Source organism: Streptomyces sp. NPDC088252, assembly GCF_044740965.1.
Taxonomy (GTDB): Bacteria; Actinomycetota; Actinomycetes; order Streptomycetales; family Streptomycetaceae; genus Streptomyces.
The window spans coordinates 1-57,671 of sequence record NZ_JBIURS010000033.1 but is presented as its reverse complement, the minus strand read 5'-3'; the positions used below and the strand labels follow the sequence as shown (position 1 = coordinate 57,671).

The following is a 57,671-nucleotide window of genomic DNA, read 5'->3' as shown; positions in this document are numbered from 1 at the left end:
CTACCCGATGGCCGGGCTTGAGCGCGCTCTCGGTGTGGGCGTGGGCCAGCGCCAGCGGAATCGACGCGGCACCGGTGTTGCCCACGTCGACGAGATGGCTGGCGCAGCGGGACCGTTCGATCCCGAGGTCGTCGGCAACGGAGTGCAGGATGCGCACGTTGGCCTGGTGCGGGACGAAGTAGTCCACGTCGCCCGGCTTCCAGCCCGCGGCGGCGAGCGCGGCCCGGGCCGAGGCCGCTATGCGCGTGACGGCGTGCCGGTACACCTCTTTGCCGCGCATCGCGAAGTGCTGTTCGCCGCGGGTCGGTGGGCGGGATTCGGCCCACTGCCGGGAACCCCCGGCCGCCACCATGATCAGCTCTTCGGACGCGCCGTCGCTGCCCAGGTCGAAGTGGTCCAGTGCGCCTGGTTCGGCCGGGTTTCCGGCGCGCAGGACCACGGCGCCCGCACCGTCGCCGAAGATGATGGCGTTGGTGCGGTCGTCCGGGTCGACGATGGAGGAGTACACATCGGCGCCGATCACCAGGACCCGTCGGGAGACCCCGGTCGCGATCAGACCGGCCGCGGTCGCCAGGGCGTAGATGAACCCCGTGCAGACCGCCGAGACGTCGAAGGCGGCGGCCTCCCGCAGCCCGAGCCGGGCGGCGACCAGGGGAGCGGTGGCCGGGCACGGGCGGTCGGGTGTCGTGGTGGCGAGCAGGACGGTGTCCGGGGCCGGGCCGCCGGCCGAGCGCAGCGCCCGGCGGCCGGCTTCCACGGCGAGATCGGAGGTGGCCTGCCCGGGCTCGACGGCATGGCGCCGCTGGATCCCCGTCCGGGTGGTGATCCACTCGTCTGTGGTGTCGAGGCGCCCGGCGAGCTCTTCGTTGGTGACGACCCGCGGCGGGACCCAGCCACCGACACCGCACAGCACCGCGGCCCGCCCGGCTGGCACACCGAACGGATCGACGGGTATGGACGGCTCGAAACCGGGGGAATCGGGTGGTCTTCCGAAATCGCTCACGACGACACCTCTGTAAAAACAGGGAAAACGCTTGGGGGAATGCCATCCGCAGGACGCGCATAAAGCATTTCGTCCATACGCTGTCAGCGGTAGAGGCGCCTTCAACGAAAAAGCACAAAGACCGCGATGTCAATAATGGACGGGATCCCTGAAGCAGGTCTAAGGCCGTTCTAAAGCCTGGCCGCAGCATTCGTGGCCGGGTGGCGACTTCGCCGGACCTCCCTTTGGGAGACGCCTGTGAACTGCAGTTATGTGCTACGGAACTGCGGTTCTGGCGGCGCCGTACCGGCCGCGGAGGGGCGGCGCAGCAGACTTCGAGGGCTTGTGGGGCTTGCGGCCGGGACGGTGTGCGACGAGTATCAACCCTGACCTGCGGGCCAGCATTTTTTGGTCGGCAACGGAAATTCTGCCCGAGTTTCCCTGTGATTCGTTGGTTCTCTCCGCCGCCCAGTGGTGTGGGCGCTCCCGTGCACAGATATTTGAAGGTGCGATCTCATGAATTCTGCTTCGGCGCTCGCCCAGCGACTCGTCGGTCTCTCGGGCGGCGAACGGACCCATGTCCTGCTCCAGATGGTACGCGGCCAGGTGGCCGAATTGCTGGGATACCCCGGCCCGGAGGACGTGGCGGCCGACGCCACGTTCCTGGACCTGGGCGTGGACTCGCTCACCGCGGTCGACCTGCGCGACCGGCTCGACGGTCTCAGTGCCGCGAGCCTGCCGTCCACCATGGTCTTCGACCACCCGACGCCGACGCTGCTGGCCGAGTTCCTCGACACTCAACTCGCCGGCGAACCTGAGCCGGTGGCGTCTGCGGAACCCGAGCTGACGGCTACGGGGGCGAGCGAAGAGCCGATCGCGATCGTGGGGATGGCCTGCCGCTTCCCGGGCGGTGTGGAGTCCCCGGAGGATCTGTGGGAGCTGGTCTCCTCCGGCGCGGAGGGACACGGCCCCTTCCCTGACGATCGGGGCTGGGATCTTGAGGCGCTGTACGACCCCGACCCCGAGCGGCAGGGCACCAGTTACGTGCGGGAAGGCGGATTCCTCGACCACGCCCTGGAGTTCGACGCGGCGTTCTTCGGTATCTCGCCGCGGGAGGCGCTGGCGATGGATCCGCAGCAGCGGCTGCTGCTGGAGACGTCGTGGGAGGCGCTGGAGCGGGCCGGTATCGATCCCACGTCACTGAGGGGGTCACGGACCGCGGTGTACGCCGGGGTTGCCACCTTCGACTACCCGCTGATCGCCAAGTCCGTGCCCGAGAGCGATATGTACTACACGACCGGCACCCACAACAGTGTGGCCTCCGGCCGGGTGGCCTACGCCCTGGGCCTGGAAGGGGCCGCGCTGACCGTCGACACGGCGTGCTCGTCGTCGCTGGTGACGCTCCACCTGGCTGCGCAGGCGCTGCGCCAGGGCGAGTGCTCCATGGCGCTGGCCGGCGGTGCGACCATGTTCTCCGGCCCCAGCGTCTACCTGGGCTTCTGTAGGCAGCGCGCGCTGTCGACCGACGGCCGCTGCCGCCCCTTCGCCGCGAGCGCGGACGGCTTCGGCCCCGCCGAGGGTGTGGGGATGGTGGTGCTGGAGCGGTTGTCCGATGCGCGGCGGCTGGGGCATCGGGTGCTGGCGGTGGTGCGCGGCAGCGCGGTGAATCAGGATGGTGCGAGCAACGGCCTGACGGCTCCGAATGGTCCGTCGCAGCAGCGGGTGATCCGGCAAGCACTGGCGTCGGCCGGGCTGTTGGTGGGCGATGTGGATGTGGTGGAGGCGCACGGTACGGGGACGACCCTCGGTGATCCGATCGAGGCGCAGGCGCTGCTGGCGACGTACGGTCAACGGGCGCCGGAATCCGCACCGTTGTTGCTGGGATCGGTGAAGTCGAACATCGGTCATGCGCAGGCGGCGGCGGGTGTCGCGGGTGTGATCAAGTCGGTGCTGGCGCTGCAGCACGGTGTGGTGCCGGCGTCGCTGCACGTGGATGCGCCCTCCCCGCACGTGGACTGGTCGGCGGGCGCGGTGCAGTTGGTGACGGAGCAGGTGCCGTGGCCCGAGACCGGTCGGGCTCGCAGGGCCGGGATCTCCTCGTTCGGGATGAGCGGGACCAACGCCCATGTGATCGTGGAGCAGGCCCCGGAGGAGGGGGAGCCGGCCCGCAGGCATCCGGTCGGTGGGGAGCCGGTCCGCGGTGCGATGCTGTGGCCGGTTTCCGGCCGGTCGGAGGCGGCGCTGCGGGAGCAGGCGGGACGGCTGGCGGACTTCCTGCATACGGGACCGAACGGCGCGGGATTCGACGACACGGGCCCCGAAGTGACCGACGCGGGCATCGCGGCGGCGCTGGCCCGGCACCGTACGGCCTTCGAGCATCGCGGCGTGGTGGTGGCACGGGACCGGTCGGAGGTGGTGGCAGGCCTGGAAGCACTCGCGGACGGGACGGAGTCGTCCGGGGTGGTGACCGATCGCGTGGTGGCGTCGGGTCAGGGAGTGGTGCTGGTCTTCCCTGGTCAGGGGTCGCAGTGGGTGGGTATGGGCCGGGCGCTCCTGGATTCTTCCTCGGTGTTCGCGGAGTGGGTCGACCGGTGCGAGCGGGCCTTCGCCCCGTACATGGACTGGTCGTTGCGCGCGGTTTTGCGAGGGGAGGAGGGCACGGCCTCGCTCGATCAGGGCGACGACGTCGTGCAGCCCGCCCTGTTCACCGTGATGACGGGACTGGCCGAGCTGTGGCGTCACTACGGCGTGACGCCGGCGGCGGTGGTGGGGCACTCCCAGGGCGAGATCGCGGCGGCCTGCGTGGCAGGTGCGTTGTCGTTGGAGGATGCCGCACGGATCGTGGCACTGCGCAGCCAGTTGCTGAAGGAGCTGGCCGGGAAGGGCGGGATGGCCTCGGTCATGCTGGGCCGGGCCGTGGTCGAGGAGCGCCTGGCCGCCTGGGACGGCAGGTTGTCGGTCGCTGTTGCCAACTCGCCTGCGTCCACGGTGGTGTCGGGTGATGCCGACGCGCTCGACCAGCTGCTGGACGGCCTGGCGGCCGAGGGCATCTGGGCTCGCCGCGTCCCCATCGACTACGCGTCCCACTCGGCGCACGTCGAGGTGGTCGAGGAGCGTCTGAGGGAACTGCTGGCGGACATCGAGCCGCGGTCGGCATCCGATGTCGTTTTCTGCTCCACGGTGACCGGTGAAGTGATCGACACCGCTGGTCTGGACGCGGGGTACTGGTATCGGAATCTGCGGGAGCCGGTGCAGTTCCAGCGCGGGGTGGAGGCGCTGCTGGCGGCGGGTCACCGGGTGTTTGTGGAGGCCAGTGCGCATCCGGTGCTGACGGCCGCGGTGGAGCAGGTGCTGGAGGCATCGCCGTACGAGGGCGCGGTGCTGGAGTCGCTGCGGCGGGACCAGGGGGAGTTGGAGCAGTTCGTCACCGCGCTGGGACAGGCGTATGTGCGGGGGATCGGGCTCGACTGGGAAGCGGTTCTCGGGGCCGGCCCGGCCAGGGTGGCACTGCCGACGTATGCGTTCCAGCGGGAGCGGTTCTGGCCCGCATCCGTGGCGCCCGCCGCCGGTGATGCGGCGGGGCTCGGGCTGACGGCGGCCGGGCATCCGCTGCTGGGCGCGGCGGTGGAGTCGGCGGAGACCGGTGAGGTGCTGCTGACGGGCCGTCTGTCCCTGGAGTCTCATCCCTGGCTGGCCGATCACACGGTGGCCGGGTCGGTGCTGCTGCCGGGAACGGCATTCGTGGAGATGGCGCTGCGCGCCGGCGAGGAGGTGGGGTGCGACGAGCTGGCCGAGTTGGTGCTGGAGGCGCCGCTCGTGCTGCCGGAACAGGGCAATGTCCGCGTGCAGGTGACGGTCGGTGAGCCGAACGTGGACGGTCACCGGCCGGTCGGCATCCACTCCCGGGACGAGACAGCGGGCCCTGGAGACCCGTGGACCCGGCATGCGAGCGGTCTGGTCGCCGAAGCCGCGACGCCCGGTTCCGACGATGCGGTTTCGGATGACGTAGGGGGTGCCGACGCGTCGTGGCCGCCGGCCGGCGCACAGCCGGTGCCGGTCGAGGACTTCTACGCACGCACGACGCGGCGCGGCTACGACTACGGCCCGGTGTTCCAGGGACTGCACGCGGTGTGGCGCCGCGGCGAGGAACTGTTCGCCGAGGTGCGCCTGCCGCAGCCCCGCACCGGCGCACCGCGCGGGGGCGACCCGGCCGCCGGTGCATTCGGCCTGCACCCCGCCCTGCTGGACACCGCTCTCCACCCGATGCTGCTCAACGGCGGTCTCGACGACTCCGGCGAGGGGCCTTGGCTCCCGTTCTCCTGGAACGCCGTCCGGCTGCACGCCACGGGCGCCGATGGGCTACGGGTCCGGCTGCTGCCCCGGGGCACCGGCGCGGTGGCCGTCGAGCTGGCCGACCTCACGGGCCGGCCGGTGGCGTCGGCGCGTGAGCTGGTGACCCGGCCGGTCCCGGTCGAGCGGCTGCGCCAGGCCCGTGACGGCGCCGGGCAGGCGCTCTTCCGCCTGGCCTGGCAGCCGCTGCCCGAGGCGAAGGCCGATGCGGCCACGGACACATACGCGGTCATTGACGCCGGTACGGACCTGGGCGCGCGGGACGTCGCCGCCCGTGCCGGAACGGCCCTGCGAGCCGGCACCTACCCGGACCTGGCCGCCCTCCGCGACCGAGCGCCCGGCGTGGTACTGGCGCCGTATCCGGGCGTGGCCGCCGGCGTGGACGTACCGCAGTCGGCGGCGGCGGTCACGGCGGACGTGCTGGGGCTAGTACAGCAATGGCTCGCCGAAGACCGCTGGGCCGGCTCCCGGCTGGCTGTGCTCACCAGCAGCGCGGTGGCTACCGAGCCCGGCGCGGACGTCACCGGCCTGGCCTGCGCCCCGGTATGGGGGCTGGTGCGCTCGGCGGAGACCGAGAACCCCGGCCGGTTCCTGCTCGTGGACATGGATGACGACCCGTCGTCCTGGGCGGCGCTGCCCGCCGCACTCACGGCGGCGATCGCGGCCGAAGAGCCCCAGATCGCGCTGCGCGGCGGGCGGGCGCTCGTGCCCAGGCTGGCGCCCCACGTCCAGGACACCCCCGCGCTCGTACCAGACGTACCGGACCGGCCCGGCACCCTGCTCGTGACCGGCGGCACCGGCACCCTGGGCGGCCTGGTCGCGCGGCACCTGGTCCGTACGCACCGCTTCGCGCACGTGGTGCTGACCAGCCGCAGCGGCCGGCAGGCCCCCGGTACGGCGGAACTGGAAGCGGAGCTGACGGCGCTGGGCACCAAGGTGACCATCGCGGCGTGCGACGCCGCCGACCGAGCGGCACTGACCGGAGTCCTGGACGACATCCCCGGCGACCATCCGCTGACGGCCGTGGTCCACGCGGCGGGCATCCTGGACGACGGCGTCGTCCCCTCGCTGACCACCGAGCAGCTCGCCCGCGTCATGGCCCCGAAGGTACGGGCGGCCTGGAACCTTCATGAACTCACCCGCGGTCACGACCTGTCCCTGTTCGTGCTGTTCTCCTCCGTCGCCGGCATTCTCGGCACCGCCGGGCAGGCGAACTACGCCGCGGCGAACGCCTTCCTGGACGGCCTGGCCACACACCGCAGGGCGCAGGGCCTGGCTGCCACCTCACTGGCCTGGGGTTACTGGGACCAGGTCACGGGGATGACCCGGCACCTCGACCGGGACGGCATGCTGGCACGGCTCCGCCGGATCGGTGTGCTGCCGCTGGAGACCGAACAGGGCCTCGCCCTCTTCGACACCGCGACGGCCACCGCGGACCCCGTCCTGGTGACCACCCCACTGGACACCGTCGCCCTGCGGTCCGGCGCGGGTGCCGTGCCGCTGCTGCTGCGGGGGCTGGTCCGCGTGCCCCGGCGTCGCCGTGCGGCGGCGAGCGGTCCGGAGACCGCGGCCTCCGGACTCGTCCAGCGTCTGCTGGCCGCCGACACGGAGACCGAGCAGGACCGGATGCTGCGCGGCCTCGTACAGGCCGAGGTGGCCGCGGTGCTCGGTTCCGTGACTCCCGAAGGCGTACGGCCGGAACACCGCTTCATCGACCTCGGATTCGACTCGCTCACCACCGTCGAGCTGCGCAACCGACTTTCCCGGGCAACCGGGCAGCGGCTGCCCGCCACACTGGTGTTCGACTATCCCACCCCCGCCGAGCTCGCCCGCTACCTGCGTGAGCGGCTGCTCCCCGAAACGGCCGCGACGGCCGGACCCGGGAACGAGGAGCCGTCTCGTACCGCTGAGGCGGATGCCATCGCCGCGATGGACGTGGACGAGCTGGTCCGACTGGCGCTTGACGATCACAACTCCTGACCACAAAGCACCGAAGAGCGAGGTTCGAGTTCGAGATGGATGCACCCAACGAGAAGGTCGTCAGCGCCCTGCGGGCATCGCTGACCGAGGTCCAGCAGCTGCGGGCGGAGAATCAGAAGCTGCGCGACACGGCATCGGAGCCGATCGCGATCGTGGGGATGGCGTGTCGCTTCCCGGGCGGTGTGGAGTCCCCCGAGGACCTGTGGGAGATGCTGTCCTCCGGCGGGGAAGGGCTCGGCCCGTTCCCTGACGATCGGGGCTGGGATCTTGAGGCGCTGTACGACCCGGACCCCGAGGGACAGGGGACGAGTTACGTACGGGACGGCGGATTCCTCAGGGAGGCCGTGGAGTTCGACGCGGCGTTCTTCGGTATCTCGCCGCGGGAGGCGCTGGCGATGGATCCGCAGCAGCGGCTGCTGCTGGAGACGTCGTGGGAGGCGCTGGAGCAGGCCGGCATCGACCCGGCCTCGGTCAGGGGCAGCCGCACGGGTGTGTTCGCCGGGGCCTTCCCGTCGAACTACTCGCTGCTCCTCAAGCCGATCTTCGACCAGGTCGAGGGATACTTCGACCTGGGCACCACGACCAGTGTCGCCGCGGGCCGGGTGGCGTACGTGCTGGGCGCCGAAGGCCCCGCGGTCGCGGTCGACACGGCGTGCTCGTCGTCGCTGGTGACGATCCACCTGGCGGCGCAGGCGCTGCGCCAGGGCGAGTGCTCGATGGCGCTGGCGGGCGGCGTGACGGCGATTCCCACGCCCACCGTCTACATCGAGTTCTGCCGACAGCGGGCGCTGTCGCCCGAGGGCCGCTGCAAGCCCTTCGCCGCGGCCGCCGACGGCACCGCCATGAGCGAGGGTGTGGGGATGGTGGTGCTGGAGCGGCTGTCGGACGCACGCCGCAACGGGCACCGGGTGCTGGCGGTCGTGCGCGGCAGTGCGGTGAATCAGGATGGTGCGAGCAACGGCCTGACGGCTCCGAATGGTCCGTCGCAGCAGCGGGTGATCCGACAGGCGTTGGCCGCGGCGGATTTGTCGGTGGGCGATGTGGATGTGGTGGAGGCGCACGGTACGGGGACGTCGCTGGGTGATCCGATCGAGGCGCAGGCGTTGCTGGCGACGTATGGCCAGCGTGATCCGAAGGCCCATCCGCTGTTGTTGGGGTCGATGAAGTCGAACGTCGGCCATACGCAGGCGGCGGCGGGTGTCGCGGGTGTGATCAAGTCGGTGCTGGGACTACAGCACGGTGTGGTGCCGGCGACGCTGCATGTGGATGCGCCGTCGCCGCATGTGGACTGGTCGTCCGGTGCGGTGGAGTTGGTGACGGAATCGGTGCCGTGGCCCGAGACGGGTCGGGCTCGCAGGGCCGGGATCTCCTCGTTCGGCATCAGCGGTACCAACGCTCACCTCATTTTGGAGCAGGCGCCGCAGGAGCTGGAAGAGTCGCAGGCGGAAGCTGTCGCGCCGGGCTCGGCCGCAGGTGGGGTGCTGTGGCCGGTTTCCGGCCGGTCGGAGGCGGCGCTGCGGGAGCAGGCGGGACGGCTGGCGGACTTCCTGCGTACGACGACGGCACCCGAGGTCGCGGACGCCGGGATGGCGGTGGCGTTGGCCCGGCACCGTACGGCCTTCGAGCATCGCGGCGCGGTCGTTGCGCGGGACCGCGCGGCGGCGATCGCCGGGCTGGAAACGCTGGCGGCCGGGGTGTCCGCCCCGGACGTGGTCACGGGCCGGGACACGGAAGGCCCGGGAGTGGTGCTGGTCTTCCCCGGTCAGGGGTCGCAGTGGGTGGGCATGGGCCGGGCGCTCCTGGATTCTTCCTCGGTGTTCGCGGAGTGGGTCGACCGGTGCGAGCGGGCCTTCGCGCCCTATCTGGACTGGTCGTTGCGCGCGGTTTTGCGAGGGGAGGAGGGCACGGCCTCGCTGGATCAGGTCGCCGAGGTCGTGCAGCCCGCCCTGTTCACCGTGATGACGGGACTGGCCGAGCTGTGGCGTCACTACGGCGTGACGCCGGCGGCGGTGGTGGGCCACTCCCAGGGCGAGATCGCGGCGGCCTGCGTGGCAGGTGCGTTGTCGTTGGAGGACGCCGCACGGATCGTGGCACTGCGCAGCCAGTTGCTGAAGGAGCTGGCCGGGAAGGGCGGGATGGCCTCGGTCATGCTGGGCCGGGCCGTGGTCGAGGAGCGCCTGGCCGCGTGGGGCGGCCGGTTGTCGGTCGCTGTTGCCAATTCGCCCGCGTCCACGGTGGTGTCGGGTGATGCCGACGCGCTCGACCAGCTGCTGGACGGCCTGGCGGCCGAGGGCATCTGGGCTCGCCGCGTCCCGGTCGACTACGCGTCCCACTCGGCGCACGTCGAGGTGGTCGAGGAGCGGCTGAGGGAACTGCTGGCGGACATCGAGCCGCGGTCGGTATCCGATGCCGTCTTCTGCTCCACGTTGGCGGGTGAGGTGATCGACACCGCTGGTCTGGATGCGGGGTACTGGTATCGGAATCTGCGGGAGCCGGTGCAGTTCCAGCGCGGGGTGGAGGCGCTGCTGGCGGCGGGTCACCGGGTGTTTGTGGAGGCCAGTGCGCATCCGGTGCTGACGGCCGCGGTGGAGCAGGTGCTGGAGGCATCGCCGTACGAGGGCGCGGTGCTGGGGTCGCTGCGGCGGGACCAGGGGGAGTTGGAGCAGTTCGTCAGCGCGCTGGGACAGGCGTATGTGCGGGGGATCGGGCTCGACTGGGAAGCGGTTCTCGGGGCCGGCCCGGCCGGGGTGGCACTGCCGACGTATGCGTTCCAGCGGGAGCGGTTCTGGCCCGCATCCGTGGTGGCTGCCGCTGGTGATGTGGCGGGGCTCGGGCTGGCGGCGGCCGGGCATCCGCTGCTGGGCGCGGCGGTGGAGTCGGCGGAGACCGGTGAGGTGCTGCTGACGGGCCGTCTGTCCCTGGAGTCTCATCCCTGGCTGGCCGATCACACGGTGGCGGGGTCGGTGCTGCTGCCGGGGACGGCGTTCGTGGAGATGGCGTTGCGTGCCGGTGAGGAGGTGGGGTGCGACGAGCTGGCCGAGTTGGTGCTGGAGGCGCCGCTCGTGCTGCCGGAACAGGGCAATGTCCGCGTGCAGGTGACCGTCGGCGAGCCGGACGACTCCGGTCACCGGCCGGTGTCCGTGTACTCCCGTACGGATGACACGCCACCGGGACAGCCCTGGACCTGCCATGCCAGGGGGGCGCTCGCCATCGGCGACGGCCGGGCGCCCGAGGGCCCCGGCGTCTGGCCGCCGCCGGGAGCCGAGCCGGTGCCCGTCGAGGGGCTGTACGGGCGGCTCACGTCCCTCGGTGCGGAGTACGGACCGGCGTTCCGGGGACTGCACGCGGTGTGGCGGCGCGGCGAGGAACTGTTCGCCGAGGTGCGCCTGCCGCAGCTCCCCGTGGACGGCCCGTCGGCGTCGACCTGGAAGCCCGGTTCGTTCATCCTGCACCCCGCGCTGCTCGACGCGGCCCTGCACCCACTCGGTCTGGACGCCACCGAGCTGCGGCTGCCCTCCGCCTGGCGGAAGGTGACCCGGGAGGCCGCGGGCGTATCCGAACTGCGGGTCCACCTGGTGCCCGGCGGCCCCGATTCCGTGTCGTTGACGGTGAGCGGCACCGACGGCCGGCCGGTGGCTGCGGTGGAGGCGCTCACGCTTCTTACGGTGGACCTGGAACAGATCACCGCGGCCAGGGACAGCCGCCGCGACGCGCCTTTCCGCACCGAGTGGCAGCCGGTGCCGCCGGCCGGCGCTGGCGGATCGTGGGCGGTGCTCGGGGACGGCCTGAACGTGCCCGGTGCCGAGCGTTACGACGATCTCTCCGCGCTGCAGGTGGCGTTGGATGGCGGCGCCTCCGCACCGGATGTGCTGCTCGTACCCCACTTCGCGTCGCAGGTCCAGGACACACGGGAGGGCGCGCTCGCCGACCGGGCCCGCGAGGCGACCTGCCGAGCGTTGGCGCTTCTCCAGGAATGGCTGGGGCAGGAGCGGCTGAACCAGAGCCGACTGGTGCTGGTGACGCGGGGCGCGGTCGCCGCGGGTGCGGACGAGCGCGTGCCCGATCTGGCGCACGCCGCGTCGTGGGGGCTGGTGCGCTCGGCGCAGAGCGAGAACCCGGACCGGTTCGTGCTGCTGGACACCGACGACGACAGTGCGTCGCTCCGCGCGATTCCCGGCGCGGTGGCCACTCGCGAGCCCCAGCTGGCGGTGCGGGCGGGACAGGCCCTGGCGCCGCGCCTGGTGCGTGCCAAAGCCCCGGAAGGAGACCCGGACGCGCCCGGCGACCCGGACCGCGCGACCTTCGGGGACCCCGACGGTACGGTGCTGATCACCGGTGGAACCGGGGCGCTGGGCGGCCTGGTCGCCCGCCGCCTGGTGAGCGGGCACGGCGTACGGCACCTGCTGCTGATAGGCCGTCAGGGTCCGCAGGCGCCGGGCGCGTCCGACCTGGAGCGCGAGCTGTACGAGCTGGGCGCGGCAACGGTGTCCGTCACCGCGTGCGACGCCGGGGACCGCGGTGCGCTGGCGCGGTTGCTGGCAGCCGTACCGACGGAACGCCCGCTGACCGCGGTCGTGCACGCGGCAGGCGCGCTCGACGACGGGGTGATCGGCTCGCTCGGGCCCGACCGGATCGCCAGGGCGTTCCGGCCGAAGGCCGACGCCGCGCTCCACCTCCACGAACTGGCCGACGAGCTGGGCCTGGATCTGCGGAGGTTCGTGCTCTTCTCCTCGGCGGCGGCGACGCTCGGCGCGCCAGGGCAGGGCAACTACGCAGCCGCGAACGCGCTGTTGGAGGCGTTGGCGTGGCACCGCGCGGCCGCCGGGCTGCCGGGCACCGCGCTGGCGTGGGGTTACTGGGACACGGACAGCGGGATGATTGGCGAGCTGGACCGGGACGGTCTGGCCGCGCAGCTCCGCCGCACCGGGGTGCTGCCTCTGGACGCCGAACAGGGCCTCGCCCTCTTCGACTCGGTGGCGAACACCGAAGCGCCGGTACTGATGACGGCGCGGCTGGACATGACCGCACTGCGCGCTTCGGGCGCACCGGTGCCGCCGCTCCTGAGTGCCTTGGTCCCCGCCGGGCCGCAGGACGGTGCGCTGCGTACGGGATCTGCCGACACGGACGGTCTGCGGACGAGGCTGGCCGGGATGCCGGAGCCGGAGCGGGCGGCTGAGCTGCTGGACCTGGTACGGGCCCGGATCGCCGGTGTGCTGAGGCACTCCGAGGCGGGCGGCATCCCGCCCGAGCACTACCTGGCCGATTTGGGCTTCGACTCGCTCACCGCGACCCAGCTCCGAAACGTCCTCGACGAGGCCACCGGCCTGCGGCTGCCCGCCACGCTCGTCTTCGACCACCCCACGCCGTCCGCGTTGGCGCGCTACATCGGCGCCCGGCTCTTCGGCGCGACGGCGACTGCCCCGTCCGAAGAGGCATCGTCCGCATCGCACGCCTCCGATGCCGACGCGGTCGACGATGCCGACATCGCGGACGCCACCGACGAGCAGCTCTTGCAGCTGATCGACGAAGAACTCGGCGCCGCCGACCGGTGAGCGGAATCTCATCCGCCGATCCGCCCGGCCCCGGACCTCGACCGACCTCAAGGGAAGGCTCCCCTCGCTCATGGCAAACGAGACCCAGCTGCGGGACTACCTCAAACGTGTGACGCTCGATCTCCGTCGTGCCAAGAGGGAATTGGCGGACCTCGCCGAGGCGGCGGAGCGGCAGAACGAGCCGGTGGCCATCGTCGGCATGGCCTGCCGGTTCCCGGGCGGCGTGCAGACCCCGGAGGACCTGTGGCGGCTGCTGGAGAACGGCCAGGACGCAATCTCGAAGTTCCCGTCCGACCGGGACTGGGACGAGGACCTCTATGATCCCGACCCCGACCGGCCGGGCACCTGTTACACCCAGGAGGGCGGCTTCCTGCACGATGCCGCGGACTTCGACCCGGATCCCTTCCGGATCTCCGAGAATGAGGCACTGGCCATCGACCCGCAGCAGCGGCTGCTTCTGGAGACGGCCTGGGAGGCGCTGGAGCGGGCGGGTATCGACCCCACGTCCTTGCGGGAGAGCCGGACCGGTGTGTTCGCCGGCGTCATCTACAACGATTATGGCGGAAACGTGCCCCGGCCGCCCGAGGGGTTCGAGGGCGACCTGGCGGTCGGCAGCCTGGGGAGTGTGGCCTCGGGTCGGATCGCGTACGCGTTCGGGCTCCATGGACCGGCCGTGACGGTGGACACGGCGTGTTCCTCGGCGCTCGTGGCGCTGCATCTGGCGATCCAGTCGCTGCGCAGCGGAGAGTCCTCGCTGGCGCTGGTGGGCGGGGCCACGGTGATGGCGACCCCGAGCCCGCTGGTGACCTTCAGCCGGTCGCGTGCGCTGGCCCCGGACGGACGCTGCAAGTCCTTCTCCGCCGACATGGACGGTATGGGGATGTCCGAGGGAGCCGGGATGCTCGCCCTGGAACGGCTGTCGGACGCCCGGCGCAACGGCCGTACGATCCTCGCGGTGGTGCGGGGTTCCGCAGTCGTCCAAGACGGTGTGTCCCATTGGCTCACCGCGCCCAACGGGCAGGCGCACAGGCGGATGATCCGCGAGGCGCTCGAAGCCGCCCGGCTGGGACCCGCGGACATCGACGCGGTGGAGGCGCACGGTACGGGCACACCCTTGGGGGACTCGATCGAGGTGCAGGCGTTGATGGACTCCTACGGTGCCGAGCGCCCGCCGGGGCAGCCCCTGTGGCTGGGGACCCTGAAGTCGAACATCGGGCACACGCAGGCGGCGGGCGGCATCGGCGGCATCATCAAGTTGGTGCTGGCCATGCGGAACGGCCTGCTGCCGAGGTCGCTGCACGCCGAGCAGCCGACGCCGCTGGTGGACTGGTCTGCGGGTACGGTCCGGCTGCTGGCCGAGCCGGTGCCTTGGCCGGAGCGGGATCGGCCGCGCCGCGCGGGCATCTCCTCCTACGGAGTCAGCGGCACCAACGCCCACGTCATCATCGAGCAGGCACCGCCGCCCGGACCGCTCGACCAGTCGCTGCCTCCGGACTCTCCCGACCGGACTACGGCCACCGGCCCCGCCCGCCGGTCGCCCGTGCCGTGGTTGCTGTCCGCCGCGTCCGTGCCGGCGCTGCGCGCGCAGGCCACCCGCCTGCACGCCCACCTGGCCGAACACCCCGAGGTGGGGGACTGGGACGTGGCCCGTTCGCTGGCTGCAAGCCGTGCCGGTCTGAGACACCGCGCTGCAGTGCTGGCGGCCGACCGCGACGGCTTCCTGCAGGTCCTGGCCGCGCTTGCTGAGGGACGCGCGGAGCCCGGAGTCATCGGCGCATCCGCCCCGGCCGGCCTTCGCGCGCAGGTCGAGGCCTACTGCCAGGGCCAGTTCGTGGACTGGGCCGACCTTTTCTCCGGTTCCGGCGCCCGCCTCGTCGACCTGCCCACATACGCCTTCCAACGTCGGCGCTACTGGCTCCGGGCCACACGATTCCACAGGGATGGGTGAACCATGACCGCTCACATCACACCTCCGCCGGACCTGCAGACACTTGACGCCACGCTCGCCTTCCACGCCGAGCAGCAGCCGGACCGCACCGCCATCTCCTGCGAGGGCGCCCAGCTCAGTTACGGGGAGCTGCGCTCGGCGAGCACCGCGAGCGCCGCCGCGCTGCTGGCGTCGGGCGCGGAGAAGGGGACCCGGGTCGCCTACCTGGGCAAGGAGTCGGTGCGGTTCTACGAACTCCTCTTCGCCTGCGCCATGACCGGCGTTGTGCTCGTACCCGTCAACTGGCGGCTCGCGCCCGAGGAAGTGGCATACGTCCTGCGCGACTCGGTTGCCGAACTGCTCTTCGTGGAGGAGGAGTTCCTCCCGACAGCACGTCAGTTGCAGTCAGACCTCAAGGAGTTGCGGGAACTGGTGCTCCTGGACTGCGCAGGGGCGGACGGGATGGCATTCGCGGAGTGGCAGCTTGCCGGGGCGGGCGAGGCCGTACCGGCGCAGTCCCGTACCGACGACGCGCTTGCCCAGATGTACACCAGCGGCACGACGGGATTCCCCAAGGGCGTGGTCCTGGCCCACCGCAGCTTCTTCGCGGTCCGCGACCTGCTGGCCGCGCAGGGGCTGGACTGGATCGACTGGCGGCCGGACGACAAGAGTCTCATCGGGATCTCCGGCTCGCACATCGGCGGGCTGTGGTGGGCCACCCAGGGGTTCAACGCGGGCGTCACCAACATCGCCGTACGGTCCTTCAGCCCCAAGGACGTACTGGAACTGATCCGGACGGCCGGCATCACCACGGCGTTCATGGTTCCGGCGATGCTGCTGATGCTGCTGTCCGAACCTGGCGCCTCCAGTGCCGACTTCGTCACCCTGCGCAAGACCATCTATGGCGGGTCGCCGATCTCCGAGACGCTGCTCCAGCGGTGCATGGAGGTCATGAAGTGCGACCTCGCGCAGATTTACGGTCTGACCGAGACCGGGAACACCGCGGTGTGCCTGCCGCCCGCCGATCACGTGCTGGGAAGCCCCCGGCTGCGGGCGGCCGGGCGGCCCTACCCTGGTATCGAACTCAAGATCATCGATGTGGATGGGCTGCCGCTGCCGCCCGGGGAGGTGGGGGAGGTGTGCCTGAAGACCCCCGCCCGGATGCTGGAGTACTGGAATCTGCCGGAGGCCACCGGCAAGACCCTCGTCGACGGCTGGGTCCACACCGGCGACGCCGGGTACACGGACGAGTCCGGATACCTGTTCATTCAGGACCGCATCAAGGAAATGATCATCCGGGCCGGCGAGAACATCTACCCGGCCGAGGTGGAGAACGCGATCAGCGCCCACTCGGCGGTCCTGGATGTGGCCGTCATCGGCGTACCGGACGACCGCTGGGGCGAGGCGGTGCACGCCTTCGTCGTACTGCGCCCGGATGCCTCCGTCGCGCCCCACCAGCTCAGGGCCTTCCTCGGTGACCGGCTTGCCACTTTCAAGATCCCCACCAAGTACGAGTTCATCGACAAGGTCCCGCGCAACCCCAGCGGCAAGATCCTCCGCCGTGTCCTGCGCGACCGCTTCTGGACCGAGCACGACCGGGCCGTCAACTGACCCGGCGGCGGTCTCCGCTGTGTTCGATGACCGGAATCTGATCGCGCAGCCCGGGCTCGTCCCGGTGCTGCGGCGCCGAGAGTGTCGTATTCGATCCCAGAAGATAGGAAGAACAGATGACATCAGCTCTCGAGGTAAACCACCGTCGGTTCATCGACGAAATCTGGTATCCGAAGAATGCCCCGAACTACGACGTGATCGACGAGGTGATGGACGAGGACCTCGTGGTCCACACCCCGCTCGGCGACGTTCACGGACGAGCGGCGGCCAAAGACTTCTTCAAGGGGTACCTGGCGGTCTTCCCGAAGCAGACCATGGAGGCGCGGGACTTCGTGGTCTTCGAGAACCGAACCATAGTCCGCTGGGACCAGGAAGCGACGCATGACGGCGTGGAGTTCATGGGCATCAAACCGGCCGGGAAACAGATGTCCGTCACGGGACTGACGATGGCGTACTGGGATGAGGACAAGAAGACCATGAAGGAGATCTGGTTCGCCTTCGACCTGCTCGGCATCGTCAACCAGCTCAAGAACCCAGCCGCCCCGGACGAGAACGTCGGCTGACGCCCAGGACGAGGTCGGCGCTGCGCGCCGGCCTCGTCCGGTCTGACACACGACAGCAGCGAACCACGGCCGGCTCCATCAGCTCTGCTGGGCACCATCGGTGGCCCCGTTTCGGCGTACACGTGAGACAACCCGTACACCGACAGCCCCGCCATCTGGGCGCTGCCGAGCCAAGGAGCTCGCCCACCAGCGGGCGTGCTTCGACTGCGGGGAGTTCAAACCGGTCGCCCGCACCACCAAGGACGGGCCGTTCTGCGACAAGTACCACAAGACGCCCATCCTCAAGTGCGCTTTCTGCGGCACCATCCGCCCTTGCTTCACCCACGTCCGGACCACCGGACAACCTCGCTGCCGACCCTGCTCGCGCAAGCTTGAGCCCTGCAGCAGCTGCCAACACGACAAGGTCGTCGTTGCCCGCACCACCCCCGTAGGAGAACTGCTGGGAAAAGGACCCTCAGTCCCACAAAGCCTGTGAGCAGTGCGGCACCGTCGAACGGCTCTTCATCACGGCCTCTGTAGCCGATGCGCCTGCGGGCAACAGCTGCGGCACGCCCTGACCCCCCGGACGACATACACCGGCCAGAACTTGACCGGGTCAAGGCCGCGCTGCTGGAACGCAACCACGTGCGGACCCTGCTCTGGCTCCGGAAATCCGCCGCAGCCGCCTTCCTGGAAGACCTTGCAGACGGCACCTGTGAACTCAGCCACGAAGCCCTCGACCGTCGCACCGACGAAGACGGCAGCCTGGCCAACGACTGCCTGCGGGCCGTCCTGGTCGCCGCTGGCGCCCTGACGGCCCGGGACGAGCACCTCGCCCGCACCGAGCGATGGGTCGAGCAGAAGATCGTGACCATCGAGGACCCGGACCACCGCAACCTGGTAGCCGCATTCGTCCGCTGGCCGCTGATCAGCGGACTCCGTCGGCGAGCCCGCGGCAAGCCGATCCGTTCCACCCAGGTCGACTACGTGCGCGTCTCGACGTTCAAGGCCGTAGCCTTCCTCTCCTTCGTCAAGGAGCACGGCGAGACCCTGGGGACATGCCGGCAGGCGCTGGTCGACCTCTGGCTCACCGACCACGACGACCAAGGCAACTACAGCGTCCGCCCGTTCGTCGTCTGGGCAGTCAAGAACAAGCACGCCGGCCGAATCAGGGTCCCAGCACGCCCGAAGGCCGTTCGCGAGCCCACCCTCGATTCCGACGAACGGTGGGCCATCGCCCGCCGCCCGCTGCACGATGACTCCGTCGACCTCAAAGACCGGATCGCTGGACTGATGGTGCTGCTCTACGCCCAGAAGGCCGTCACCATCTGCCACCTGACCACCCATGTCATCCCGGACGACGAGGGCGTCTCGATCAAGCTCCAACGGATCCCGCTGCAGCTACCCGCACCTCTGGACGGCCTCGTTCTTCAGCTCGTCGAACAGCATCGCGAGCACCGCGTCGTGAGCAAGGAGCAGAACGCGCCCTGGCTCTTCCGGGCCGGACTGGATCGATTGGCGGCCGGACGACAAGAGTCTCATCGGGATCTCCGGCTCGCACATCGGCGGGCTGTGGTGGGCCACCCAGGGGTTCACCTGCCGCCCGCCGATCACGTGCTGGGAAGCCCCCGGCTGCGGGCGGCCGGGCGGCCCTACCCTGGTATCGAACTCAAGATCATCGATGTGGATGGGCTGCCGCTGCCGCCCGGGGAGGTGGGGGAGGTGTGCCTGAAGACCCCCGCCCGGATGCTGGAGTACTGGAATCTGCCGGAGGCCACCGGCAAGACCCTCGTCGACGGCTGGGTCCACACCGGCGACGCCGGGTACACGGACGAGTCCGGATACCTGTTCATTCAGGACCGCATCAAGGAAATGATCATCCGGGCCGGCGAGAACATCTACCCGGCCGAGGTGGAGAACGCGATCAGCGCCCACTCGGCGGTCCTGGATGTGGCCGTCATCGGCGTACCGGACGACCGCTGGGGCGAGGCGGTGCACGCCTTCGTCGTACTGCGCCCGGATGCCTCCGTCGCGCCCCACCAGCTCAGGGCCTTCCTCGGTGACCGGCTTGCCACTTTCAAGATCCCCACCAAGTACGAGTTCATCGACAAGGTCCCGCGCAACCCCAGCGGCAAGATCCTCCGCCGTGTCCTGCGCGACCGCTTCTGGACCGAGCACGACCGGGCCGTCAACTGACCCGGTTCTCACCGCACCTTCCCACTCCGAGGAAAGAGAACGAAATGCCGCAGAATACAGCCCAGTCGTCGGCCGAAGAGGCCCAGCCCTCCTTCAAGCCGTACGAAGGCAAGGCCGACTCCCCCTGGGAGGAGCTGGCCCGGGACCGCGCCCGCTGTCCGGTGGCCCACTCCAAGGTCCTGGAGTCGATCCAGGTCACGGAGTACGAGGCTGTGAAGGAGGTGAACCGCAACCACGGGGCATTCTCCTCCACCTACAGCGCGACCTGGCCGCTGGAGGAGCCGGTGCCCGAGGAGATGCAGGTCTTCATCCTCAGCGACCCGCCCCGGCACACCCGCCAGCGCCGCCTGGTCGTCAAGGCGCTGTCGGCCTCGCGTGTCGCGCGCATGCGGCCGTTCACCGAACGCGTGGTCAACGACCTGATCGACGCCATCGCCGGTCAGGGGGGCGCCTTCGACCTGGGCGCCGAGTTCGCCGTGCCGATGAGCGAGGCGCACATCACCGAACTGCTCGGCATCCCCGAGGACGACCGGGCATACTTCCTGCGCATGTCTCACCGCTTCCAGGAGAGCACGGCAACGATCAACCGCGAGGGCATCGCGAGCGCGGCGATGGAAGAGTGGCGGCGCCACCTCCTCGACGCAGTGCGCTCCCGCCGTGAGGCCGGCCCGGAGAGCGACGACCTGATCACCCAGCTGTGTTTCGCCGAGGAGGAGGACGGCGACCGCTTCGACGAGAACGAGATCGCGCTCATCATCATGGGGCTGATCGCCGGGACGTCCTTCACCGCCTCGGCCGTCGTCAACATCGCCTGCACCCTGGAGCAGCACCCCGAGCAGAAGGCAAAGTACACCGGCGACATCGACGGCCTCACCTCGTCACTGGTGGAGGAGGGGCTCCGCTACGACGGACCGATCTTCGGGCTGTACCGCATGACGCTCAAGGAAGCGGAAATCGGGCACGGCGTCACGGCCCGCCCCGGTGACCGCATCTATTTCTCCCTCGGAGCCGCGAACCACGACCCCGAGGTCTACGACCGCCCGGACGAGTTCATTATCGACCGTGACTGGAAGAACCTGCCCTCGCACCTGGCCTTCGGCCACGGCGCGCACCACTGCCTCGGCATGAACCTTGGCCGACTGCAGGCGGAGGTGGCGCTCGCCACTCTCTACCGGCGGCTGCCCGGACTGCGGATCCGGCCCGGCTTTCAGCCGGTGCAGGTCCCCGGCCCGATCATGCGGGCCTGGGGCGCCCTGGAGATGACGTACGACGGCCCGGTCCGGCCCCGGACGGACGCGGCATGAAGACCACCGAACTCACCGACGAGAAAAGGGGCCTGACGGTCGACCATGCACTGTGCAGGGGCACCGGCCGCTGCCAGGAGATCGCCCCGGACGTCTTCCGCGTCGAAAGCCGCGCGGCTTGGCCGGCCGACGGCCTGGACCTCGCCGCGGCCGACCCCGAACACATGGCGGAGGCCGAGTCCTCCTGCCCCTGGCCGGCCATCACCTTCGAACGCGGAGAACCGACATGAGCAGTTACGTCCTGGATCCGGCCTGGCACGTCGAGCTGAGCCGACTGGAGAACCTCTGCGCCCTGTACGACCCGGGCTCCACGGCCATCTGCGAACAGCCCGGCCTCGGCCCGGGCCGGCGCAGCCTGAACATGAGCGCCGGCACCGGCAGCGTGGCCAGGATGTTCGCCGAGTGGGTCGGCTCCCAGGGCGAGGTGCTCGCCGTCGACGCCGACACCCGCTTCCTGGAACAGCTCGCGGACGACACGATCACGGTCCTGTCATCGGACGTCACCGTGGAGCCGCCGCCCCAGGGGCGCCTCGACCTCGTCCACGCGAGGCTGCTCCTCGAACACCTCCCCGCGTCCGAAGCCGTGCTCCGCGCCATGAGGGCACGGCCCGGCCGGGCGGCTCGGTCGTGGTGGAGGACCTGGACCGGGCCGCCGCGCTCGCCGTAGACCGCCCGCCGATGTCCACGAGCGGGTCATCACGGCCTGCCAGGCGCTGTTCACCGCCACTCCATACCAAACCGACTACGGCAGGAAGCTGCCGCGGCTCCTGAGGGAGGCAGGGCTCACCGACATGGGCATCCGGGCCGTCTCGACGCCGCTGCCGTCCGCCCCCAGCACGGCCAGCCTGCCCGGGAGCAGCTCGTCGACCAGCTGGCGCCCCGCCTGCTCAGCCGCGGGCTGCTCACCCAGGGCGACCTTGACGCCCTCCACGACCTGTGGCCGGTGGGCCACTGCACCGGCTTCGGACCGCTGATGGTCAGCGCCTGGGGCGCCGCCGTCCGTTCGACGGCGGCTCGTAGGACGGCTCGCCGGACGATCGGCGTGGGTGGCCGCCCACCACGAGGCCGGCCACCACACGCCCCCACGGCGCGCATGGTCGCCGTCGGTGAACCCCCGGCCCTGCGGTGCGGCAGCGGCGTCGGCCTCTGGAACATGCCCGCAGCGGTGAGCTCGTCGACGACGGCGGGGTCGCGGCGGATGCCGTGGCCCCAGGAGCTGTCGAAGTGCAGCTGCTCGAAGTCGGGACGGGGGCGCTGACCGCCGGTCGCCTCCAGCGCTGCCGCCTGTGCGGCCCACCGCGAGGCGCTGAACCGCGGGACCAGCGCGATTGACGCGCAGCTCACCAGCCCGACAACCGAGTGCAGATGCGCCGCGTGTGTCACCAGAATCCCCTTCGGGCGACTGGGAGTACCGGAGGTGTACAGAGTGCTGTGCGGCACGCGCAGGTGGTGATGGGGAGCGGCGGAAGGAGCATCACCGGGCCGCCGTGGCTGGGGGCAGGGCCACGGGGACCCCCAGCCACGGAGCTGTGAGCCATAGAACTGCCGCCGCAGGTCACGCACCACCCCCAGTTGGGGGGGCTCGTAGAATAGCTACGGCGCTGCGCCGTTCAGAACCCCGGCTGGGCACAGTGCAATCGTACGGCGGCGGGGCGCAGGGTGTGGATGGCCAGGACCGCGGCGTGGCCAGGACGTCCCGGTCAAAGTGTGGGCCACCTCCCGCAATGCGGTGTGACAGCCGCGTCGGGACCGCACTCCGGAGGCGCACCGGCCAATCGTCGACTCCAGCGCAGGGTGCGGTGTCGGTTTCAGTTGACTTTCCAGCGAATCGAGCGCGGCAAGGCCCTGGCCAAGCACGTCGAGCCCGCGCTGACCGAAGGCACCGAGATGTCGGGTCTCGACGAGTCGATGAGGGCCCTGGTCGTTAAGTACCGGTAGCGGCCGGCCCGCGCGTTGATCACAGCTGGTCGCCCAGCCCCGTCCCCGCGGGCGGGGGAAGCTCCTATAGATCGTCAAGCGGTCTGTTGGAGCGGTTTGGTGGCGTGGGGCACATGGGTGGATGCTGGTAGATCTCGCGGGCGACGAACCGTTTCAGGCACCGGACGACGTCCTTCTTGACCACGCCTTCGGCGGTGCGTCGAGCGACCTACTCCTGGGTGCGCTGGTCGTACTTCATACGGACCAGGACGATGGTGTGCAGGGCGTTGTCGGCCGCTCGGTCGCCGCCGCGGTTGAGGCGGTGACGGTTGGTGCGGCCGGAGGAGGCCGGGACCGGGGCGGCCCCGCAGAGGTGGGCGAAGGGCGCTTCGGAGCGGAGCCGGTCTGGGTTGTCACCCGCGCTGGTCAGCAGTCGGCCGGCGGTCTCGGGGCCGACGCCCGGCAGGGCGACCAGCCTCGGGGCGGCCTGGGTGACCAGCGGCCCGATTTCCTTGTCCGCGTCCCTGATCTCCTCGTCAAGTTGCTGGTACCGACGGGCGTGCCGCCGCAGCGCGGTCTTTACCGCGCAGGTGGGGTCGTCGAGTTCGCCGGTGGGGCGGGAGCGGGCCAAAGTGTCGGCCAATTCCCGCGCGGAGAGCCCCCGCAGCTTGTCCCGCACGGTGGACGGAGCGGTGACGATGAGGGTGCGGATCTGGTTGATGGTTTGGGTGCGGACCTTGACGGCACTCTTGCGGACCACCCGCAGGGCCCGGATCGCCTCCACGATCCCGTTGCGGGCCTCGGGTGTTCCTCCGGCCCGGCCGGACAGGACCGCGGTCACGGCTCCGTAGGCATCGATCGGGTCGGACTTTCCGTTGTCCCGCCTCGCCTTGCGGTCCGGCCGGTCCACCTCGACCACCGTGACCTCGTTCGCCGTGAGGAAGCGGGCGATCTCGGCTCCATAGGCGCCGGTCCCCTCGACCTCGACGGCAAGGACCTCACCGTGGGACCGGAGCCAGTCCAACAGCCGCTGGTAATCCCTCCGGCGTCGTCTCGAACTGCTCGGTGGCCAAGTGCCGGCCGATGCTGTCGATGACCGCGGCCTGGTGGAGGTCGGTGTGGGTGTCGATGCCGCCGACCGCCGCTATCTCGTCTGCCATGCTGTTGTGCGCTGCCCTTCCAACGTGCACCGGTGGGAGGGCACGGGCCGGTCGGGCAGACGGACAAGAGAGTGATGGGACCTCTGACCAGGCTCCTATCAGGTCACAGACACCCGACCGGCCACGTGCCGGACGGCATCGCTCGGCAGGCCGACGATTCCCCAGAAGGACAACCGAAGCGTCAGTCAGGCGGAGAGTCAGACCTCCGGGGATGCCGTGGTCAATCCTCACTGTCAGGCGACGGCGCTGAGCGTGTCCGCGAGCCGTCGCCGCGTCGCGTGCGCGGCGAGGCGAGGCGGCCGCCCCCCCACGGCGGCGGCGCCTAAAGCAGCAGTAGGGCGGGGGACGGCGCCCGGGGCGATCCCGGCGCCGATCCCGCTGGTTCGGCCCTTGGCGTCGATCAGCCAGCCGGCCAGGGGCACCCCCCGGCGCCGTGGCGAGCACCACGGCGGCCAGGGCGATGCAGCCCGTCGCCGTCATGGTGACCGTGGTGATCTGCCGCGGGGGTGCAGCTCGATCCGGTCAGCCTGGTCGGTCAACCATGCACGGACCGCCTTCGAGCGGTGTGCGGAGTGCCCGTCGACCACGAGGTGGACCGGTGGTCGACGGGCTGCGCCCTCGCCCGTGACCTGGCGCACCGTGCCCGCCACGGACTGGCCAGCCGGTGTCCACCAGTGGCTCAGCTCTTCACATCAGCGAGGGAGGTGCCCATTTTGATGGTGCTGAGCCACTGGGTGGCGGTGGCCGGCGCCGTGTGGTAGACGCCCCATTTGAGGTAGTCCCTGGTTCCGTCGTAGGTGGTTCCGGTGAAGGTGTACGAGCCGTTGCTGAGCTTCTGAGGCACACCGTTGAACCAGAACTGGATCATGCCCTTGGTGCGATGCCCGTAGACCTTCAGCGCGTAGGTGTTCCACCGGTCGTTGACAGCTTTGGTGCGCCAGAGAACCACCTTCTTGTGCTTGTGGGTCCACTCCTGGAGTTCGATGTGGCCGTGGGTCACCACCAGCACGATGGGGTGGTTGGCGGTTCCAACGCTCGGACTGCACTTCAACTGGAAGAGGTAGCGACTCGTCGAGTCGGTGATGTGGAACTTCGACGACCAGCCGAGATAGTAGGTGCTGCCCGCAGTCACCGTGGGCCCGACCCCTTCGCAGCGCTCCAGATGGGCCGGTTGTCTGACCTGCCACACCCGCCCCTTACTCTGGTCGGTCGTCGTGCCGAAGGTCTTGGTGTCGCACTGAACGGACGAGAACTCCCGAATGCCCTTGCGCGGATCGGCCGACCATCGCAGGGTCTTGGGGCTCTTCGAGGCGGTCGTGGCGGCTGGCGGTGCGTTGGTGGTGTCCGCGGGCATGGCGTGGACGGGCCAGGCCAGCAGGGTTCCACCGGCGAGGGCGCCACCGAGCAGTGCCGACAGCCAAGGGCGGCGGGACTTCAAACCTTTTCGTCGTGTCACGGATTCCTCCATGTGCGTGTCGCGGCGAGTGAGAACTTCATGACGGCGGGGTTCGACCTCATCCTGATGCGTAGTCATCCGAGCTCACACCATGGCTTGAAGTGCGCGGAGCCACTCACCCAGCCGGTCGGGCTAGTTACCGTATGGGCGGAAAGCCCGTGAACACAGCCCAGTTGGGCGCCGCAGACGCGTCATGATGCCAATCTCGACGGTGACCGCTGTCCACGGCAGGAGCATCGCCCGGAGGAGCTGCACACGGGGTCCTGCCTGGGGGTCCGCGGTACGGAGGCGGTCACGGCCGGGCGGCGCGCCGTGTGCCGTGTGCCGTGACCACCGTGTCGTACCGCAACCCCGGTGCGGCACGGTTCAGTCAGGAAGGTTCGTGAGGGCGAGCGTCACCTCACCGCCGCAGCCGTCTCCGATGTCGTCGTAGTAGCGGTGGGTGGTGTTGATCATCAGAAGCGGGTCGCCGGCGCTGGACACCCGCCGCTGGAGCCGGTTGAACACCACCTCGCCGCCGAACGCACGGGGGTCGACCGGGCGCCGGAACCTGGCCTGGAACCGGGTGATCAGCATGTCGGGCAGCAGACGCTTCCAGTAGTCGTCCATTGTCCAGCCCGAGAACTCCTTCAGCAGTCCCCACTGGACCGCCGCGGCCGCGGTGTAGTACGCCATCTGGTTGTAACAGATGTTGACCTCGACGGAGTTGAGGTGCCCAGTGTCATCGATGTAGCAGGACTCGGGGATCGAGAACGTGCATTGTGCGGAGATGCCCCCGTCAGCGGCGGTGACGTCGGCCGACTTCAGGTACTTGCAGTGCTCCTTGTAGGGGTGGAGCACCTTGTCCAGAATCTTCTGGTCGGTCGAGTGGCTGATCGCGGTCATGGTCACGCCGCCTTCTCGTACAGCTTGTGGGCGTCGTGCACGGTGATGCGGTGCGAGGCGGTCGGCTCCGGTGTCGTGGTGTGCCGGGCACGGTGGATCAGGCTGCGGTTGTCCCAGACGAGCAGGTCGCCCACCTCGAACTCCTGGAGGTGGATGAGCTCATGGCTCATCTCCTCGTCGAGCTGGCCGGTGACCTCGAAGAGCTGCCGCAGCAGCTTTTCGTCGAGCGGGTTGCCGTCCGCGTCCTCGATCTCGATGGTGGCGGCCTCGCTGATGTAGAGAACCGTTTCACCAGTGATCGGGTGCGTGAAGGTGGTGGGGTGCAGCACATCCGGGGTCTTCTGCTTGATCTCCGCGATGATTTCGGACAGCGGTCGGTAGACGTCCCCCGGACGGATCTTGAAGTACTTGCGCACGGTCTGACGGGAGTTGGTGCCGGCCACCGCCGCCTTCAGGTCATCGGGCAGCTTGCGGTACGCCTCGCCCATGTCGATGAAGTACGTGCCGCGGTTCTTCTTCGGCACGACCTGCGGGTGGATGAGGGTGATGCCGAACGGGTCGGGCATGAACTGGTAGTCGGCGTGCCAGAAATGGCCGGTCTTGGGGACGCCGATCTGCTTGCCGTCCTGCGGAATGTTCGAGGACACGAAGATGTCCGGGTTGTCCGGGTGGTGGTAGATCGGCTCGTAGTAGCGCTCGGGCCGGCCCAGGCGCTTGCTCAACTCAAGGAAGGAATCCGTCGACAGGTACTGGTTCTTCAGGATCGCGATCTTGCTGGTGTACACGGCCTGCATGAGTTCCTGGATGTCCGACTCCGACGCGGTGGTGTGGTCGAAGCCCTCGACAGTCACACCCAGTTTCTTGCCTGCCTGAGGGGTGATGTCCATGGTGCGCGTTCTCCGGGATTCTTGTGAGGGGGCGGCGGATGGGGTGCCAGTTTGGAGCGGGGAGCCGTGAGCCGGGTTGGTGGTCACGCGTCACCGGCGCCGGGCCGCTGCCGGATGCCTGCGTTGACGGCGGTCCGCTGAGACGGCCGACCGTACGAACTAGCCAGTACCGGAACGCTACCGGCCGTGGTCCATACGGAAATCCGTTCGCTCTTAGGGTGTTCCTTCCGGAAAGCAGTGGAAGGGTTTTCGTGGAGCCGTCATCCACGAGGTGGATACGGATTAAGAAAAAGACCGAAGTGCTGTTTGTGTCAATGCCGAAGTGGATTTCTGAAGCGATTCTAAAGATGAGTTGAAGGCCCGGAGTCACGCTGCGAGTTCTCGTCCGAGTGGGCAGACCGTTCGAGTTTGCCGAGCTGGCCTGCGGAAATACTACGTGGGCCGAGCGGCTGAGGGAGCGTCAAGCCGCTGTTGCCGAAGGGAAAGACAGGCGAGAAGGAACCTATCGGCAGTTGCACTCGGCCGTACCTTCGGCATATCAAGTGTCTTGGCACCCGGTGATCTCCGGCCGCCGTGAAGAAGCCGGCCGGGGGCTGTATTCGCATCCCAGCCATCCGTTGCACCGGAACATGGTGTCGCGCGGACTTCGGAGGCGCGTTTTCCATGGACTCTACTTAGGTATTCGCCCGGCGCGTTTCGCGTCTCACAGGCCCCGCGCGATGGCGGGCGTCGGCCGACGACGAACTCGGGTCCGTCCGACCGGGCCGGTCGCAGCCGGCAGAACCCGAGGGAAGGCACGCATGGTGGACGACCGCCGGCTACGGGAATACCTCAAGTTCGCCGGTCCGAGCGGCGAGATCCTCCGCTGCACGCACCCTGCCGGACCGATTCCGCCCACGCCTGCGCGCCGTCAACCGTGGGCCGCGGCACCGTCGTTCACTCGTCATCTCGCTGTCTCCCGCTGCTCTGCCGAGCAGTCCGCCGCGCGCACCGGCGCCCGAAGACCGGCCGTGGACGGCACCATCATCCTCCGAGAGGTATCCAGACCCATGAACTACATCATTGACCCCGCGTGGGCCGACGAGCGCGAGCGCCTGGAAAACCTGGCCGTCTTCTACAACGTGGGCACCGCCGAGATCTGCGACCGACTGGGCGTTGGCACCGGCTGGCGCTGCGCGGACCTCGGAGCGGGCAGCGGCAGCGTCGTGCGGATGCTCGCCGAACGGGTCGGGCCCGAGGGCGAGGTGCTGGCGATCGACGCCGACACACGCTTCCTGGAACCGCTGGCTGGCGGTCCGATCACGGTACGCGCCATGGACGTGACGGCCGAGCCGCTGCCCGAGGGCCGGTTCGACTTCGTGCACGCCCGGCTGCTCCTTGAGCATCTCCCCGAACCGGCCGAGATGGTGCGGTCCATGGCGGCCGCGGCCCGGCCGGGGGGCTGGGTGGTCGTCGAAGACGTCGACTGGTCCACGGCGCTGACCATCGACCCTCCGTCCGAGGCCCACGAGCGCGTCATCGCCGCCTGTCACAAGCTGTACGCGGGCAGCGCCTACGACGCCTCCTACGGCCGGAAGGTGCCGCGCCAGCTGCGCGAGGCGGGGCTGACCGACATCGGGATCCGGGCGGCGTCGATGCCGTTGCTGGCCGACGTCGAGCGAGGCCAGCCGGACTGGGCGATGTGGGTCGCCCAGCTCGCCCCCCGGATGCTCGCCGAGGGACTGCTCACCCAGAATGACCTCGACGCCTTCAGCCGGCTTTGGCACGACGGCGACACGGTCGGCTTCGGGCCGCTTATCGTCAGCGCCTGGGGCCGCCGCCCCGCCGAAGAAGGCGCACGCTAGAGGCAACGCCGTTCAGTTGGGGCGGGCTGGGAGTGTCAAGGGCTGCTCATGAATATGTTGATGACGGCTTTGTAGGTGGTCCGGTCTGTCCGGTCGTTGGCGGGTCCGCGTGCGTTGTATTTGGAGATCGCGCGTTTGACGATGCGGCCTTTGGTGCGGACCCGCCGGGGAGTAGGGGCTGGGCCAGGACATGACGGCCGATGGTGCCGACGAGGTCGATGTCCGCGCTGGTGGTGACGCCGGCGGCCAGGACGAGTTGGTCTCGGGCAGCGGCGACGGCGGTGCAGCCTGGTCCAACAGCGGAGCTACTGTGGTGAGGATGTCTTGGAGCGACAGACCTCTTCTACAGCAGCTTGGCTGCCTCGTTCACCGGCCTTGACCCACGACCTTCACGCCCTGACTGAACGGCGTTGCCGCCCAGACGCCGTCATCCGAGAGAAAGCACACGTTGTCCCTGACCGCACCCCCGGCCCCGGCACCGCGCATCACCTATGGCGCGGTGCTGGGAAGCTCGTACGTGGCCCGCCTGCTCGGCGGCACCTTCATCGGCCGCCTCCCTAACGGCATGGCGCCCGTCGCCATCCTGCTGTGGGCCACCGCGGCCGGAGGCAGCATCGCCTTCGGCGGGCTGCTCAGCGCCCTGTACGGGCTGTCCTCCGCGCTGGCACAGCCGGTCAAGGGACGCCTGATGGACCGTCACGGGCAGACCGCCGTGCAGCTCCCGGCCGCCCTGCTCAACTCGGCACTCCTGGTGGCCCTGCCGGTGGCGGGCCCGTATGGTGCGCCGGCTCTCGCCACGGTGATCGTCATCGCCACTGGCCTGACCACGCCGCCCCTGGAGGCCGGGCTCCGGGCGCTGTGGCCGAGCGTGCTGCCCGAGCCACGGATGCGGCACGCTGCGCTCGCCCTCGACACCGGCACGCAGGGGCTGCTGTACATCGTTGGCCCGCTACTGGCCGCCGCGCTCACCTCCGCGTACAGCGCGTCCCTCGCGCTCGCCGTCACCGCTGCCCTCGGCCTGGCCGGCACCGCCGCCGTTGCCCTCGCGCCGCCCTCCCGGCGCTGGCGCCCGACACCGGCCGCAGGCGCGGAGGCCGGGCCGGTACGCCGACTGGCCAACCCCGGCCTGGTGCTGCTGTTCGTCTCCCTCACCGGCATCGGGTTCGCGATCGGGGCCCTGAACGTGTGGTCGATCGCCATGGCTGAGCACCACGGCCAGGACATGCTCTCGGGGATCATCCCCGCCGCGTTCTCGACCGGCAGCTTTCTAGGCGGCCTCATCTACGGGCGCCGCACTTGGACCGGCACCACCACGGGCCGACTGATTACTGCCGGTGCCGCGTTCACGGCCGGGTGGTTCCCGCTCCTTGCCCACTTGGGCCCGTACGCGGCTACTGCCGCGGTCATCGCGCCCGGGGCCTTCCTCACTGTCGTGGTCGCCTGCGCCTACGTGATCACCGAGGTCCTCACCCCCACGGGCCGCACCAGCGAGGCGTACGCGTGGCTGATCCTGTCGATCGGCGCTGGGCAGTCCGCCGGAACCGCCCTCGCCGGGCGCCTAGCCGAGCAGCCCCTCGCCAGTGCCGCACTCCCCGCCGCCGGCGCTGCGTTCGCGCTCACCGTCCTGCTTGCCGCGCGCCCGCACCTCGGCCCCGCCGGACACCTCTCCCGGCGCGGCCGGCACCGCCGCCCGCCCCGGGGCCGGCGCCCGCACCTCGGCCCCGCCGGACACCTCTCCCTGCGCGGTCGGCACCGCCGCCCGCCCCGGGGCTGGCACAAGACCCCTGATCAGGCCTCAACTCAACCACCGCCCTTTAACCGCTGTGAGGGGATTTATATATGGCAGACCGTACGCAGTGGAATGTCGAGCACTCCTGCTTCCACCAGTTCGTCCATGACCTGTCCAGCCGTCCCGCCGACCGACGGGCCGGATTCGCCTGCTGGCTCGCCGGCCGGGACTGCACCGACTGCTAGAAGCAACGCCGTTCAGTCAGGGCGTGAAGGTCGTGTGTCAAGGCCGGTGAACGAGGCAGCCAAGCTGCTGTAGAAGAGGTCTGTCGCTCCAAGACATCCTCACCAGAGAAGCTCCGCTGTTGGACCAGGCTGCACCGCCGTCGCCGCTGCCCGAGACCAACTCGTCCTGGCCGCCGGCGTCACCACCAGCGCACTTCGACGGCAACAGCTTCCTCGCCGCCGTGAGCGCGACCGGCGCTCAGGTGCTGGGCCGGCTCCGGGGCAACTGCCGCACTCCGGTGCTGACACGTCTCGGCGACGGCTCGTACCTGTCGGTGATCGGTACGGAGAAAGTCCGTGTCATCGACGCGACCATCACGGTGACCTGCGCGGACGGGACCGTCTTCACAGGCTCCTACCGGCTGGTCACTACCCTGACCGACGCCCGCCACTACCCGGCGGCCGTGCTGGCAGGTCTCTACCACCAGCGGTGGGAACACGAATCGGCGTACTACGCGCTCCGCCGCACGATCACGAACGGGCGCGTCCTGCGTTCGGGCGACCCGGCCGGCGTCGAGCAGGAGATGTGGGCCCTGCTTACTCTCTACCAGGCCCTGCGGACCGTGATGGTCGAGGCCGCGGAGTCGCTGCCGGGCACCGACCCGGACCGCTGCTGCTTCACCGTCGCCCTCCAGACCGCCCGTGACCAGGTCGTCCAGGCCGCCGCCGTCATCAGTACTGATTCCCAGTTCTGAGTAGCCTTGGGTTCTACGCTGGCGTGGTGTCCAAGGGCACCGGGCGGGCTGGTGAGAGGAACTGTCGGGCTTGTGGCGAGCGGCTGAGGTCGGAAGCCCGGCCTGACGCCTTGTTTTGTTCCTCAGCGTGTCGTGCCAGGCAGTGGCGTACGGATCGGCAGTTGCGTTAGCGCCTGGCGGCGGCGCAGGGCGGGGTCGGCGAGGCCGAGTGTCCCGAGTGTGGGGCCCGTTGGGTTGCCGGCGTCGACCGGAGGTCGACGGCTCTGTTCTGCTCGGGCCGGTGCAAAGTGAGGGCTTGGCGGCGCCGGAGGGAAACGTTCGGCGAACGGTCACAATGACCGCATCGCGAACACATCCTGAGCTCAACTTCGGCCAGCAACCAGTCATTTGCGGTCGTTCATTGTGATCAGCGGATTTATGGTCTGACTCTCGGTGATGAGCGGGTCGTTTTCACTTCACGGACGTCAGCTCCGTGCCCGACCCGTATGGATGGTGAGAACCGCCATGCCCGAGGAGATCGAGAACGTCGGAAATGCAAGTCAGTCCCGTTACGAGCAGATCGTGGCTGAGCTGCGTGACGTGGTGGAACAGCAGACGCGCGGGCAGTTCACGATCGGGGACCGCGCCTTGGAGATCGAGCCGATGAGGGAGCCGGGCGGCCACAACGCGGTGGACCCGGAGTGGTCGGTGACCGCGGCGCTCACGCGGCTGGGTGAGGATATCGGCCTGAAGTTCAGCACGGTGAAGTCGGCGAGGTGACATCCTCGCGCTGGCCTGCCGACCGGCGCCGGAAAGGCGTCTCCTACACCGTTCACCAGATTCTGGCCTACATCGAGGACGAACAGGAACGGTTCGCCGCGATCCTCGCGCCGCCCGAGGGTAAGGCCAGGTGGACGCCGGACGATGCCAGCCGGCGGGTCGGCAACCGCGTCGAGACGCCGGTGACGCCGAAGGAGAAGATCACCGCGATCCACACACTGGCTCAGGACGACCAGGTTGCCGCGGCGGTGACCAGCGACTTCCTGAAGCGGCCCGAGGTGACGGCCAAGGTGACCACGGTGGACAAGGCCCGGGTGGTGGATGAATTCACCCGCGACGAGCAGGTGGCAACCTCGGCTGCCACGAACTTGCTGCGCAGGCCGGACGTTGCGTTCAAGGCGATGAGCGACGACACCGCCCGCTTCCAGGTCAACCATGCCCAGGTCGAGCGGTCCCGGCAAGCACGCGATCGCTTCGAGGACACCAGCCCGGTCGCTCCGGCGGTCCGTCACATCGACCGCACGGTGGAGTTCCTGGATCTGGTCACCGCCTGCCACTCGTTCGTGGCTGCGGCCGGCCGTGCGGTCCCGGGCCTGCGCGACCGCACGCTGGATGAGGACGAGCGCACGATCGTGCACGAGAACGTCGCGAAGGTACGGGCGACGCTGGACTGGATCGAGACCGCGGTCGACACGGGCAAGGTCGACATGGACGGCGAGCCCGCCCGCATGCTGAAGGGCGAGTAGGCATGCCCCGCGCCTCAAGGCGTCGGGGCGACGCCGCCAGGCGGCATGCGGACACGCTGCGGTTCGTGCTGTTCGAGGCCAGGCCCGCCGGGTTGTTGTTCCACCAGCTGACCCGCGCTTCCGGACTCTCTCCCAGCCAGGTCAGGGCCGGTCTGGCCAGCCTGCGCGACATCATCGCGGAGAACGGCTGGCCCCCGTTGATCTGGACGAGAGCCGACGGCTACCAGCTCGGCGCCGAACCGGCCGCCCTCCAGGCATACGAGCGGGCTGTGCTCACCGGGAAGCCGACCGAGTTCCGCCGGTTCCTCACCGGCACAGTCTCCCTGCACGCCGCCGCCCACCCGGGCGACAAGTGGGTCAAGCACATCATCGCCCAGCTCAACTCCATCGAATCCACCCTCGATCTCGTCATCTCGTCCTGACCCATCACGAGCGGTCCGCCCGGCCTTCGGCGGGGCGGACCGCCCACCAATGCACGGGGGGAAGGCCACCGCTATGCGCCAGCGCCGCTATCCCTCCGACACCACCGGCGCCGAATGGGCCCTGATAGAACCGCTGTGGCCCGAGCCGGCCTGCGAAACCCCAGCCGGTGGCCGGCCGGAGAAGCACCCCCGCCGCGAGATCGTCGACGCTATCCGTTACGTCGTGGACACTGGCTGCAAATGGCGTGCTTTGCCCGCTGATTTGCCGCCCTGGCGTACGGTTTGGGGCTTCATGGCCCGCTGGGCCGCCGCTGGCGTGATCGGACAGATCCGCGATCACCTCTCAGGCCGGATCCGCCGCGAGATCGGCAAAGGCCCCCGGGCGGTCGCGACCGTGATCGACTCCCAGAGCGTCAGAGCAGCCGAAACCGTCGGCAAGGACTCGCGCGGCTACGACGCGGGCAAGAAAATCAACGGCCGCAAACGGCACCTGGTGGTCGACACCCGCGGCCTGCCCCTGCTGGTCATGGTCACTCCGGCCCCGCTCACCGACCGCGACGCTGCCAAGGAACTCCTCTTCCGTCTCCGCCTGATGCACCCCGAGATCACCATCGTCTGGGCGGACTTCGCCTACGCCGGAAAGCTCGTGACCTGGGCCAAGAAGTACCTCAGCCTCACGATCAAGACCGTGAGCCGCCCCAAGGACACCTCCGGATTCATCGTGCTGCCCCGCCGCTGGGTCGTCGAACGAACATGGGCCTGGATGATGCACGCCCGCCGACACGCACGCGATTACGAACGGCTCATCCAGCATTCGGAATCGTTGATCATGTGGGCTGCGATCACGCTCATGACTAGGCGTATCACCTGCCGAAGCTCCCACAGGAGCGGGCAACCAGCATCTCGCGAAGCGCAACGGGACTGATCATTCTGGCGGTGGCGGTCACCACCGCCAACCTGGGCCGTCCAGCTTCCTTGAGCCTGGCTCCAATCCTCCCGTCACCACCGCGGGACCGTCCACGAGGTCGGCCTCTCCGTTTGCTGGTTCTCAGAGATGGGGGTGCGGCCGGTTGTTCCTGTGCTGCCTCCGGCAGCCCCTCGAATGCCATCGCCGTCTATGCGTGGTGTTACTCAGCCTGCCGGGACTCCCGACTCCCAAGAACCTGAGCCAGCCCCATCAGAACAAGACCGCCCAGCATGAGCGGCACGTTGACCTCGAAAGGCATGATGCGCGCGCCCCCAACTGCTCCTGCCAGCAGCAAGGCGCCAGCACCCCAGACCCCGGGGCGTCTCACACTGCTGTTCAACCAGGGAAGGACGACGCGGCCAGTCACCACGGCCAGCACCCCCACCACACCAAGCACCAGTGCCATCACCATGCTGACGACTAGAAACAACGTGGACACGTGCCCCCCTTGATCACTCCTGCCGTGATCATTTCATCGGCCTCAGCGCACCACGCCGCCGGGCCCCGGCAGCGTGGCACCCGCTACCTGTCGTCCGCTGAACCAAACTGCCGGCGCTTCGCCCAGTGGAGTCGGGACCGGATCTGGGCCAAGCTCAACTCGGCGCCCGGGGTAGCTGAACTGGTCCCGGTGCGCGATTGACGCCGCCAGCCCCGACCTGCGGTGATCACACCCCTGACTTCAGAAACAGGTGCTCACCGACCCCGCCGCCGGTCGTCTCGGACTGATCGGCCACCGGATCCTGCCCCGCCTCCTCCCGCCCCGACGCCAGCGGGTCAGCACCCGCAAGGTCAAGTCACCGATGTCCCGCTACAGCACCCGCCACGAGGACGGTAGGCCCGACCACACCCGCACCGTCACGGTCTCGACATCAACATCCTCGAGCCTCCGGAGTCCCGCCGTCAGCTCCCCGCAGTCTCCCGCGACGATCGGCACACCGCCCTCGCCAAGCGCCGCTGGCACCGAATCCTGGCCCTGCTCGAGAAGGACCCCGACCGCCTCTGGCGTCCCCGTGACATTGCCTCCCATTTCGGCGACATCACTATGGAGACCATGTATCGACAGCTCTCCAGATGGGCCGGGACCGGCCTCATCCACAAAGTCGCCCCGGCCTCTATGCCGCCACAACATGGACCCCAACTCCCCTTGCGTGACCAGCGAAAACGCTAAGGGCCCGTAAAGAATCAACACGTTGCTTCACGGCCTCCCTGTCGTTGGTGTGGTATGCGCATACCGAGCGAGGTTCGTGACCAACTTGCCCTGAGATTCGGAGTGTTGTTCCCTCATCTGAATGAGCGGCAGCAGCGGCTGGCGCTGGCCGCCGAGGCCCGGCTGCTGGGGCACGGCGGGGTCCGGGCCGTCGCGCGTGCCGCAGGGGTGAGCGAGACGACGGTGCGGAAGGGTGTCTTTGAGTTGGAGGGCGGTGAAGGCCCACTGCCCGATGGCCGTGTCCGCCGGGACGGTGGCGGTCGCAAGAGCGCTGAGAAGCTTGACCGGCTGCTCGTTCCGGCGTTGCTGGCGCTGGTAGAGCCGGATGAGCGGGGCGATCCGATGTCGCCGCTGCGGTGGACGACCAAGTCGCTGCGGTCTCTGGCCGGGGAGCTGACGCGGCAGGGCCATGCCGCGTCGGCGCCGACCGTGGGCAGGCTGCTGCGGGAGAACGGTTTCAGTCTGCAGGCCAATGCCAAGACCCTTGAGGGCGCTCAGCACCCCGACCGGGACGCGCAGTTCCGGTACATCAACGACCAGGTCAAGGACCATCAGGCGGAGGGCGAGCCGGTGGTCAGTGTGGACACGAAAAAGAAGGAAGTCGTCGGGGAGTTCAAGAATGCGGGACGTCAGTGGCGGCCGGCCGGTGAACCCGTGCGGGTTCACGTCCATGACTTCCCCGGCGATGCACTGGGCAAGGCCCTGCCTTATGGCATCTACGATCTGGTGGCGGACACCGGCTGGGTGAATGTCGGTACGGATCACGACACCGCAGCCTTCGCGGTCGAATCGATCCGCCGTTGGTGGAACGGGCAAGGACGCCTCGACTACCCGCAGGCCAGACGTCTGCTGATCACTGCCGATGCCGGCGGCTCCAACGGCTACCGCACCCGGACCTTCAAGACCGAGCTGGCCGCTTTCGCCGCCCGGACCGGCCTGGCCGTCACGGTCTGCCACATGCCGCCGGGCACATCAAAGTGGAACAAGGTGGAGCATCGGCTGTTCTCCGCGATCACCATGAACTGGCGCGGCAGACCGCTGAACAGCCACGAGGTCGTCGTGCAGTCCATCGCCGCGACCACCACCCGCACCGGTCTCACCGTCCACGCCGCACTCGACACCGGCACCTATCCCACCGGTGTGAAGGTCAGCGACGCCGAACTGAACGCGGTGCCGGTCACCGGACATGCCTTCCACGGCGAATGGAACTACACCGTGCACCCCACCCCGCCAGCCCAGCAGGCCCCACCAGGCCGACGCCCGGGCCGGCGGCGGTCTTCGATCGCGGTGTCCTGTCACATCTCGTGCTGACCGGCATGACCTGCACCGCACTGACCGAACTGACCGAACTGACCGAGACTCTGACCCCCGGCTGGCAGGCGCTGCAGAAACAGGACCCGGCCACCCGACGCGACGGCGGCACCCGGCGCCGGGCCCCGGGCGGCGGCCGCAAAGCCAAACTCGACCTGGCCGACCGGGTCCTGGCCACCGTGCTGCAACAAAACCTCGCTCTGCCGCCTACCGTGCTGGCCCACCTCTTCGACGTCAGCAAGGACACCATCCGCCACACCACCAGCGAGATCCGACGACTGATGGACCAGCACGCGCACACACCCCAGCCCTCAGCAGCACACCTCAGCACCCTGGCAGGACTCCTCGTCCACGCCACCGCACACGGCGCGACCCTCACGACAGAGACCAAACCAACGTGTTGATTCTTTACGGGCCCTAACTACCCGGCCTTGGGTCAAGGCCCTGAAGACAGGCACATGTGTCCCTGCACGTACTCGCCGGGTCGGCGCTCACGACCTCCGTGCCGTGAGCGAGAGGGCGAAAAGCGCTGTCGAGGTGAAGTCGTCCGCCGACTCGACCGTCTGCCACGCTCCGACGTCGTCGAGGTATTCGGCACCGTGACCGTCGAAGTCGGACCACACCGATCCGGGCGGAGTATAGGAGCAGGGCCGCGCATCCTCCGGTGTCTCCACGTCACGCACCTGTTCCGCACTGTTGGGACCGTTGACCACGGCCCCCCGCAGGATGTCTCCCCGTCCGGTCCGGCTCATGGCGAGGTTGGCAATCTGGTGCTGCGGACAGTGCGGATAGATCTCGCCCGCCCCAATGACGAAGCTGGTTCCCCAGGCGTTGGCACCGAAGACCCAGCCGCGCTGCCGGGCCGCGAAGGCGTCGTAGCGGTGATCGCCGGTGACGCGCGCGTAAAGCTCCGCCGTCGCCAGTAGGCCCAGCGAGTGCGGCACGGCGTCGAACTCGGTGAGGGCGACGCCGGATCCGAATGGATCGTGCGAGGCGATCTGCCCGCCCTCGTCCAACTGCCGCCGGAGATCGGCCCGCAGCCGGGACGCCGACTCACTGTCCAGACTGTCCGTCGCCAGCAGATCGGCGTGGGCCATGGCGCTGACATCCGCGATTTCGAGGGTGCCGCGCGAGTCCGAGCGGATGTACGAATCCGCCCAGCCGACCGCCTCACTCATCCATCGAGGGCCTCGTGGATCAGCCAGGTCCGTTGCGGCGCGGGCGAGTTCGGCCGCGGCCCATTCCATGTCGTCCTGCCATGAGTCCTCCTGGTAGAAGCTGCGGGGCGTCGTGGTGACCAGTGGACGGTGCGCACGGGTGTCGGCTTGTGCGTAGACGGCGGCGGCCTTCTCAAGCCATCGGCGCGCGGTGTCCGGCCGTTCCTGCGCCTCGGTCTGTGCCGCGAGAGCGAAGGCGGCGGCGACCCGGCCCGCCAGATTGGGACTTATTCGCTCCCCCGGTGTGTTGGCGCGGAAGACGGGGCGATGTTTCAGCAGGTAGTCGCGGTCGCCAGGGCGCACGATGAGGTCGTCGTCCTCCTCCGGCAGACGCCATGCGTCATGATCGCCGCGGATGTCTTCGTCGCCGCTGCCGAGACCCACCTGTGCGTACAGGGTGCCGGTCGTGCCGTCCCACATCCTGTCCAGCCAACGCAGGCCGTGTTCTGCCTCTTCCGTGAGTCCGGGTACGGGTGAGGTGTCACGGACAGTGGTCAGCATCTGACCGACCACGTACGAAGCCGTGTGCGTGAACTTGAGGTAGTCACCGGCGTCGAACCAGCCTCCCGCCACGTCGACGGGATCGCCCGGGACCTTGGTCAGGGCAGTGTCTGTCGTCTCCTCATCTGCTGCATCGCGCGGAGTCACGTAGACGATGCCGCGCTCGTCCGTGAGGTGGGCCGCCTCGCGCCCGGTCTCCTCCGGCAGCACGTCCGGACCGTCGCGCTGGGTATGGAAGAAGCGGATGCTGTCCTCGCGCAGCGGATCCAGCAGCTCCCGTGCCGACCCCACACGGAATCGCGCGGATTGCCGCTTCGCCGAGCCGGTGAGCCGCAACTGGAAGATACCGGGGCGGGTGAGCTTTGAGAGATCGACGGTGTGCACAGCGTCGTACGCGTCGTTCCAGGAGCCGGTCGTCGGCCCGAGGCTGCCCCGGAGGACGGTGCGGTCGCGTTCGTCAACCACCGTGAAACCTGCCCCGGCCAAGGCGTCATGGTCGCCCATCACGAAGGCGTACTTCTTCTCACCACTCACGTATCCGGCCTGATTGACGCGTATCGCCGCACGTGGGGCGGCGTCCGGTGTCGAGCAGGAAACGAGACAGCCCGCCACCAGGCTGGTGACGAGCGTGAGCGCCGCCGCCGGCACGCACCGAGACATGTTTTTCATAGCTCACAGTATGTCGTGTGTGTCACTGGTACACGCGGTTCGGATTCCAGCGGTACCCATGGGAGCCGCAACGACCGGGACGGTGTTTCACTGGCCGCGTTTCAGTGTCAGGAGTTGGTGTTGCAGTCGGCGGCGTCAGGCTCGGCGGAGGCTCTGCGGCCCGGGGACCGGCGCTGACGGACTCGGGTGCGTAGTGATCACCGAAACGCCGACAGAGGACTGGTGGTTGGTTATTCGAGTTGGCTGATGCGGTGCTGTGTGCGGACGGGCCGGTCCGGTCACTGGTGGAACGCTCGCCGGTGGGAGAGCTCCGCCGCGGGCCCGCTCCGGTCCCCCCGCGTGATTGTCCACTTCTGGGACGACCCCCACGGACAGCAGCTGCTGACGGTGATGGGACATCAGTTGCTGCACCGCCTCGCCCGGCAGCGCGCGGTGACCCCGGAGCCGGTGCGGCACGGAGTGCTGACTCCGGCTCTCTCCCGCATTAGGCGGAACGCGGGTTGCGGAACTCCGCCACAAACTGGGAATACCACGGAGCTGGGTGTCAGCCGCGGTACTGAGCCACGACCTTGGTGTAGTCGTACTTCGACTGCTTAACTCCACTGCAGGAGTCGGCGTCGAGCCCGGGGGCGCAGGACCGGTCACGGTTGACCGACCAGAATGTGAAGCGTGCGATGTGGTGCCGTTTCGCGTAACCGAGCATGGTGTTGAAGTCACGCACGCTGATCTTCTGCCCTGCCAGGTCGGTCTTGCCGTTCATCGTGGAGATGCCAATGCGCCGGTAGGCATCGGCGGAGGGCAGGCCGTACGCGGTGGCGACGGTCTTCTTCAGGCCGTCGGCGGACTTGATGGTGGCTGTGCCCATGGTGTCGGTGGTACGGAAGTTGAACGCCATGATGTTCCAGCCGGTCACCACGAGGTGAGATGCGGCGGCCCGCTTGATCAGGTCCTTGATGGGAGTGACGGGCCCGGTAGCGGTGCCGCTGAACGTGACGTAGATCTTGATTCCGGAGTTGGCGGCCTTGACCTTCTTCAAAGCGTCAACGATCCGCTGGCGCACTGCGGCACTATCATCCTCGGTGTTTTCGATATTGACGTCGATCGCCTTGAGCTTGTAGGCCTTGATCACCTTTTGGTATGCGTCTGCCAGGGCAGCGGCAGACTTGCATTTGATGCCGAGCTTGTGGCCGCTCCACCCGCCGAACGAGGCCACCACGTCACCGCCTGCAGCGCGGATTTTCTTGATCGCGCTCTCCTCCCGCCCTCCGAGCAGATTTCGATAGCCGTCCCACTTGGGGCTGCAGGTGCCATCGGATGTGAGGAACGCCAAGGTGAACTGCTTGGTGCCTGTGGCGGTCATGACGCTGGTGGGGTTCGGCGGGCTGCCCCATCCCAAGTACAGGTAGGGCGCGTTCACCCCGAGAGGGACAGTGGCCGCCTGGGCGGCCGGGGCAGCTGTGATCGCGGAAGTGGACAGCGCGACGGCTGAAGCGAGCACGAGGAACGCCCTGCGAAAGGCGAAGCTAGCCATGTATATCTCCGGTTTTCGAGAACGAACAGCGGCGTACCATAGAGACACGTATACGCCGCCAAGAGAAATCAATTCCGTGTGGTTTTCGGCGAATTCACCTGGCCGTGGCGCCAGCGTGCGGCCCACCGCAGCCCTTTCGCTGCTCTTCATCCAGCACCAGGCCGCCGACTCGAACAGGTACGGATCCTTGGCTGCGCGCCCTGTACGGATCGTTGGGTGGCTGCCCGGAGGGCCTACTTGTTGAACAGGACAGCAGCCTGTGTCTCCTCAGCGTGTGCGACCCGTTCGCTGTCGAGGAGGAGGTACTTATACGCGTCCTCCAGCCACTTGAATGTGCCGCCCAGGTTCTTCTGGATGAATTTCATCGTGCCGCGTAAGGAATCGCCAGCCTGACCGTACCAGTCATCGAGGTGGCGCTCCACCCTGGCTGCCATTTCCGTGACGATCACGACCACCTCTCGGTGAATTGCAGCGATGGCTTTCGCTCCGTCACGGATCTGGTTGACGTCATATGGAACCGGCTACCGAAGCCGACAGGTCTACTCCGAGGCAACTGAGGCCAGTTGTCGCACGAGGGGCAGGCTCCGGCCCCGACGTCACACCACGATGCTCACAGCTGCCCCACACGACAGCCACCCGGTTGGGCCGGTCGCGCGGCTAGGTGTTCGCCGCGGCAGATCCATTTCCGCGCGGCCTCTCGCCGAACCGGACCTGTCGGTTACCCGGTCATCCGGCTCTCCCGTCACTACGGCGTGCATGATCTGGCTGCTTGCACCTGGCGGATGCGGCCATGGCGGGAGTCGCAGGCCACAACGGTCTTGTGGCGGCGGTCGAGCATGACGCGTGTCCAGCCGGGCAGTGGTCATCCGGAATGAGGCGACGCTGGAGATGTGGACTCCCTGACAATGAGGTCTTCTCGGCAACGTGACGGTTGCGGTGCGCAATGATGCCGGACCATGCGATGGTGACTCGACGTCAGGCATGATTGAAGCCCCTGGTAGGAACAGGTCTGCGGAGATCACGTTCCGTACAACCAGGCGCTCCACGTGACGCATGGGTGTCAGGCACGTCTGGAGATGTTCCAGTGGCTCACGTATCTACAACACGCGGAGACGTCACAGTGCCCTGAACTACCTCTCGCCACCAGAGTTCGAAGAGCTGCAACTCCAGGCGGGTAGACCCACGCTCGCAGCATGAACCCCGGTGTCCACTCTCCGGGGTCACCTCAACACAACGCTGCCCCCGCGACCGCACACGCACAGAGGCGCGCCCGGGATCCGGCCGCGCCGTGCAACCCGTGGCGGCGGGTTCAGATCCTGGACCGCTCCCCGGCAGCTTCCGCGACCCGTCGGCGTACCGCGTACCAGCCGGCGACCAGGGCGGCACCGAGCAGCGGCAAGCAGAGCACGGTGGTTCGGGAGACGCCGCCGTCCAGCCACATCAGCACGACCACCGTGGCCAAAAAGGCCAGCGTGACCAGTTGGGTGTACGGGGCGCCGGGCAGCTGGTAGCCCGGCCGCCGCACCCGACCGTTGCGGGCCGCCCGCCAGAACAGCAGCGAGCACACCATGATCATCGCCCAGGTGCCGAGCACTCCGATGGAGGCGAAGTTCAGCACCAGTTCGAAGGCCTTGCCGGGCATGATGTAGTTGAGCATCACCCCGAGCACCCCGAACCCGGCAGTGAGGAGGATGCCCCCGTACGGAACCCCGCCCCGATTCATCACGCCGGTGAACTTCGGCGCCGACCCGGACAGAGACATCGACCGCAGGATGCGCCCGGTGGAGTACAGGCCGGAGTTGAGGCTGGAAAGGGCGGCGGTCAGCACTACCAGGTTCATCACGCCGGCCGCCCCGGGGATGCCAAGCTTGTCGAAGACGGTGACGAACGGGCTCTGCCCGGCGGCGTAGGCGGTGTAGGGCAGCAGTAGCGACAGCAGGATGACCGAGCCCACGTAGAACAGCGCCACCCGCCAGATGATCGAGTTGATTGCCTTGGGCATGATCTTCTCGGGGTTCTCGGTCTCCCCCGCGGCCACCCCGCACAGTTCCAGCGCTGCGTAGGCGAAGACGACACCCTGGATGACCATCAACATCGGCATCACCCCGTGGGGGAACAGTCCCCCGTGCGCACCGATGGTCGCCAGGCCGGGGGTGTGGCCGCCGATGTCGTGCCGGGTGACGACGAGGACGATCCCGACCACCATGAACACAGCGAGGGTGGCCACCTTGATGATCGCGAACCAGAACTCCATCTCGCCGAAGTAGCGCACCGAGATCAGGTTGGCCGCCAGCACCACGGCTAGGGCGATCAGCGCGAGCACCCACTGCGGGATGTCGCTGAACATCGCCCAGAAGTGCGCGTAGGTGGCGGCCGCCGTGATGTCCGCCATGGCGGTCGTCGCCCAGTTGAGGAAGTACAGCCAGCCAGCCGTGTAGGCGCCCTTCTCGCCCATGAACTCCCGGGCGTAGGACACGAAGGCGCCCGAGGAGGGCCGGTACAGCACCAGCTCGCCGAGCGCGCGCACCACCAAGAATGCGATGACGCCACAGACCGCGTACGCGATGAACAGCGACGGCCCCGCGCTGGCCATCCGGCCGCCGGCCCCGAGGAACAGGCCGGTCCCGATGGCCCCGCCGATGGCGATCATGGTGATGTGCCGCGACTTGAGGTCCTTGTGGTACCCGGCGTCACCGGCGTCCACATGCTGGCGATCGGGCAGGGGCCCGCCGGGAAGATTCACGGGGGCGGCGGACGGCCCGCCGGACGCCGTACTGAGGTCGCTCATGGAAGGGCTCGCGTTCGTGAGGGGGGAAGGGATAGCCCCGGCCTTGGACCGGGGGATCAAAGCCCTGTGATTGTGACTGAGGCGTGCGGCAAACCTATAGAGATCTGAGGTGTTTCAGAGGTTACGACCGCGTAAATGAAGACATCAGATGCGGAAGAACTGTCAAGCGACTGAGGAGAGTTGAGTTTCTGAGGGCAGGGAAGGCGGCGGTTTCGCTGGACCCGGTGCGGTGGGTCAGGCAGTGAAGCATCCCCAGCACGCGGTTGAACCAATGCCACGAAGTCAGGGCTCGCCGGGAAACAAGCCGTCGCTTCCGGGATCGTGCCTCGTTGTTGTGGTACGGGGATTCCGGAGGGGGCCGATTCGATGCTGACGGCGAAGTTCCAGGCGTTGTTCCCGCACCTGGACGAGCGCCAGCGTCGGCTGACCATAGAGGCGGAGGCGCGGTCGCTGGGGCACGGCGGGATCAGGCTTGTCGCCCGTGGGGCCGGGGTGCGTGAGGGCACCGTCTCGCGCGGGGTAGCGGAACTGGGGTCCGGGGAGGCGCCGTTGGGACGGATCCGTCGGGTGGGTGGGCGCCGTAGGCGGGCGGTGGACCTCAGGTCAGCGCGGATACCGCAGGCGACCTGCTGCGCGAGGAGGGCTTCAGCCTGCAGGGCAACGCCAAGACCATCGAAGGCAAGCAACACCCGGATCGGGACGCGCAGTTCCGCTATGTCAACGAACAGGCAGAGGGCTACCAGGCGGCCGGGAACCGGTGATCAGCGTGGACACGAAGAAGAAGGAGCTGGTCGGCCAGTACCGCAACAGCGGCCGCCAGTGGCGGTCCCCCGGCGAGCCGGTCACCGTGCACACCCACGACTTCCCGGACGCTGATTTGGGCAAGGCCATCCCGTACGGAATCTACGACCTCACCCGCAACACCGGCTGGGTCAACGTCGGCACCGACCACGACACCGCCGCCTTCGCTGTGGAGTCGATCCGCCGCTGGTGGAACGGGTGCGGCCCGGGCTGGGTGTGGATCCCCATGGCGAGACTGGTGACGCTCTGGCTGGTCAGGGGGTGCTCACTGGTCGCCCGTCGGACCGCACCCCGCGCACAGCACCACATCGGTGAGCTCGAAGAGCGCATCCGGGTGGGCGCAGAGACACTCGTAGAACTCGAGCCGATAGCGGGACAACAGGCCCGACGCCTCGCCTCCGGGCACATCGACAGGCAGGCTCATGGGCAGCGGCGTTCCCGGCGTGCTTCGTTACTCGACAGCTCGAAGCGCGAAGAACGGCCGTCTCAAATGCCCCGGGAACCCAGCGATCTCAGCAGGTCGAGTGACCACCGACGATAGACGTCAAGCTCAGCCCAACTCAAAGCGCTGGAGCGGGAGAACACTGAACTCAAGGGTGCGAACGACATCCTGAAAGCCGCGGCGTCCTTCTTCGCGGCCGAGCTTGACCAGGGCCCACCGGGGCCTGACACCGTGCCTACCTGCTCAAGGAAAGCCTGCCGATGGCCCTCAAGCATGGCCAGGACACCGCGCAGGCGCTGCGGGACTGGGTGGGGTGGGCAAGGCGCCGCCGTCTGGAGCCCTTCGTGAAGCCCCAGCGCTCCATCGTCAAACACTGGGATGCCATCGCCGCAGCTGACGAGCACGGACTGAGCAACGGACTCGTCGAGAGCATGAACACCAAGATCCGGCTGATCAGCGCATGGCCTTCGGCTTCAAGGACGCCACCTCCCTCATCGCCCTCGCCATGCTCAGCCTCGGCGGACACAGGCCCCACCTACCGCACCGTCAAACCGCATAAGTCCACCCACGGAAGCGACCGAAGAGCCACCTTCTTTGCCACCGGTAAGCTGCGCTGTCACACGAAGCAGCGAGGTGTCCGGCCGGGCGGTGATGGCGGTCGGTCGAGGGTGTTGGTCCGTTCGTGGCAGGGTTGCCGGTAAGTGGGTTCATCATGCCAGGAATCGCAGTTCACGGGACTGTCAACGGGTGTGACTGTGAGGTTGCTCCCCGGCCACCGTGCAGGGTGACTGCGGCAACGTGCGCGGAGCGGCGTAAGCGGCCGCTACCCTGCGTAGGACTCATCAACCCGGCCCCGAAGGACGGCATGGACTACCCGGAATTCCTGCGTACGGCGATGGTGGCGGCTCACCGCGAGGCGGGAAAGGGGCATGTCGCCGATTACATCCCGGCATTGGCAGGGGCGGTCCCGGATGCCTTCGGGATGGCGCTGGCCACGGTCGACGGCGAGCTCTACGGCGTGGGGAACTGGAAGGAGCCCTTTTCCATCCAGAGCATCTCAAAGCTGTTCTCCCTGGCACTGGTTATAGCCGAGGGCGGGGATATGCTATGGACCCGTGTCGGGCGGGAGCCCTCCGGGACGCCTTTCAACTCGCTCGTACAGCTGGAGGCCGAGCGCGGCATCCCGCGCAATCCGTTTATCAACGCTGGCGCCGTCGTCGTCACCGACCGGCTGCAGACGCTGACCGGGGACGCGTCCCAGAGCGTCCTCGGTTTCCTCCGGGCGGAGTCCGGAAATCCCGGGATCAGCATCGATCCGGCGGTCGCCGCGTCCGAGGCTGCCCACGGCCACCGCAACGCAGCCCTGGCCCATTTCATCGCCAGCCACGGCAATCTGGACAACGCTGTTGCCGTCGTGCTCAAGGAGTACTTCGCCCACTGCTCCATCAGCGCCAGCTGCAGCGACCTGGCCCTTGCGGGCCGCTTCCTCGCGAGTCACGGGGTGCGGGCCGACGGAACGCGGATGCTCAGCAGCACCGAGGCCAAGCGTGTCAACGCCGTCCTGCTGACCTGCGGGACCTACGACGCCGCTGGGGAGTTCGCCTACCGGGTCGGTCTGCCTGCCAAGAGCGGTGTCGGCGGCGGAGTGCTCGCGATATTGCCGGGCCGGGCGGCGCTGTGCGCCTGGAGTCCTGCCCTGGACCGGGCCGGCAACTCTGTAGGCGCAGTGGCGGCGATCGAGGCCTTCACCACCGCCACCGGGCTCTCCGTGTTCTGAGACGTCGGCGGAATGTCCTTCCCCTCGTAACGTGGCGTCGCTGATTGCAGGGGAGGTTGAGGCCATGGGGTCCAACAGGTCCGCCGCTACCCCGGCCGGCACCGCCACATCACCCTGGCCGTGGCCGCCCACGCCTGCCTCACCGTCCTGCGGGCCCGCCAGTTCGACACCGGGAAGGCAGAAACGGATCCTCCCGGCTCATCCACCTCAGCCTCGCCGAGATCAGACGCCTGATCCACCCCCCCGGGGCCGCTGGTGGAGGGGAGGCGGAGCGAATGGTTCTGCGGCCGCGGCGGATCCGCAACGGGCTACTGATCACGGCGGTCACCCTGCCGCGTGCGGAAACGGGCACGGGGGAAGCCTGCGGGAACGGGCGCGGGGGACGCCTGTGGGGAAGGGTCGGCGTCCCGCACGGGCCCGCCACGCAGGGGCGTCGGGTCAGACCCTCCACATGGGGGTGGCGGGGCCGATGGGACGGCCAGCATCCTGTCGGTGCACGACCGGTCACGGAGCGTATCCATGCTCGGGGTCGGTGGCGCCTTGGCATGAGGGAGAAAGCGTCCGTGATGGGCAGTCAGTTACCCGAGAGGTACGTGTGGATGCCGGCCGACGGGACGGTTCTGGACCGTCTCACCGACCGTGAGCTCCAGGTCCTCCTGCTGCTGACACAAGGCATGTCGAACGCGGAGATCGCGGACCACCTGGTCGTCACCGAGGCCACCGTCAAGACCCACGTCGGTCGGATGCTGGCGAAGCTCGGGCTGCGGGACCGCGTCCAGGCGGTGGTCTTCGCCTACGAGACCGGGCTGGTACGTGCCGGCCAGGACCGGTCCGGCGCGTTCGGCACGCGTGACGCCGCACGTCTTTCCTGACGTCGCAAGCACGTCCCGGGTGACATCGGCCGCGGGACACGGACAAAGGAGATACCCCTGCACCGCAACGCACGGCGGGTCGTTCACCGGGCCCCGTCCATTCCAGCCTGCACGACCCTCGTGCCGACGACAGTCGGTTGTTCGTCCTGCAGCTCCGACCGCTCGCCACACCCGGACCGACGAACGAGCCCCGACGCCGAGTTCCGTGAGGGTGCTGTACGCATCGTGATCGAGACGAGGAAGCCGATCCCGCAGGTCGCCAACGAGCTCGGAGTCCACGCGGGCACGCTGCACAGCTGGGTCTCGCGCTGGCGCCGAAAAAGGTCGGCATTCTCCGATCGGCCCGCGCTCGAGGCAGCCGGCGGACGGATGCGGGAGAGTGAGCGCGGCGAACTCGTGCGGCTGCGGCGGGAGATGAGCGAGAGGAAACAGCGGATACGCGAGCTGGAGATGGAGCGTGATGTCCTCAAGCGCTGCATGGTCTTCTGGGTGAAGCGACCGAACAGGCACCGGCCGAGGTGGCCCCGTTTATCGGTACCAGAGGACCGAACACCCCATCCCGCACCGTCTGGCCTGCCGCGTGCTGGGGATCTCGGAGTCCTGGTTCTACAAGTGGCACCAGCAGCCCGTCACCGCCCGCCAGGTGCGGAAGGGGCAGTTGTCTGACGCGATCCGGCGGATCTTCGACAGGGCGGAACCTACGGCTCCCCGAGATCAGCGGCGAGGGGATGCCAACCTCGTCAAGGTGGCGACAGGTGTGGGTCAGGTGAACGCGAGCCTGTCGCCGATGAGCCTCAGATGTCGCTCAAGTCGTGTTCCCGGCCCCGCTATGAAGCAAATACTTTCAGCATGACTGGAGTTGACTGGGGCACCGTTCCTGCTTGGGTAAGCGCCATCCTGATTGGAGGATCGCTCCTCTTGGGCTTCTACATCCTGCTCCGCGACCGTCGGAAGGAAGAACGGGCGGATGCTCAGGGCGTGATCTGCTGGACGGACTTCAACGGTGAAGAGTCCACCACGTACGTACTGAACACCGCCAGCCGACCGATTTCCCAGGTGACTCTGCTGACGCCCAGTCCCAACCCTGACTGGAGCACCTTGAATGACGGCGCGGTCGCCCCGCTGATTTGCGCGGACCAGGAGGTGTTTGTGACCACCAAGCGGGTCGTCGAAGGTGACGACCGCGTCTGGATGGAGAACATCCCCTACGCGATCCGCTTTATGGACGCGGATGGTCAGGAGTGGCTGCGTGACCTGCAGTTCGGCACCCTGTACCGACGGGGCTGGTTGTTTTCGGGCCGCCGCTTTCGGCGGGCCGTGCGGGAGCGGCGTGAGCTGCTGCGCCGTGGTTGCGTTCCCTATCCCTCGCGGCGCTGGGATTTGCGGTTCATAGGCCGTCGCCTCAAGCGGGTCAGCGGCCCGAAGGCGTGATCGGACGGCAGTCGTATGGGAGAACCGTTCAGCGCCGTTGAACGACCACGTCGGATTGCACCGCGATCACGAGAGGAGATGGACGTCATGACCCTGCCCTACTTCCAGGTCGACGTCCCGATACACGACGACAGCGGCCTATCCGGGGTACACATCTTCACCGGCCGCGCAGAAAGCCGCAGCACGGCCGTCCGGCTCGCGCACGAGGTCTACGAGGCAGCCCTCGCCGCGCAGCAGGCCGGACTCGAAATGCCCGGCAAACGGCCGGATGGCTGGGGAGCGCGCGGTGTGCGCCTCGGCTGGGAGCCCGACTGGAAGGCCGCGACCGCCGGCCGCTGGAACGACCCACACAGCTGGGCCCGCGCCGACGACGGAGACTTCGACCTGTAGCTCTGCCTCGGGGCAGGCGTCCAGGCGTGGAAACCGACCGCCTGCCCCGGGCCCACCCCACCCGTACGAGAAGAGGGGGAGATCCCCAGTATGAACTCCGTTCTGCGCGTTCAGGGCCGGATCGGCTCACGCACCCTCCTGATCGCCACCGCCACCGCCGCCGTGCCGTTGACCGGCTGGGCGGTGCACGCGATCGCGCTGCACAAGCGGCTCGCCGCGACGAAGCGCGACCCGCTGACCGGCCTCCTGCGCCGCGACTCCTACACCGCCTGCGCGCGGCGGCTCCTGTCCCGGCACGGAGACGACGCGACCGTGGTCATGGTCGACGCCGACAGGTTCAAGGCCATCAATGACGGCATGGGCCACGCGGCCGGGGACACCGTCCTCGCGTCGATCGCGGCCCGGCTCACGTCCTGGGCGGGTCCACGCGCCGCGATCGGCAGGCTTGGGGGCGATGAGTTCGCCGTGGTCCTGGAGCTGACCGCCGACCGCCGCGCGCACCGCCTGGAGCAACTGGTCCGGATGCTGCACACGCCGGTCAGCCTGGACGACGGCCGTACGGTCGACATCGCCGCTTCGGTCGGCGCCGCGACGCCGGATGCGATCGGCAGCCGCGACCTGACTGCGTTGCAGAGAGCGGCTGATGCTGCCCTGTACGACGGCAAGCACTCCGGCCGCGCGGTCCTGGCGACCACCTCGCACGCCACGACGCCGTCCATTAACGGCCGCCGGGCGGGCAGGCCGGGCACGGCCGTGTGGGGGCGTGCGGCATGAGCACCGCGACCCTTCCGCCGGCGGGCGAATGGATCCGCGGCATCACCGTCAGGCAGCCGCACACCACGGTGTAGTGGTCAGGCCGCGAGAGCGGCCTCATATTCGGCCGGACTCTGATAGCCGAGGCTGCTGCGCAGCATCACGACGGGGCGCCTGTAGATCATTTAGGGTGGGGCATCCCCGTAGCGTCTCCCGGTTCAACGTTCGCACGATGAATCCCAGTTCGAGTGTGCGGGTGGTCGGCGCGGCCGCTCGTTCGCAGGGTGGGGGACTCTGCGTTCCGTCTCCCGAAAGGAAGCACATGCCTCAGGACGTCCGGTTCGACCTTCCCTTTAAGACCCCTGTCAGCCCACATCTGGAGTACGCCCGCGACAGCCATCTGCTCTGGGTTCGGGAGAGGGGGCTGGTGCGCAGCCCGGCCGGCTTCGAGGAGTACCGGTCCTGGGACCTTTCACAGGCTGCGGCCCGCACCTACCCCCACGCCTCGGCGGACGACCTGGTTGTTTTGATGAATTGGTTCTCCCTGGCCTTCCTTTTCGACGACCAGTTCGACGCCGGCCGGCCGGACCGTGCTGACGGGATAACGGAGGTGGCGCGGGAGCTGATAGCCACGCCGCTGCGTCCGGCGGGCACCCCGCCACGGGTGGTCTGCCCCATCACCCTGGCCTGGGCGGAGGTCTGGGAGTATCTGTCGAATGGGATGTCCCTGACCTGGCAGACGCGGTTCGCCGCCTCCTGGGGGCGGTTCCTGGTGGCGCACTGCGAGGAGGTGGACCTCGCGGCCCGCGGGCTGGCCGGGACGCTCGGGCTGGACGGGTATGCCGACTTCCGGCGCCGTACCGTCGGCATCCATCACAGCATCGACGCAGGCGAGCGCAGTCGCGGCTTCGAGGTTCCGGCTGCGGCGATGGCGCATCCGCTGATGGAACGGATGCGGGACCTGGCCGCGGACACCATCGGGTTCATGAACGACATCCATTCCTTCGAACGCGAGCGGCGTCGTGGGGACGGCCACAACCTCATCGCTGTCCTGCGCAGGGAGCGGGACTGCTCGTGGCAGGAGGCTACTGACGAGGCGTACCGCATGACGACCGGCTGCCTCGACGAGTACCTCGGCCTTGAGGCCCGCGTCCCGCAGATGTGCGACGAGCTGGGCCTCGACGCGGACGAGCGGGCCCGCGTGGGGATGGGCGTTGAGGCCGTTCGGCACTGGATCAACGGCAACTACGAGTGGGCGCTGACCACCGGCCGGTATGCCGCGGACAAGGACGGCCCGGTGGCCACGGCCGAGCTGACCGGGCGGGGATCGGTGGACGACCTGCTGACCATGTGAGGCGAGCACCGCCCTGCCGGGCGGTGCGCTCAGACGGCGAATTCGACCGGCAGGCTGTCCAGCCGCGACTCCCAGGTGGAGGCCGTGGAGGTGAGTTCCGACGGCGGCACCGCCAGGCGCAGCCCCGGCAGCCGGTGCAGCAGGACGTCGACCGCCGTCTCGATGATGGCCTGGCCCATGTTCTGTCCGGGGCATTCGTGCGGGCCGGCGCTGAAGGCGAGGTGCGAGGCGTTGCCCTGGACCGAGATGCCGGTGTCGGGGCGGATCTCGGGGTCGCGGTTGCCGGCCGCGAGGCCCAGCACGAGCAGATCGCCCTCTTTAACCGGGCAGCCGCCGAGTTCCAGGTCGGCGGTGGCGAACCGCCCCGGCAGCACGGCGAGCGGCGGGGAGTTCCACATCACTTCCTCCACGACCGTGGACAGGTTCAGCTGCCCGCTCACCAGGCCTGACAGCCAGGATGTGTCGGTGAGGACGAGCTGGAGCGCCCGGGCCAGCAGGTTACTGGTCGTGGTGTGGGCTGTGATCAGAACCAGGCGCAGGTGGTTGACGATCTCTTCCTCGTCGAGACCGGAGTGGTGCTCAATGAGGCCGGAAGCGAAGTCGGATCCGGGTGCAGTGCTTTTGCGCGCGGTGAGTTCACCAAGGATGCCCATGATGCGCTCGTTGTGCGTGAGGGCGTCCGCGCCGCCCTTAATCACCTGCTTGCTGGACTCGGCGAGGTTGCGTCCCTCCCTCTCGGCGAGTCCGAAGACGCGGGTGAGGACCAGCATCGGGAGGTACTCGGCGAAGTCGGCCACCAGGTCGGCCCGGCCGACGTCGGCGAACGCATCGATCTGCTTGTTCGCGAAGTGCGTGATATGACGGCGGATGCCCCGGCCGGCCACAGCGTACAGGTTGTCGGTCACCGCTCCGCGCAGTCGGCGGTGCGGCTCGCCGTCCTGCGAGACGCAGTCCGGGCGCCAGCCCACCATCTGCATCAGCGGAGACGTCGCGTCGATTCGGCCATCCCTGAAGTCCCGCCAGATCCGCGAGTCGCGACTGAACAACAGCGGGTTGTCCAGCACCCGCCGGTTCTCCCGGTAGCCGAGCACGAGCCAGGCGGGGACGTCGCCCTCCAGCAGCACGGGCGCGACGGAGCCGTATTCCCCCCGCAGCTGCCTGTAGATGACGTGGGGGTCGGTCGCCACCGCGGGGCCGTAGAGCCGGATAACGTCCTCATCGCGAGCAACGGGGCATCCGCCGCCAACGGGTTTGGACAGAGTCTGGTCGTTCATCGGAGCTCCAGGGCGGCGGCCGAGCGGTCCTTCAGATGCCGAATCAGAGTGACGAGCACATCACGGCTGGCGGCCCGGTCGCGGGCGTCGAAGGAGACGACCGGCGTATGCGGGGGGATGTCCAAGGCGTCGCGAATCTCGTCGACCGGGTAGTCACAGGAGTCCGGAAAGACATTGAGCGCGATGACGAAGGGAACCTTCTGCCGCTCCATCTCCTCAATCGCCCGGAAGCTGGAAGCCAGCCTCCCGGTGTCCACCAGGACGACCGCGCCGAGCGCACCCTTGAACAGACCGTTCCACAGGAACCAGAACCGCTCCTGGCCGGGCGTCCCGAACAGATACAGCATCAGCGAGTCGTTGAGGCCGATCTTGCCGAAGTCCAGGCTGACGGTGGTCTGTGTCTTGTCGGCGACGCCGATGAGGTGGTCGACGTCGGCGCTGGCCTGGGTGAGGGTCTCCTCGGTGGTCAGCGGCTTGATATCGCTGACCGAGCGGACCATGGTGGTCTTGCCCGTGCCGAAGCCTCCGGCGATCATCACCTTCACCGAGCGGGCCCCGGCTCCCGACCGCCCGGGTTGGTCAAAGCCTTTGAAGTCCACTGAGTACCTCCTCAAGGAGCGCTAGGTCGGTCCCGCGACCGGCGTCGTGTGCCGGGATGGGGTCACGGGCTTCGATGCGACCCGCCTGGAGCAGGTCGGACAGCAGCACCGCGAGAATGTTGAAGGGCAGGTGGAGGTGGGCACCGAGTTCCGCCACCGCCAGCGGATCACGGCATCGCCGGAGGATCTCCTCGTGCTCGTGCTGCATACCCGGTAGAGGGACAGCCCGTGAGACCACGAGGGTCGCCACATCGAGAGCCGACGCCGAACCGCCCGGCCCGCTGCGGCCTCCGGTGAGGACGTAGTAGCGCTCGAGACCGGACGGGTCGACCGGCCCGCGGGGAGCACTCATCCAGAGCGCTCCTCCAGGCGCGGCGTGGTGCCGAGGAGTTCACCCATTCTGCGGGCGAGGTCCCTCATCTGGTGGCCGAGCAGGCCCTGGTCGAGGCCCTCGCGAGCCAGGACACCGAGATACGTCTCCATGCCCGCGCGGACCACGAAGAGGTGCCCGCCGTCCACTTCGATCATCGCCAGTCGCAGCTGCCCCGCGTGCTGCGGGAACTGCTCGGCGACCGGTTGGGCGAGGGCCTGCAGCCCGGCTACCACGGCGGCGAAGCGGTCCACGTCGTCGGGGTCTTCGGCGCCGTGGGCAGTGATGGCCTTCCCGTCGCTGGAGGCCACAAGGGCGAAGCGGATCTCCTGGATGCTCTCCACAAGGTCGCGCAGCGCCCAGCTCACGTCTGTTCCCTGGTAGGTCATGGGGACTAGTCGCTCTCTTCAGTACTGTGCTCGATGGACGCTCCACCGGCGGTCGTGTCGCGGTTGCCAGTGGCCTTGGATGTCAGGGACGCGCAGGCCGACGGGCCGGGGTCGTGTCCAGTGGTGGCAAAGGCGGCGAGGCCGGCGAAGGAGGCAACCGACGGAACGGCGGAGACGTCGGCCTGGTCGGCGCGCTCAGCCGGCGTCGATCCGCCGGCTGGCTCGCTGCGTCGGTTCCGGCGCCGGGGCAGTCCGCCCGGTGTCGTCTCCACGGCGTCATCGGCGGGGGCCGGGACGGCGGCCGGTCCGTACTCCGGGGCCGCCGGTGCGGCGGCGGGCGGGACGTTCTCCGCCGGCGGGGCCTCCGGAGCGGTGACGGAGGGCGCGGGGGGCGAGGCGAGAGCCGGCAGCGGGCTGAAGTACTTGTGCGGTACGACGACCACGACGGAGGTGCCCAACCACGGCGAGTCGGCGAAGGTGACGCGGATGCCGTAGCGGCGAGCGAGAATTCCAACGACGCGCAGGCCGATGTTCGCGTCCTCCGAGATGCCGCCGAGGCCCGCGCCGGGCGCGGAGCCCGCGAGGGCGTGTTCGACCTCGCTCTTCTTCTCCTCGCTCAGGCCCTTGCCGGAGTCCTGGATCTCAATGCCGACCCCGTTGGGAACCTCCTTGCCGGAGATGACCACCGGCTCGGTGGGCGGCGAGTACCGCGCGGCATTGTCCAGCAGGTGAGCGAAGATCAGCGTCAGATGGTCCACCAGGCCGCCGTCGACGCCCAGTTCGGGCAGATGGCGCAGCTGAACGCGGTGGAAGTCCTTGATCCGGCCTATGCCGCCGCGCACCACACTCAGCAGACGCTGCGGCTCCTGCCATTGCCGGCCCGGGCGATCGGAGCCGCCGAGCACGCCGATGCTGGCGGCGAGGCAGTCGGCGGGGCCGATGGCCTGGTCGAGTTCCATCAGGCCCCGGGCGATGGCTGGCAGCCGGCCGTGCTCGCCCTGCATATCGTGCAGCCGACCACGGAGATTGCTGGTCAGGACGTGGATGCGGTTTCCGACACTGATGACGGCCTGTTCGGCGGAGGTCGAGCGGTTGATCTCGGCCTCGTTGCCGATCAGCGCGGTCCTGAGGACCTTGCCCAGTTCGGCCTGCAGGTCGGCACCAGCGTTCACGCTCTGCTCGACCGTCGGCAGAATGTCGTCGATGGCGTCGCCGGAGCGCAGCCGCCGCATCGCGTCGGGCAGTTGCTCGTCGGCGAGCCGTGACACGGCGGCGAGATTGTGGTCCAGTCGCACCTGCAAGGACTCGGCCTGCTCAGCGAACCGGGTCTCGAACGCCGTGGCCTGCTCGGCCAGCTGCGCCTCGTACGTCTGCGCCTGCTCGGCGAGCTGTCCCTCCTGGGCGGCGAGCTCGATGGCGAAGTTCCGCTCCAAGCCAGCCATATGCTGCTGCCACTGCTGGGAGTGCTCGGCCTGCGCGGTGCGGTGGGCCTCATCGGCCCTGCGCAACTGCGCGCGGGTGCGCAGGAGAAGGCGTACACACACGGTACCGGCCGCCGTCGCCGCAAAACCAGCGACGGCCGCGGTTATCCGCTCCGAGCTCATGAACGTGGCGGCTATCGTCCCGCCTCCCAGGCCCAGTGGCATCAGCCACCAGCTGTGCCAGGCAACAGGGGCCCGCGCAGCCGGAGGCGGAGTGGCGAGTTCCATCTGCATCCTTCGAAGCGAAACGATCGACCAGGGGGTGCGCAAGGAGACCGCACTGATGAGTACGCACCACGAGCCGATCGGTCACGATCGCGTCAACTCGCGGGCATCATGCAGAGCTTATCGGTTACGAACCCAAAAAGATCAATTCCGGGATGCTGCAGGAGTGAGGATCCCGCCCCGCTCCCCCATGAGGCGTAGCGAGCAGCATCAGATGATCGCGCTCCAGCCAGAACTCATAACCCATGTGCCCGCCGCAGGTCGCCGACCAGTACCAGCCGCACCAGTTGCCCTGACCCTGAACGGGAACCGGCGTTCAGGCCGTACGTCCTCGGAACGCAGCGTCCGTTCTTCGCCGAAGGCGCTTCTGCCGGGGCACCCCAGGCGATCCAGGTCGCTGACCGGTGGCATCTGTGGCACAACCTCAGCGAGGCCGCCGAGCGAGCTGTTGCCCGCCACCGCCAGTGCTTGCACGTCCTGGCGCCCGAACCGGTCGAGGAGGGATCCGACGAGCCCGCACCCTCGGTGGTGGACCCGGCCTCGCCCTGGAAGAGCGACCGGTTCGCCAACCGCATCCGGGCCCGACACGCCACGGTCCACGCGATGCTGGAAGCCGGCCACAGCCGCCGTTCCATCGGCCGCCAACTCCGCATGACGCACCGCACCGTCAAAAGCCTTGCCGATGCAGCCAGGCCAGAAGACCTCTTCACCGGTCAGTACCAGTTCAACCGAGCCTCCGTGCTGGACGAGTACAAGCCCTACCTCGACGACCGCTGGAACGAGGGGCTGCACCAACGCCTGGAAGCTCTGGGAGGAGATCGTCCCGCGCGGTTACAAGGGCAGCGACGGCATCGTCAGCGCCTACATCAGGAAGAAACGCACGTCACCCCGGCCGGTCACCGCACAACCCCCAGCGCCCCGGCAGGTGGCCAGATGGATTCTCAGCCGCCCGGAAACGCTCACGGAGATCGAGCAGCTCCGGCTCAAGGCCGTGCTGGCCAACTGCCCCGAGCTTGATGCCCTCACCGGCCACGTCCGGTCCTTTGCGCAGATGCTCACCGAACGCCAAGGCGATCGACTCCCCGAGTGGCTCGACGCCGTCCGCCAGGACGACCTGCCCAGCCTCCACACCCTTGCCGCGGGCATGGACCGCGACCGCGAGGCTGTGATCGCCGGCCTCACCCTGCCCTGGAACTCCGGTGTCGTCGAAGGGCACGTCAACCGCATCAAGATGCTCAAGCGCCAGATGTTCGGCCGAGCCGGTTTCAGCCTGCTACGCAAGCGCGTATTGCTGGCCACCTGATCAACCACCCGGCTCTCGGTGATAGGACTTTCCTCTACGGAAAGACGATGAGAAGGCGACAGCGTGGACGCAGTAGTAGCGATCAGCCTGATCCGCATGGCCGCTGCGGACTTGGCCATGGAACCCTGGCAGCGCCCCTCGGACGCTTACCTGGTCCAGTTGGGCCTGGACGCCCTGATGGCCGACATTGAGGCTCCCTCGCTGCCTCTGCTGGCTGGCCTCGCGCGTGGTGAGTATCCCCAGGCGCGCGAGCTGTTCGACCTTGTGCTGGAAGAGTTGGGTCTGCTGCCGCTGATCTCCGAAGATCTTGCCAAGGCGCGATGGACAGCGGCCCAGTGGTGGGCCGGCCAGATCGTGGCATGCCAACTCGATCCCGTGCATGGAGCGAAGCTGATCTATGAGGAAGCTGCAGCTGTCAATCCCCTCGTTCTGTGGAGATCTTCTATGCGGCCAGCCCCAAGGCGGAGTTGGCTCGGTGGTCGTGTTCGTAGTCGATCGGGCTGTGGTATCCGCACACGCTGTGTAGTCGGTGGGTGTTGTAGAAGCCGGTGATCCAGGTGGCGATCCTCAGCCGGGCCTCGGCCCGGGTAGCGAAGGTATGCCGGTAGACGTACTCAACCTTGAGCACGCTGTTGAACGCCTCGCTGACGGCGTTGTCGAAACATGACCCGACCCGGCCCATGGACTGCGTCACGTCCAGGCGCCGGCAGGCGCGCTTGAACCGCCGGGACACATATTCGCTGCCGCGATCCGAGTGGAAGATCACGCCCTTCACGTCGCCACCGCGGGTG

General features: G+C 68.7%; 38 protein-coding genes and 8 pseudogenes (1 of these 46 running past the window's edge). 28 read left to right on the top strand and 18 right to left on the bottom strand.

Features of this window, described 5'->3' with window-relative positions; all coding sequences use genetic code 11:
* Nucleotides 1-955: the 5' portion of a beta-ketoacyl-ACP synthase III gene (locus tag ACIOHC_RS39110; RefSeq protein ID WP_389638673.1), read on the bottom strand. 86 nt of this gene lie to the left of the window's left edge; 955 of the gene's 1,041 nt are visible here — the first part of the coding sequence; its start codon is at nt 953-955; its stop codon lies beyond the left edge, outside the window.
* Nucleotides 956-1,504: 549 nt separating this feature from the next.
* On the opposite strand from ACIOHC_RS39110, the pseudogene ACIOHC_RS39105 reads away from it, so the two are divergent.
* From ACIOHC_RS39105 to ACIOHC_RS39065, 9 genes and pseudogenes are all read left to right on the top strand, one after another.
* Nucleotides 1,505-7,312: pseudogene (locus ACIOHC_RS39105) on the top strand (type I polyketide synthase); the annotation flags it as partial.
* 35 nt (nt 7,313-7,347) lie between these two features.
* On the top strand, nt 7,348-12,864 hold the full coding sequence (locus tag ACIOHC_RS39100) for a type I polyketide synthase (RefSeq protein WP_401846317.1): 5,517 nt from the start codon (nt 7,348-7,350) through the stop codon (nt 12,862-12,864).
* Between the two features lie 70 nt (nt 12,865-12,934).
* A complete protein-coding gene (locus tag ACIOHC_RS39095) occupies nt 12,935-14,812 on the top strand; it encodes a beta-ketoacyl synthase N-terminal-like domain-containing protein (RefSeq protein ID WP_351085242.1) in 1,878 nt (625 codons plus the stop codon).
* Between the two features lie 3 nt (nt 14,813-14,815).
* Entirely contained in the window at nt 14,816-16,402 is a 1,587-nt protein-coding gene (locus tag ACIOHC_RS39090; RefSeq protein WP_401846315.1) for a long-chain-fatty-acid--CoA ligase, read from the top strand.
* Nucleotides 16,403-16,518: 116 nt separating this feature from the next.
* A complete protein-coding gene (locus tag ACIOHC_RS39085) occupies nt 16,519-16,965 on the top strand; it encodes an ester cyclase (protein ID WP_351087350.1) in 447 nt (148 codons plus the stop codon).
* Nucleotides 16,966-17,589: 624 nt separating this feature from the next.
* Complete coding sequence (locus tag ACIOHC_RS39080; RefSeq protein ID WP_401846312.1) at nt 17,590-19,140, top strand: AMP-binding protein; 1,551 nt, start codon at nt 17,590-17,592, stop codon at nt 19,138-19,140.
* A gap of 44 nt (nt 19,141-19,184) precedes the next feature.
* Nucleotides 19,185-20,444: a cytochrome P450 gene (locus tag ACIOHC_RS39075; RefSeq protein ID WP_351087271.1), complete on the top strand. Its 1,260-nt coding sequence runs from the start codon at nt 19,185-19,187 to the stop codon at nt 20,442-20,444.
* Nucleotides 20,441-20,674 (top strand): 4Fe-4S domain-containing protein, encoded by a 234-nt coding sequence (locus ACIOHC_RS39070; protein ID WP_351087272.1) that lies wholly within the window; start codon nt 20,441-20,443, stop codon nt 20,672-20,674. Before ACIOHC_RS39075 ends, ACIOHC_RS39070 begins: the two co-directional genes overlap by 4 nt.
* Entirely contained in the window at nt 20,671-21,111 is a 441-nt protein-coding gene (locus ACIOHC_RS39065) for a class I SAM-dependent methyltransferase (RefSeq protein ID WP_351087274.1), read from the top strand. Before ACIOHC_RS39070 ends, ACIOHC_RS39065 begins: the two co-directional genes overlap by 4 nt.
* A 75-nt stretch (nt 21,112-21,186) precedes the next feature.
* Here ACIOHC_RS39065 and ACIOHC_RS39060 read toward each other — a convergent pair whose 3' ends face one another.
* Nucleotides 21,187-21,396 carry a hypothetical protein gene (locus tag ACIOHC_RS39060; protein WP_389638210.1) on the bottom strand — a complete coding sequence of 70 codons (210 nt, stop codon included), beginning with the start codon at nt 21,394-21,396 and terminating at the stop codon, nt 21,187-21,189.
* Nucleotides 21,397-22,256: 860 nt separating this feature from the next.
* On the opposite strand from ACIOHC_RS39060, the gene ACIOHC_RS39055 reads away from it, so the two are divergent.
* On the top strand, nt 22,257-22,382 hold the full coding sequence (locus ACIOHC_RS39055; protein ID WP_365693020.1) for a hypothetical protein: 126 nt from the start codon (nt 22,257-22,259) through the stop codon (nt 22,380-22,382).
* A 208-nt stretch (nt 22,383-22,590) separates the two neighbouring features.
* Here the strand turns inward: ACIOHC_RS39055 and ACIOHC_RS39050 are convergent, their stop codons facing one another.
* The 5 genes from ACIOHC_RS39050 to ACIOHC_RS39030 all read right to left on the bottom strand — a co-directional run bounded on the left by ACIOHC_RS39050 (nt 22,591) and on the right by ACIOHC_RS39030 (nt 26,749).
* Nucleotides 22,591-23,385, bottom strand: a complete 795-nt coding sequence (locus ACIOHC_RS39050) for a transposase (RefSeq protein ID WP_365693005.1) — start codon at nt 23,383-23,385, stop codon at nt 22,591-22,593.
* Nucleotides 23,360-23,521 (bottom strand): hypothetical protein, encoded by a 162-nt coding sequence (locus tag ACIOHC_RS39045; RefSeq protein WP_351084649.1) that lies wholly within the window; start codon nt 23,519-23,521, stop codon nt 23,360-23,362. Before ACIOHC_RS39045 ends, ACIOHC_RS39050 begins: the two co-directional genes overlap by 26 nt.
* 679 nt (nt 23,522-24,200) lie before the next feature.
* The gene (locus ACIOHC_RS39040) at nt 24,201-24,977 is read right to left on the bottom strand and encodes a hypothetical protein (protein ID WP_401846307.1); all 777 of its coding nucleotides are present in this window, start codon (nt 24,975-24,977) and stop codon (nt 24,201-24,203) included.
* 366 nt (nt 24,978-25,343) lie between these two features.
* Entirely contained in the window at nt 25,344-25,862 is a 519-nt protein-coding gene (locus ACIOHC_RS39035; RefSeq protein WP_351084653.1) for an FcoT family thioesterase, read from the bottom strand.
* A gap of 2 nt (nt 25,863-25,864) precedes the next feature.
* On the bottom strand, nt 25,865-26,749 hold the full coding sequence (locus ACIOHC_RS39030) for a TauD/TfdA family dioxygenase (RefSeq protein WP_351084644.1): 885 nt from the start codon (nt 26,747-26,749) through the stop codon (nt 25,865-25,867).
* A 1,049-nt stretch (nt 26,750-27,798) separates the two neighbouring features.
* Here ACIOHC_RS39030 and ACIOHC_RS39025 point away from each other — a divergent pair.
* The 6 genes and pseudogenes from ACIOHC_RS39025 to ACIOHC_RS39000 all read left to right on the top strand — a co-directional run.
* Nucleotides 27,799-28,593 carry a methyltransferase domain-containing protein gene (locus ACIOHC_RS39025; protein ID WP_351084641.1) on the top strand — a complete coding sequence of 265 codons (795 nt, stop codon included), beginning with the start codon at nt 27,799-27,801 and terminating at the stop codon, nt 28,591-28,593.
* A gap of 448 nt (nt 28,594-29,041) precedes the next feature.
* Nucleotides 29,042-30,640 carry an MFS transporter gene (locus ACIOHC_RS39020; RefSeq protein WP_365693000.1) on the top strand — a complete coding sequence of 533 codons (1,599 nt, stop codon included), beginning with the start codon at nt 29,042-29,044 and terminating at the stop codon, nt 30,638-30,640.
* A 46-nt stretch (nt 30,641-30,686) separates the two neighbouring features.
* Nucleotides 30,687-31,301, top strand: coding sequence for a transposase (locus tag ACIOHC_RS39015; protein ID WP_401846302.1), 615 nt, complete (start codon nt 30,687-30,689; stop codon nt 31,299-31,301).
* Nucleotides 31,302-31,805: 504 nt separating this feature from the next.
* Nucleotides 31,806-32,806, top strand: a pseudogene (locus ACIOHC_RS39010) (DUF6192 family protein).
* Nucleotides 32,807-32,808: 2 nt separating this feature from the next.
* Nucleotides 32,809-33,228 carry a RacP protein gene (locus tag ACIOHC_RS39005; protein WP_351084637.1) on the top strand — a complete coding sequence of 140 codons (420 nt, stop codon included), beginning with the start codon at nt 32,809-32,811 and terminating at the stop codon, nt 33,226-33,228.
* 73 nt (nt 33,229-33,301) lie between these two features.
* Nucleotides 33,302-34,119: pseudogene (locus tag ACIOHC_RS39000) on the top strand (IS5 family transposase); the annotation flags it as partial.
* Between the two features lie 236 nt (nt 34,120-34,355).
* Here the strand turns inward: ACIOHC_RS39000 and ACIOHC_RS38995 are convergent.
* Nucleotides 34,356-34,634: a hypothetical protein gene (locus ACIOHC_RS38995; RefSeq protein WP_351084632.1), complete on the bottom strand. Its 279-nt coding sequence runs from the start codon at nt 34,632-34,634 to the stop codon at nt 34,356-34,358.
* Nucleotides 34,635-35,417: 783 nt separating this feature from the next.
* Between ACIOHC_RS38995 and ACIOHC_RS38990 the strand changes: the two are divergent.
* Nucleotides 35,418-37,117: pseudogene (locus ACIOHC_RS38990) on the top strand (ISAzo13 family transposase).
* Between the two features lie 87 nt (nt 37,118-37,204).
* Here the strand turns inward: ACIOHC_RS38990 and ACIOHC_RS38985 are convergent.
* From ACIOHC_RS38985 to ACIOHC_RS38970, 4 genes are all read right to left on the bottom strand, one after another.
* The gene (locus ACIOHC_RS38985) at nt 37,205-39,100 is read right to left on the bottom strand and encodes a glycoside hydrolase family 9 protein (RefSeq protein WP_401846301.1); all 1,896 of its coding nucleotides are present in this window, start codon (nt 39,098-39,100) and stop codon (nt 37,205-37,207) included.
* A 544-nt stretch (nt 39,101-39,644) separates the two neighbouring features.
* The gene (locus ACIOHC_RS38980) at nt 39,645-40,781 is read right to left on the bottom strand and encodes a chitinase (protein ID WP_401846299.1); all 1,137 of its coding nucleotides are present in this window, start codon (nt 40,779-40,781) and stop codon (nt 39,645-39,647) included.
* An 83-nt stretch (nt 40,782-40,864) separates the two neighbouring features.
* The gene (locus tag ACIOHC_RS38975) at nt 40,865-41,080 is read right to left on the bottom strand and encodes a hypothetical protein (protein WP_351084624.1); all 216 of its coding nucleotides are present in this window, start codon (nt 41,078-41,080) and stop codon (nt 40,865-40,867) included.
* A gap of 860 nt (nt 41,081-41,940) precedes the next feature.
* Complete coding sequence (locus ACIOHC_RS38970) at nt 41,941-43,419, bottom strand: amino acid permease (protein WP_351084622.1); 1,479 nt, start codon at nt 43,417-43,419, stop codon at nt 41,941-41,943.
* Between the two features lie 366 nt (nt 43,420-43,785).
* On the opposite strand from ACIOHC_RS38970, the pseudogene ACIOHC_RS38965 reads away from it, so the two are divergent.
* From ACIOHC_RS38965 to ACIOHC_RS38920, 10 genes and pseudogenes are all read left to right on the top strand, one after another.
* Nucleotides 43,786-44,425 (top strand): annotated as a pseudogene (locus ACIOHC_RS38965) (ISAzo13 family transposase); the annotation flags it as partial.
* Between the two features lie 467 nt (nt 44,426-44,892).
* A pseudogene (locus tag ACIOHC_RS38960) lies at nt 44,893-45,221 on the top strand (transposase); the annotation flags it as partial.
* A 306-nt stretch (nt 45,222-45,527) separates the two neighbouring features.
* Nucleotides 45,528-46,439 carry a glutaminase gene (locus tag ACIOHC_RS38955; RefSeq protein WP_351084621.1) on the top strand — a complete coding sequence of 304 codons (912 nt, stop codon included), beginning with the start codon at nt 45,528-45,530 and terminating at the stop codon, nt 46,437-46,439.
* A 75-nt stretch (nt 46,440-46,514) separates the two neighbouring features.
* Nucleotides 46,515-46,673, top strand: a pseudogene (locus ACIOHC_RS38950) (IS701 family transposase); the annotation flags it as partial.
* Nucleotides 46,674-47,059: 386 nt separating this feature from the next.
* Nucleotides 47,060-47,311, top strand: a pseudogene (locus ACIOHC_RS38945) (response regulator transcription factor); the annotation flags it as partial.
* 120 nt (nt 47,312-47,431) lie between these two features.
* Complete coding sequence (locus tag ACIOHC_RS38940; RefSeq protein ID WP_365692991.1) at nt 47,432-47,977, top strand: transposase; 546 nt, start codon at nt 47,432-47,434, stop codon at nt 47,975-47,977.
* 252 nt (nt 47,978-48,229) lie between these two features.
* On the top strand, nt 48,230-48,742 hold the full coding sequence (locus ACIOHC_RS38935) for a hypothetical protein (protein ID WP_351084616.1): 513 nt from the start codon (nt 48,230-48,232) through the stop codon (nt 48,740-48,742).
* A gap of 87 nt (nt 48,743-48,829) precedes the next feature.
* Nucleotides 48,830-49,132, top strand: a complete 303-nt coding sequence (locus ACIOHC_RS38930; protein ID WP_351084614.1) for a hypothetical protein — start codon at nt 48,830-48,832, stop codon at nt 49,130-49,132.
* 90 nt (nt 49,133-49,222) lie between these two features.
* Nucleotides 49,223-49,906 carry a GGDEF domain-containing protein gene (locus ACIOHC_RS38925; protein WP_351084612.1) on the top strand — a complete coding sequence of 228 codons (684 nt, stop codon included), beginning with the start codon at nt 49,223-49,225 and terminating at the stop codon, nt 49,904-49,906.
* A gap of 301 nt (nt 49,907-50,207) precedes the next feature.
* A complete protein-coding gene (locus ACIOHC_RS38920; RefSeq protein ID WP_351084610.1) occupies nt 50,208-51,239 on the top strand; it encodes a 7-epi-alpha-eudesmol synthase in 1,032 nt (343 codons plus the stop codon).
* Nucleotides 51,240-51,268: 29 nt separating this feature from the next.
* On the opposite strand, the gene ACIOHC_RS38915 is transcribed toward ACIOHC_RS38920, so the two are convergent.
* Genes ACIOHC_RS38915 through ACIOHC_RS38895 form a run of 5 tightly spaced genes read right to left on the bottom strand, consistent with a single transcriptional unit; the run spans nt 51,269 to nt 55,580 of the window.
* Nucleotides 51,269-52,513: a cytochrome P450 gene (locus tag ACIOHC_RS38915; protein WP_351084608.1), complete on the bottom strand. Its 1,245-nt coding sequence runs from the start codon at nt 52,511-52,513 to the stop codon at nt 51,269-51,271.
* Nucleotides 52,510-53,112: an ATP/GTP-binding protein gene (locus ACIOHC_RS38910; protein WP_351084606.1), complete on the bottom strand. Its 603-nt coding sequence runs from the start codon at nt 53,110-53,112 to the stop codon at nt 52,510-52,512. The genes ACIOHC_RS38915 and ACIOHC_RS38910 overlap by 4 nt, the downstream gene beginning before the upstream one ends.
* A complete protein-coding gene (locus ACIOHC_RS38905; RefSeq protein ID WP_351084605.1) occupies nt 53,093-53,464 on the bottom strand; it encodes a DUF742 domain-containing protein in 372 nt (123 codons plus the stop codon). Before ACIOHC_RS38905 ends, ACIOHC_RS38910 begins: the two co-directional genes overlap by 20 nt.
* Nucleotides 53,461-53,871 carry a roadblock/LC7 domain-containing protein gene (locus tag ACIOHC_RS38900; protein WP_351084604.1) on the bottom strand — a complete coding sequence of 137 codons (411 nt, stop codon included), beginning with the start codon at nt 53,869-53,871 and terminating at the stop codon, nt 53,461-53,463. Before ACIOHC_RS38900 ends, ACIOHC_RS38905 begins: the two co-directional genes overlap by 4 nt.
* A 5-nt stretch (nt 53,872-53,876) precedes the next feature.
* Nucleotides 53,877-55,580 (bottom strand): ATP-binding protein, encoded by a 1,704-nt coding sequence (locus ACIOHC_RS38895; protein ID WP_401846292.1) that lies wholly within the window; start codon nt 55,578-55,580, stop codon nt 53,877-53,879.
* Nucleotides 55,581-56,259: 679 nt separating this feature from the next.
* Between ACIOHC_RS38895 and ACIOHC_RS38890 the strand changes: the two genes are divergently transcribed.
* A complete protein-coding gene (locus tag ACIOHC_RS38890) occupies nt 56,260-56,880 on the top strand; it encodes a transposase (protein WP_365693017.1) in 621 nt (206 codons plus the stop codon).
* 442 nt (nt 56,881-57,322) lie between these two features.
* Here the strand turns inward: ACIOHC_RS38890 and ACIOHC_RS38885 are convergent.
* On the bottom strand, nt 57,323-57,671 hold a 349-nt coding region (locus ACIOHC_RS38885; protein ID WP_401846290.1), incomplete at its 5' end, for a transposase.

Bases quoted from the DNA above. Each gene is read 5' to 3' on its own strand.
- ACIOHC_RS38890 (WP_365693017.1), top strand. From the start codon at position 56,260: ATGCAGCCAGGCCAGAAGACCTCTTCACCGGTCAGTACCAGTTCAACC.
- ACIOHC_RS39065 (WP_351087274.1), top strand. From the start codon at position 20,671: ATGAGCAGTTACGTCCTGGATCCGGCCTGGCACGTCGAGCTGAGCCGA.
- ACIOHC_RS38905 (WP_351084605.1), bottom strand. From the start codon at position 53,464: ATGAGTGCTCCCCGCGGGCCGGTCGACCCGTCCGGTCTCGAGCGCTAC.
- ACIOHC_RS39075 (WP_351087271.1), top strand. From the start codon at position 19,185: ATGCCGCAGAATACAGCCCAGTCGTCGGCCGAAGAGGCCCAGCCCTCC.
- ACIOHC_RS39090 (WP_401846315.1), top strand. From the start codon at position 14,816: ATGACCGCTCACATCACACCTCCGCCGGACCTGCAGACACTTGACGCC.
- ACIOHC_RS39025 (WP_351084641.1), top strand. From the start codon at position 27,799: ATGAACTACATCATTGACCCCGCGTGGGCCGACGAGCGCGAGCGCCTG.
- ACIOHC_RS39095 (WP_351085242.1), top strand. From the start codon at position 12,935: ATGGCAAACGAGACCCAGCTGCGGGACTACCTCAAACGTGTGACGCTC.
- ACIOHC_RS38980 (WP_401846299.1), bottom strand. From the start codon at position 40,781: ATGAAGAGCAGCGAAAGGGCTGCGGTGGGCCGCACGCTGGCGCCACGG.
- ACIOHC_RS38915 (WP_351084608.1), bottom strand. From the start codon at position 52,513: ATGAACGACCAGACTCTGTCCAAACCCGTTGGCGGCGGATGCCCCGTT.
- ACIOHC_RS39070 (WP_351087272.1), top strand. From the start codon at position 20,441: ATGAAGACCACCGAACTCACCGACGAGAAAAGGGGCCTGACGGTCGAC.
- ACIOHC_RS38930 (WP_351084614.1), top strand. From the start codon at position 48,830: ATGACCCTGCCCTACTTCCAGGTCGACGTCCCGATACACGACGACAGC.
- ACIOHC_RS39100 (WP_401846317.1), top strand. From the start codon at position 7,348: ATGGATGCACCCAACGAGAAGGTCGTCAGCGCCCTGCGGGCATCGCTG.
- ACIOHC_RS39005 (WP_351084637.1), top strand. From the start codon at position 32,809: ATGCCCCGCGCCTCAAGGCGTCGGGGCGACGCCGCCAGGCGGCATGCG.
- ACIOHC_RS39045 (WP_351084649.1), bottom strand. From the start codon at position 23,521: ATGGCAGACGAGATAGCGGCGGTCGGCGGCATCGACACCCACACCGAC.
- ACIOHC_RS39030 (WP_351084644.1), bottom strand. From the start codon at position 26,749: ATGGACATCACCCCTCAGGCAGGCAAGAAACTGGGTGTGACTGTCGAG.
- ACIOHC_RS39085 (WP_351087350.1), top strand. From the start codon at position 16,519: ATGACATCAGCTCTCGAGGTAAACCACCGTCGGTTCATCGACGAAATC.
- ACIOHC_RS39035 (WP_351084653.1), bottom strand. From the start codon at position 25,862: ATGACCGCGATCAGCCACTCGACCGACCAGAAGATTCTGGACAAGGTG.
- ACIOHC_RS38955 (WP_351084621.1), top strand. From the start codon at position 45,528: ATGGACTACCCGGAATTCCTGCGTACGGCGATGGTGGCGGCTCACCGC.
- ACIOHC_RS38925 (WP_351084612.1), top strand. From the start codon at position 49,223: ATGAACTCCGTTCTGCGCGTTCAGGGCCGGATCGGCTCACGCACCCTC.
- ACIOHC_RS38895 (WP_401846292.1), bottom strand. From the start codon at position 55,580: ATGGAACTCGCCACTCCGCCTCCGGCTGCGCGGGCCCCTGTTGCCTGG.
- ACIOHC_RS38900 (WP_351084604.1), bottom strand. From the start codon at position 53,871: ATGACCTACCAGGGAACAGACGTGAGCTGGGCGCTGCGCGACCTTGTG.
- ACIOHC_RS38920 (WP_351084610.1), top strand. From the start codon at position 50,208: ATGCCTCAGGACGTCCGGTTCGACCTTCCCTTTAAGACCCCTGTCAGC.
- ACIOHC_RS38985 (WP_401846301.1), bottom strand. From the start codon at position 39,100: ATGAAAAACATGTCTCGGTGCGTGCCGGCGGCGGCGCTCACGCTCGTC.
- ACIOHC_RS38970 (WP_351084622.1), bottom strand. From the start codon at position 43,419: ATGAGCGACCTCAGTACGGCGTCCGGCGGGCCGTCCGCCGCCCCCGTG.